Here is a 56,847-nt window from a genome sequence, read left to right on the forward strand (position 1 = left end):
GAGGCGTGATTCTAAGCACCCGCCCCCAACTACGCAAGCCCCTTTGTGAAAATATTTTGAAAAAGCCCCCGTGCGCTGCCGCGCACGGGGGCTTGGGGCTCAACAGGCCGCCCATCGCGATGGAAGCCGCCCCCTATAGATATGACGCAAGCCGCTCTGCCTTCCATATAGGAAGCCACGGAACCGGCAAGGAACCGGGTGCTGTCGAGTATCATGCCGCGACCGAACCACGCACTCATATCCACGATGGACAGCACCATTCAACCCGGCGACGCCGACCTTCGCGACGAATATGCAGCGCTGCGCGAGCGCGCTATCATCCTGGAAGAACAGGCTCCGCCACTTCTGCAACGCATCTCGGATGTATTGCCGCGAATCAGCGGCGAATCCGAACTGGCGGACGAACACCGCGAGCGACTCGTCGGCGCGCGCAACGCGGCGATGGTCTCGATCGAAAACTATCAGCAGGCGATTCCTTTCCTGCAGACGGCCGACTCGATCATCGAGCAACTGGACAAGACGCCCGAGCGCGACGAAGACATCGAGTGGCGTGATTCGCTGCTGCAACGGCTCGACGAGCTGATCGACGTCGCAGTCGTGATGATCGACGATGCCGAAGGCTACTTCGAGCAGGCGCAAGCCTGCGATCTGGCCAGCGTGCCGAAAGCCATCCTCGAGGATTGAGCAGCGCCGCTCGGGATCGCGTCGCGCACCGGCGTCACGTCGTGTGCGCCAGCCATCCCGATGCTTGCCGGCTGATAGTCGCCGCCTGACACCTTTGTCGACACACCGGCTGCTTCGCTCCCGCAAAAGCTCACCTTATCTCTACGCCCCGGCCGCAGGACGCAGCTACCGCGCATCGAGAACGATCGTCTCGCTCACGATCGGCACGCGGATATATCCGCCCTCCGCATCGCCATACGCATGCGCATTCCCGTCGATGACGCATTGCGCCGTCAACGCGCAAAGGGTCGCGTCTCGCGCATCGACGGACTTCAGCGTCGACACGTCGATCCCCAGTCGCTCCAGCAATTGCCGGCGCTGGTTGCGTTTCTGCTTTGCCGACGCAACAGACTTGCCCAGCATCGCGCAGGTGATCGCATATGGATAGGTCTCGAAGCTCGCGCGCCCGCCCGCATAACGCGCGCCGGTCAGCAGCGGATAGGCGTCCGCGAGCGCGCGGTAGACGCGCTCTCCCATGAACATCCAGTCGAAGAAGCCGGACGTGCTCGCGACCGCCTGCTCCCGCGACGGCGTCGGAAAGCACGAGATCCGCTCGCGCGCGAGCGCCTGCTCGGCCGCCCGGCGCCCGCTCCCCGCCCACCACAGGCTCGGTGCGTCGACACCGACGACCACGACGTCATGGGCGAGACACAGCGCAGGCACCGCCTCGGGCGCGATCTGCGCCTCGCGGCAAACGACCGTCGTTCCGCGCAGGATCACGAGATCGCATTGCTTCTTTTCCCCGCCCACATCGACACCCGCCACGACCGGCGATTGCGGCGCGGCGGATCCGACGGATCGGGTCGATCGCATGCAGGCGCCTCAGTCCGCCGGCCTGGCGTCGTAGGCGGTGTCGAAGATCGCCTCGAGACCGGGATGCACGCCGCGCATCGGGTCGACGACCGACTTCGCCCAGTCGAAGTACGCCTGCTTGCGCTCGAGCGGCCAGTCCGCAGGCGGATGCCGCGCGATGTCGCGCAGGTTGCAGATCTTGTCGGCCAGCTTCACGAGCTTCGCGCGCCGGCTGATGGTCGCCGCATGCTCGACCTGCAGGCGCTTGCGCTCCTCCTTCGGCAACGACTTGTCGTCGGTGACTTCCATCACGATGTCCGCCACGTCCTTGCCGAACAGCCTCAGCAGCTCCTGCTCGGTCGTCTCGGTATCCTCGACGGTATCGTGCAGCACCGCCGCGACGATCACCCGTTCGTCCTCGACGCCGGCCTCGTTGGCCAGCACGTCGGCAAGCGCGATCGGATGATTGATGTACGGCGACGCTTCTTCGTCCTTGCGCCGCTGATTGCGATGCTTGTCCGCCGCGAACGCGATGGCGGCTACCAGCTTTTTCATATTCCCCCCTCGTGTGGCCTGACCCGCGACCGGCAGAACCGGCCGCGGGCATTTCGGAACCGCACATACTACCTGCTTGCGATGACCCTGCCCGAGCGCCGGCCTCCACGCACGCCGCGCGTCACGCACCCACCGGCGCGCGCTGCAGCTCGACCACGTTGACCCGCGCGCCGAATACATCCCTCACGAGCGGCAGCAGGTGGTCGTGGTGCGTCAGGAACAGCACCTGAGTGCGCGTCGACAGATCGCGCAGCGCGTCGAGCCCGGCCTTCGCGCGCGCATCGTCGAAGTTGATGAACAGGTCGTCGGCGACGAACGGCAGCGCGGTCCGGCTGCCGAGCTGCAGCTCCAGCGCCGCGATCCGCAGCGCAAGGAACAACTGGTCACGCGTTCCTTCGCTCAACCCCGCGACCTCGACCGATGCGCCCTTCGTCCGTCGTGCATAGAGTGCGGGCGGCGTCCGTTCGGTATCGACGGTCAGCCGCGCGAATTCGCCCAGCGTGAGCCCCGCGAAAATTTCGCCCGCGCGCCTGAGCATCGGCCCCTGCTTCTGGTCGCGATAGCGATCCGTCGCCCACTTCAGCAGCCGGCTCGCGGTGGCCGCCTCCAGGTACTGCTCGGCTGCATCGCCCATCGCCGCCAGCGCTTCCTGCCGTTTCGACTCGGCAACGGCGGCATTCGCCTGCCCATCGATTGCACCGAACGCCTGATCGGCCACGACCTGCTGCTGGGAAAGCTCGTTGAGCCGCTTGCCGACATCGCCGAGCGACTGCTTCACCGCTTCAAGGTGCGCCGGTACGTCGACGATGTCCTGCTCCGCGACTTCGGCTTCGACGGCGGACCGGGACAGGCCGTCGCCATCGCGCACCAGTGCCTCGTGCGCGGCATCGACCGCCTGCCGAAGCTGGCGCTGGCGATCCGAGCGTTCGGCCAGCGGCAGCGCCGCGTCGATCGACGCTACGCCGGCCAGTTGCAGCAGCGGCTGGATGCGCGCATCGGCACCGGCCACCGCGGCGGCGGCATCCGCGACCTTGCCGTCGGCCTGCCGCACGGCCTCGTCGGCACGACCGATCGCACGTGCAATTTCCCGGGCGGCCGCGAGGCGCATCGTCAGCCGGCGCGCGACGTCCGGCCAGTCACCGCTCGTCAGCCATTCCGGGGCGAGCGCCGCGGCCAGTCGCCGTGCCCCCGCCTCGAGCGCGGCCAGTTCCGCGCGGATGGCAGCGATCCGGTTGCGCGGCGCATCGGCATCGGCCAGTTCGGCCGTCACAGCGTTGGCGAGCCCGAGCGCCCCTTCCGCCGCAGCCAGCGTCGCCGCGCTCGCGGACAGCTTTGCGTCGGCCAGCGCGGCGCGCCATTGCGCTTGCCACGCATCGTAGGCCGTCTGCGCGTGGCCGGCGCGCGACTGCGCCGTCGCACACCCGCGTTCGGCTTCCCGCGCGCGATCCTCGAGGCTGTCCTGTTGCGCGAGCGCTTTTTCGGCCGACTGGACGAAGGTCTCGGCGCTCGCGACGAGCGCCGCCAGGCCGTCCGACTCGCCGCCTCGCGACACGGTGCGCAGCGCCGCGCGCAACGCGGCTTCGGCACCGGCCCGTGCGGCGCGAATCGTGTCGAATTCGCGGCGCTGCCGATCAAGGTCGGCCTGCGCGGCGAACACCGTGTCGCGCTTCGCAAGCCAGTCGCCCATCGCCGCCAGCGGCATGCCGGGCACCGCGGCCGTCGTCGCGAGTGCGGCCCATGCGTCGCGATGCGCGGCGAACTCACGCTCGCGCTCGTCCAGCGCGGCCTGCCTGCGCGTCACGCCGGCGCGCGCGGATTCGACCTGCTGACGCAGCGACTGCAACGTCGCCGCCGCCTGCGTCGCGCCGAGCTGCGCATCGACGAGTTCGTCCGCCAGGCGAATCGCGTCGTCGACCGCAGGTGCGCCCGTGACGAGATCGACCGCGCCGCTGCGGATATCGCCCCATGCGCCGTCGCGCCGCGCACGCGCCGCCAGCACGTCGGCGGTCGTGACGACCTTGTGGTTCTCCGCGAAATGCTTCTCCTGCAGTTCGAGCCGCTCGAGCTCTTCGAGCGCGCCGTCCCGCGCGTCGCGTGCCGCGGCGGCGGCGCTCGCGCGTTCGCTGTCTTCCTTCAGCAGCGCGCCGAGCCGCGCCGCCGACGGCACGTCGAGCGCCCGCAGCGTGTCGACCGGCATGCGCCATTGGCCGAGCGCATCGAGCGCACCCGCCAGCGCGCTGTCGGCAGCAGCGATTTCATGTTCGAACGCCTGCTCGCGCTGGCCGCTGTTGCGAAAGCCCTGCGCATCGGCCAGCGCCGCACGCAGCGCTTCCGGCACATCGACGGTCGACAGGCGCGCCTGTTGTTCCCGCACCTGCGCAAGCTCGCGCGTGCGTTCGTCGAGCGATTCACGCGCGCCGGCAAGCGCCTGGTGCAGCGCGCCGTGCTCGCGCAACAGGTTGGCGACGGTCTTCAGCGACAGCGCCGTCGGCAGCGACGCACGCAGCGACACCTCGTCCGTCGGCCAGTCGAGCTGGGCGGCCGCGGCAAACGCGGCGGACAGGTGCCGCTCGACGTCTGCGCCAAGCAGCAGCAGATCCTGTGCGTGATTCATGCACGCGCCGCGCAGCCGATCGAGCGCTTCAATGTCGGCTTCGAGCGCCAGCGTGTCGGCATCGGCGTCGATCGCATCGCGCGCCTGCCGTTTCGCGAGCAGGTCGGCACGACGCTCCTCGAGCACCTTCTGTTCGGCCGCGAGATCGCCCTGCGCCTTCAGCAGATCCGCATACGCGGTGGGCGGCAACTCGACAACCGCGCCCAGTTCCGCCAGCGCCGCGTCCTTGACCGTCAGCTCCTTCAGGTACGGCGCCAGCCGCCGCACGCGTTCGAGCTTCGAGCGCAGCGCTTCGAGCCGGCGCTGTTCGGCGCGCGCCTGCTCGATCTGCTGTTCAACCGCTTCGCGCGCGTCCTTGCGTTCGACCCAGTCGCGCGTGCGCACCTGGACCGTCTTCAGTTCGGTCACGGCTTCGTTGAACGACGATTCGGCGAGCGCGAACGCACTGCCGCTGCGACGCGGTGCCCAGAGCTCGACCGAACGCGCATCGAGCTCCTCACGCACCGGCCCGAGGCTGCCGACACCGGCGGCCGATTCGAACAGCACCTGGCCGAGCTTGTCGGATGCGTCGAGAATGCTCCGGCCGCCGTCGACCAGACGCCTATGATCGAGCCCGAACATCTGCTCGAAGAATTCGCGCGTGGCGCCGTCGAGGATGGCGGCCAGATAGTCGTCGGGCAGCTTGTCGTCGGCGGGCGTGCGCAGCGGACTGCGCCCGCGCGCGCGGTGAAACGCAAGTTCGCCCGTGCCGCTCTCCAGCACGCCGCCGATCCGCAGCTCGGGCGTGCTGTGCAGGAAATCGAGCGGCGTCTGCAGCTTCATCCCGAACAGCAGTTCCGACACGGCCGTGCGGATCGTCGATTTGCCGGCCTCGTTCGGCCCCACGATCACATGGAAATCCTCGCCAGCCGACGGGAAACGCAGCGTCTCGTCGGTGAACTTGCCGTACTTGATCAGATCGAGCTGATTGATGCGCATCGCTTACTCCCCCCTCGCCAGCCGCGCGAGCAGAGCAGGCCCGACCTGTTCAACGAGCGCCGTGAGCTCGCCCGCACGTGCCATCGCCAGCAACGGCACCTCTTCCTTCACGTCGCTGCGCACCTTGCCGACGAACGGCTTCAGGTCGCGTTCGAGCAGTTCGAGGAAATCCGGATCGCGCGCGGCGTCGGCCAGGATCTGCTTCAGGTCCTCCAGCGCTTCAAGCTGCTCGCTTTCTCCCGGCTGATGATCGGCCGCGGACGTCGCGAGCCGGACCTTCTCCAGCCACAGCCGCTCGTTGCCGATGATGCCGATCTGGTTCAGCACCTCCGCACGCAACTGCGGCGCGCGGCCGAAGAAGAGACCGTGCGCGGGCGTGCGCCCCGTGACCGTCACGCGCACCGCGCGCGGCACGTGGCCGTCGACGGTCAGCAGCGCTTCCAGCGACTGGCCGATCTTTCTCGACAGGTCGGCAACCGTCAGGCAATCGGACGCGTCGACCGACACGGCTTCCCAGCGCAGCACGTCGAGATACAGACGCTCGACCTGCGTGCGGCCTTGTTCGACCGTCACGAGCACCGCACCGCGGCGGCCCGTCTCGCGGATATGACGCCCCTGCAGGTTGCCGGGAAACACCACCGTTGACGCCCCCGTCCATTGCTGAAATTCGTGCACATGGCCGAGCGCCCAGTAGTCGTAGCCTTTCGCGTGCAGTTCGGCCAGCGTGCACGGCGCATAGTTCGCGTGCGCCGCATAGCCTTCGAGCGCCGTATGCAGCACGCCGATGTTGTAGTAACCGGGCACCGGGTCCGGATAGCCGATCGCGAGATTGTCGACGACCGCCTTGTCCTTGAAGCTCTGCCCGTGCAGCGCGACGTCGAATTCCGGCAGCGTGTGGGTTTCCGCCTTGCGGTGGCCGAACACGGTGACGTTGTCGGGCAGCGTCAGCTTCTTCGTCATCTCGCTTTCGGCGTCGTGGTTGCCGCCGAGGACGAACGCGCGGATGCCGGCCTTGCGCAAGCGCCCCATCTGCTGGCCGAAGAAGATGCCCGTGTTGTGATCCTTCCAGTCGCCGTCGTACAGGTCGCCGGCGATCACGAGGAAGGCGACTTCCTCTTCGATCGCACGATCCACGAGCTGCCGCAACGCCTCGCGCGACGCGTTGCGCAACTGCGCGGCCGGCGCATCGGGATACGCGCTCAGGCCGTGCAACGGGCTGTCAAGGTGTATGTCTGCCGCGTGGATGAACTTCACGAAGATTCCTCTGTTTCATGACGATGGGGGCCTGCGATCGCCGTGCGATGCCGCCAGCCAGACCATCAGTCGCAATCCTGGTAGCCGCCGAGTTCGCCGCAATGGAGGCAGCGAAACATATACGCTGTCGGCGAGCCGTCCTTGTCGAGTGCGGCAAAGAAACGCACCCACTCGCCGCCCTCGTCGAGTCCGGTCGATTCCCGAATCGACGCAATAGCCTGCGAGCCGAGCGCGGTCAGTTCGTCGGCGCCTGCACGGCCGATGAACTGCGCGCCATCGCCGCAATGCGTCCACCACCGTTCCTGCTGCCAGCCCTGAAAGCCCGGCGTGCGACAGGCGATTTCGTCGACGACTGCGTCGGGTACTGCGTCCCATTCGCCGCCGCCGATGCCGTACGTGTCGGTAAAGGCTGCGTCGAGCCGCGCATGCGCCGAACCGTCGGCGATGCACCACGGGCAGATGCATTGCTCATACTCGTCGACCGCATACACAGGGCCGGCGTACACGTAACCGCGCGCAGCGCCGCAACACACGCAGCGCGCATCCGAACGGATCACGCTGCCCGTTGCCAGCGGGTCGGGATGGTACCTGAAAGCGGGTAACGACATGAGGCTCTCCGTCGATCCGGAAGGTGGGGAATCACGCGATGCGAACTCGACCGGCCATCGTGCCACAGCGCGACCGTGTTACTGAGGAACCTCGGCCTCGACAAACGAGCCGTTCACGAAACGAAAAAAGCGATGCGTTGGACCGCCATGTGCGAGATATTCCCACCGGATGTCGATACCGGCCGGGTCGTCGCGCCACGCGATCGCCAGGTAGGGCGATTGCGCTCCATCATTGGTTTCGAGCGAAACGGAGTCGATGCAGCTTTGAACCGGCAGCGAGAAACGCGGTACCGCACGGGCGCCGTGCAGCTCCAGCACGTGCAGCGCCCCTTCTTCGCCCGCGCCGCAATATCCGGTCGGGCGGACGTTCGACGAGCGGTTGACGACGACCAGCAGATAGTCTTTGCCGTCGATCCGCTTCACCCGGTCCGACGGGAACGCGACGCTCGAAGCATCGGCCAATACGCGGCGGAGCTCGACCGGCACGCTCAGTGCCGATTTCTTGTGGCGGGCGACATCGACCTCGAACAACCCCGGGCGCACCCATTCGATCTCGTGACCGTTGGCGAGCCGCACCGATTCGGGCGCCGGCGTTTCGGCGGAGGCAACGGCGGTACTCGAGGCCAGCAACGCCAGCGCCGCGAGCTTCAACACCATCGATTTCGTCGGGCTGATCCGTGTCCGCATGAGTCGCGCAGGATTGTCGTGAAGTTCATCGTATGTGCCGGCATGTCGTTCGGGCAGCGCCGATTCAGGGTCGCCCCGCGTGCGTCGTTCGTCACGACGCACGCGGCCGATCCACGACGTGCCGTCACTCGCCGCGCGGTACCGGCGGCGGTGCATAGCCGTTGTCATTGCCGGGGAACGGATTCGCGTTGCGGCGCAGCGCCTCCTCGTCGTTCTCCTTTTGCGCGAACAGCGCGACGCCGATCACGCCGACGTTCGAGGCATCGCCGTACTTCGCGTTCGCGACATAGCTGTCGGGTACCGCCGCGAAGCGGAACGCGGCGACTTCGTCGCGGCTCTTGCGGAAACCCTCGATCGTCAGCGTGCGGCCCGGATACAGCACGTAACCGCCGTTCGTATAGCGGCCCGGCCGCCCCGACAGCACGTCGAGCCCGTCGACGGTCGACACAACCTCGAACGTGCGGCGCCCCTGGTTGCGCAGCACGATCATGTAGCGCGAACCTTCGACGCCCGCCATGTGCCAGCGGCCGTCGCTGCGCGCGAGATGCAGCGGCGCGCCCTTTTCGTCCGTGAACGACAGCGCGATGTCGCCGTTGGCGAGCGCGACGCGCGTCGGCAACCGGCGCACCTGGGACGCGTGCGGGTGTCCGGGCAACGCATCGTTGTAGTAGACCGACGCGAGATCCGTTGGCTTCGCCGGATCCGCGCGCTCGAAATCGACCTGGCGGGTTTCGGATCGTACCGACTCGCCCCATGCAGTGCCGAGCCCGCGGCGTTCGCTGGCGTCCGGTGCGGCGGCGGACGCATTGGTGCTGGCGGACGGCGGGGGCGGCGCTGCGCAGGCAGCCAGCCAGAGCGCGCAGGCGAGCGCGAGAAGACGAAACAGAAGGGTCATGACGTGAGGCCTCGGAATGTTATCGGGCCGCGCCGGGCTGGCCGGAACGGCGTTTTGGTGTCGTCTGTCGTCACGATGTCGATCGGACATGCATGCCCGTATCGGCCGGCGCCGCGATCGCGGCGGCCCGGCAACCCACCGGGAGCCCCGCTATTTAAGCATGGTGGGCAGGCAATGGGCAGAGGATGCGCACGCCGCCCGTTGCGGGCCCTTGCCGGCGGGCATCGGCCAAGGTGCCCGTACGCGTCGCGTCGCCGGATCGATGGCGAACGCCGACGCATCCCTGTATCGAGGATGGGATGAACGGCGCGCCGTGCGCGCCAACAAAAAAAAGCCCGGCCCGCATCGAAGCGGGCCGGGCTCTGTCGGGAAGCGTGACGCTTACTGCGCGCCGCCTTGTGCCGACGCCGAACCCTTCACGCCGACCGATGCGCCGCCCTGCACCGAATTCGTCGCGCCTTCGAGCGCCTCACCGGCCTTCGCCTTTGCGCCGCCGGCGACGTCGCCCGCCGTCGACATCGCGCCTTGCGCGTGGCTCTTTGCCGTGCCTGCGACGTGCTTCACGTGCGATTTCGTCGAGTGGACGGCCGATGCGGCGGCATCCTTCGCCGTGCCCGCTGCCGAACCGACCGCATGCGTCGCGCCGTCAACCGTATTGCCGGCTGCCGAGCCGACGCCGCCGACCGTCTTGCCGACGCCGTTCAGCGCGCCGCCCACGACGTTGCCCGCACCCGAACCCGAGCCTGCCGCATTCGCGCCGGCGCCAGCCTGCAGGCCCACGCCACCGCCGAGCAGCGGCGTCTGAACCTGCGCGCCGACGCCTGCGGAACCCTGGGCGCCGGTCTGGGCCGTCTGTGCGAACGCAGCCGAAGTCGCCATCGCGGTCAGTGCAACACCCACCAGAATCGTACGAATCTTGTTCATGGTCATTCTCCCCAAAGACGTTGTTGCTGCGGGCCGCCTTCGTGCGGCTTGTCGCATGCCTCGCCGCGACGTGCGGCAGGTGGAGCTAATGTAGCGGCGCGGACGCGCAAAACGATTGATTTGCGGGGACTGTTACTTCCGTTGCAAATGCTGACGATTGACTCACACTGTTTGACAATCGGGGGCTTGCGGCGGGATTGGACGGTAGACGGGGGGACTCTGGAGGCGCGCCGCACGGTGCATTCCGCAACGGCGACGCGGCTGGTCGCCATGGATAGGGAAACCAGACAGGTGAAACGGCTAGCAGGGAAACCGGCCGCTTCTATAAGCATTCCAAAGGATGCGTGTCGGCCAGCCATCGGTGCGGCCCGACAACCGGCTCCTCGCGATGAGTTCGATGTCGTCGGATACGCACGCCGCCACGCCGGCATGCCCCGATGCGCCGAACGCGAGCTTGAACGCCTTTTCCCTCAGTGCATCCAGGGCCGGCCGGTCGACCGCTGCGCCCGGATCGCCGTCGATTTCGTCGAACGACGCCATCCACTGCGCATCGAACGGCTCGGCATCGCGACTGTCCAGCGCGCGGTCGCAATCCAGGTCGCCGAGGAAATCGAAAAAGCCCGGCACCGACAGGATGGCGTCCATTTCACGCAGATGCGCATTCGTCATTGCGACTCCTTCACGATGCACGGCCCCGACCGCCCGTTGGTGAATACCGGCAGATCGGGGCCGCGCGTTCCGCCCGATTACGGCCGGAACGTATCGCCGAGCACGACGCCTTCACGTCGCGGATCGGTGCCGCCCTGCAACGCGGGCGACTGGCCGACCGTCACGCGCATCACCGTGTTGACGCCGCTCGCCTGCGCGGACGTCGACACCTTGTGCCCGAGCGCGAGCAGCCCCGTGATCAGCGGATCGTTCGCTCCGTTGTTCGCGGTGTTGACGTTCGGATGCTCGCCGCCGATCGCGGTCGTCGGACTGTTGCTCGCGCCGAAGTCGACGAGCCCGGCGGACTGCTGCGCGTCGAGGCCCCAGTCCAGTGCGCCGACGAGCGTCTTGACCACGTATTGCGGAATCGTGCCGCCGCCCGGCGAACCGGTCGCCATCACGAAATCGCCGCGCGAGCCGTCCGCGGCCTGACCGAACACGATCGTCGGCGCCATCGAGCTGCGCGGCCGCTTGCCCGGCTGCAGGCGGTTGGCCACCGGATTACCCGCGCTGTCGACCGGGTTCGCCGAAAAATCGGTCAGCTGGTTGTTCAGCAGGAAGCCGTTGGTCATGTGGAACGAGCCCATGCTCGATTCGACCGTCGTCGTCGCGCTCAGCACGTTGCCGTCGCCGTCGACGATCGTGAACTGGTTCGTGCCGTGCTCGATCAGCGTCGTGTCGACGCCGAGCGGCACCGCGCCGAGATTGCCGGGCTGTGCGGTGCCCATGCTCTTGGCCGGGTCGATCAGCGCTGCGCGCGATTTCAGGTACGGCTTGTTCAGCAGCGTGTTCCACGTGCCGCCCGGCAGCGGCACGAAATCCGTATCGGCTACGTATTTGTCGCGGTCGGCATACGCAAGCCGTTCGGCCTCGGTAACGAGATGCACGCCCGCGACGGTCGGCTTGCCGCCTTCGAGATCGATCGCCGTCGGCTTCAGCGACTTCAGGTCGTAATTCTCGAGAATGCCGAGCGCCGACGCGACCGCGATGCCACCCGACGACGGCGGCGGCATCCCGCACACCCAGTAGCTGCGATAGGTCGTGCACACGGGCTCTCGGCGCTTCGCCTGGTACGCGGCGAGGTCGGCTACGGTCGTCTTGCCCGGCGTGAGCGTCGACCCGTCCGCACCCTTCGTCGTGGCAATCTTCGCGACGATGTCCTGCGCGATCTGCCCCGTGTACAGCGCGTTCGCGCCCGACTGCGCCATCAGCGTCAGCGTGCGCGCATACGCCGGATTCTTCAGCACGGTGCCGAGCGTCTTCGGCGAACCATCGGCGTTCAGGAAATACGCGGCTGCCTCGGGGTCGCGCTTCAGGTTCGCGGCGTTCGACGCGATCGCGTCGGCGAGCCGGCCCCCGATCGGGAAGCCGTTGGTCGCGAGCGTGATCGCATCACCGAACAGGTTCTGCCACGGCAGCCGGCCGTGATCCTGCTGCAGCGCCTCGATCAGCCTCGGCACGCCGATCGTGCCAATCGAGCGGCCGCTCGCCCGTGCGTTCGGCAGCGGCGCGGACTGGTCGGTCGCGTCGTCGACGTAGCGCAGGTAGTTCTCCGTCGCGGCGGCCGGCGCGGTTTCCCGGCCGTCATACGCCTGCAGTGTCTTGCCGCGCGCATCGTAGTAGAGCAGCACGCCGCCCGAGCCGAGGCCCGTCGCTTCGGGCACGGTCAGGCCGAGCACGGCCTGCACGGCGACCGCCGCGTCGGCGGCCGTGCCGCCTTTCTTCAGCACCGCGCAACCGGCCGCGCTCGCGTACGCGTTCGACGTGGCCACCAGATAGGTCTTCGCATAGACCGGCTTCATCCCGGTGCGATAGCCCGACGACGCTTCCGGCAGCGACGGGTCGCCCGGCTGGTTCGAGCCCACCACGACCGTCGCACCGCTGTTGTCGACCGCGAGGCAGCTCGCATCGGTGGAAGGTGTCGGCGTGCGGCCTGCTTCGTTCTCGACGTCGCCGCCGCATGCCGTCAACAAGGCTGCCGCGAGCAACGCGGACGCATACGGAAAAATCGCTGTTCTGTTCATTGTCTGCCGATGTTCTTGTAGGTCGTTGCGATGGACATCACGCTGCCTGCGACCCCCTCGGTGCGCCGGCAACGCATTCGATAGTCCCATGAACAAAAATTTTTTCGCAATAAGGGAATGACGTAATGCGACCGGACGTTGCGCACGCAACGTCACCGCCCGTGCGTGCGGGGGCGTGCTGCACTGCATCGCAGTGCGATGCGCTCGCTCGGCCGATGTCGTGACGTCGTTACCCTGCTGCCCGACGGCGCTTGCCCGCTGCCCGGCCGTCGCGCGCGAAACCGCTTTCCATCGCTTCGACCGCCTCGGAGAAAAACTCGGGGAACATCGTCATCGCGCGGGTCGCGCGGATCGCGTATGCAATTCCAGCCGCCGTGGGCGGAAGCATCGCGCCGGTCGTGTTCGCGATGATCAGCGTGATGGGCATCCAGCTGCTCGCCAGCATCGACCTGCACGCGCGCGCCAACCAGAGCGGCGTGCCGGCCGCGCTCCGTTTCTTCAACCCGCTGCTGCTCTTTTACCTGGTGATGCCTATCGACGGCACGCGTACCGCGCACTGACGCGCCGGTTGCATCGGGCCAGCCAAGCCGCTGGCCATCGGAACGATTGCCGGAGCCTCCATGTTCCGGCTATAAATCGTGCATGGACACGAATCGCTGGATTCACGACCCCGTCGGCGCCTTCCTCGCATGGCAAGAAACCGCCGCGACCGGCGCCGATCGCCGGCCGTTCGCGCCGCGATCGGTCGTGCAGCACGTCGCGATGTTCGAACGGTTCCTGCGCCATCTGATCGCCCAGCGCGTGTCGCTGGCCACGTTCGGTCCTGACCACGTCGCGACCTTCCTGGCGGAACTCGAACATACCTGTGCGCCCGGCACGTCGACCCGCGTGCGCTACGCGAAGCTGATCGACCGGCTGTGCCGGCATCTGGTCGAAACCGGCGTGCGCACGATCCATCCGGCCGGCCGGGCGACACACGCGCTCGCATGGCCGGACGGCGAGCCCGAGCCGTGCTACCTGCCGCCCGATGCCGACGCGGCGCTGCAGCGCCATGTGCAGCCTCGACCGGACGACACGCCGGCCGACTGCCGGAATCGCGCGATCGTCGCGCTGCTGCTCGCGAGTGGCATCACGTCGGCCGAGATACGCGCGACGACGCGCGACGCGCCCGATCTCGACGCAAGACCGCCGGTGCTATCCGTGCCGCGCGATCGCGCACGGCCCGCGCGCCGGATCCCGCTCGCCGCATTCGCGCTGGCGCCGCTCGCCGCCTGGCGCGCGCGCTCGGCAGACGCGCCGGCATCCGCGTTGCTGTTTCCCGCGCCGCGCGGCGGTGGCGCGATGAACGACATGTTCCTGCTGCTCGTGGTGCGCGACGCACTGACCGCGATCGGCTTCCACGCGGCGGACCTGAGCCCGCGCGTGCTGCGCAATACGTATGCGCGCCGCCAGTTGCTCGCCGGCCACACACATGCCGACGTCAGTGCGATGCTCGGTCTCGTCAGTACACGAACGGTCACGCGCATCCGGCAGACGCTGCTGCGCGATGCGGCCGCGGATCGCGCCGCACACGAGCGCTGATCCCGCACTGGCACTGGCACGAGCACGGGCTGCGTGCCGTCCGGTTCCCTATTCGCCCGGCTTCGACTGGATCAGCCGCAGAATCCGGGTGTCGTACGGCGATTGCATGACTTCGGCGATACGGACCTCGGAAGCGGTCGGATGCAGCGGATTCAGCAGGAAGTTGTGCGCGTGCGGCACGACGACGCTCGGGACGCGCAGCAGCGCGCTCGGCTGCGTGTGCAGCCACTCGGTGCCGGCGCTGCGGGTCCAGTCGACGTCGGTTCGCCAGTCGTCCGGCGCGTCGCCCTCCGCGATTTCGGCGATGTCGACCGAATCGGCCACCTCGATGCGAAGCAACTGGTATCCGCTCGGCAATTGCGCGACCGTGGCGATTTCGAAATGAACGAGTGTCTCGAGCAGCGCGAGCGCTGGATGCTCGGCGAGATACACGACGGGCTGCCCGGCGAAATGCCAGCGCCCGCCGGCGCGCAACCCGCCGATGCCTTTCAGGTCGGCGAAATTGCTGATCCGCCACAGCGTCGTCAAGCGAAGTACCCCTCGTCGATCTGCGTGAGGACTTCCTCGACGAGCCGCGCGCCATGCTCGGTGCTCGCCATGTCGAGCGACGTGCGGCCGCCGAAGCGCTGGAGCCCGTTGCGCAGCCACGCCATCGCCTTGTCCTGGTCGCCGAACGTGGCCGTCGCCTGCGCGACGATGCGCGCGAGACGGATCGCCTTGTCGGATTCCTCCGGCGACAGGCGTTCGTGCGCCTGGCGACGATGACTCAGCGTGCGGCGCGGAATGATGAAGGCCAGTTCGTCCGATTTCAGCCCGCGCTCGGACAACCGGTCGATCACCGAGACATCGACGCGTGCGCTCGCCAGCTCGGCAAGATCAGCCCCCGATCGGACGCGGATCGCCAGCAGTTGCTCGAGAATCGTGAATTCGGCCTGACGCGGATGCGCGACGCCCGAAGGATGGAAAGCAATGGTGCTCATGACCTCTCCCGGCAATTTGCCCAATTATTATAGGCGTTTTGCCGAGAGCGTGCGGGAACCGGTTGGAGCGCGCGCCTGTGGCGGTCGTCAGGGCCTCTGCGAAGGCGGGAGCGAACGTGACCCACCTGTCTGGAGGCAGGTTGCTGTGATCGCGAATCGAAGATTCGCCTGGGTGATGGGATGCAATTATTCAGTATATAAAGTCCGGACTCACATCACGCGGTTGTCACGTAACAACTTTTTTACTGGTTTCATTTGCTCGCGTTCCACCGCCCCATCATTCCAGACAAGGTCGAAGGATTCGCCCCGAACAGGGAGATGTTCGCCAAGCGCCGGCCGCGTCATCCGGAAGGAACGCCGCTTCTGGCGATTCACCGTCCGTCCCGACGGAAACGCATCGCCGTGCCCTCGCGCCGGATGCGTTCCCATGTCGCGCGTTTCTCGTCGTCGTTCATGAACACCCAGTGCGAGACCTCGTCGGCCATTCGGCCGCATCCCTTGCAGACATCGTCGAACAGTGTCGAGCACACGCCGACACAGGGGCTGTCGGGTACGTCGTGAAGCGTGGAAGCCATTGGAACACCCGTATCGGTTGAACATCCGGCAGCGCAACGCACAGCACTCCCATAAACGGGTACTTTGCTGCCGGCGATGCGGCCTGTGCCGCGACGCCAACCCACCCCGCTCACTGAGACGCTGCCGCCAGTCACGCCAGTCCCCCCGTACCCGCGATCGTGCGCCCTACCGCGAGCAATCAGCCGGCCCACGCGGACGACCGGATCACGCTGCAGAAATTGCCGGCATGGAAATGCGGATTCTTGTCGGCGAGCACGTCGGCCTTCACGTTGCCGAATGTCGTGTCCGGCTTGTGCTTGATCCCGTCGTAGAACGCCTGAATGATGTCCTCCTTGAAGTGCGGCGTACGCGGATGTGCACGGACGACGGCCTCGCGCTCGACATCGCTGTATTCCGGATACGTCAGCCCCAGCACGTCCATCTCGACGCCCGCGGTAACGAGCGCGATCACCGGATGCATGTGCTGCGGGATACCCGGCGTGGTATGCAGCGCGATCGAAGTCCATACGACGTCGATATCCTGCTGCGAGATGCCCTTGCCCTTCAGGAAATCGCGGGCGGCGTTGGCGCCGTCCACCTCGAAACGCTCGCACGCGCTGCTGTGTTTGTGCGTGAGCCCCATGTCATGAAACATGCAGCCACAGTAGAGCAGCTCGGGATCGTATTTGAGCCCGCGCCGCTGGCCCGCGAGCGCCGCGAAATAGAAGACGCGGCTGGAATGATGGAACAGCAGCGGAGACGCGGTATCGCGGACGAGTTCGGTGATCTCGCGCGTCAGTTGGCTATCGGGAATGGTGATGCCTGCAACGTTCTCAGTCATGATCGACCTCCATTGAAAACACCCTTGATTCTCCGGAGTTCGATAACTGTCTCCAATAGACGTGTTACATCAAATCCTGCCATTTCGCGCGACGGACGGACACGGTGCCCGCACGGCGGAAAGAACGCCGGAAACAGGCGCCCTCACCCGCCCCATGCACCGACGGCGCCCCTATACTGCTACCCGTCACGTTCGACACAACACGCAATCGATCATGCCGAAGGTCGTGGGAATTTTCGCCGTTCCGGGTGTTCAACTGCTCGATGTCTCCGCACCGCTCGACGTCTTCGCCCAAGCGAACGCCGAATGCGGGAAGCCGTTCTATACGTTGCGGATCATTGCGAGCGAGTCTGGCCCGATCCGCAGTTCGTCCGGTGCGCAGTTGCTGCCGGACTGGATCGTCCCCGACATTCCTGAGCGCATCGACACGCTGCTGGTCGCCGGCGCACCGAGCGCCGGCCGGATCGCACTGCGCACCGACGTCCTCGCGTGGCTGCGAGCGACGGCCGTGCAGAGCAAGCGCTACGGCTCGATCTGCACCGGCGCGTTCATCCTCGCGGCCACCGGCCTGCTGAAAGGGCGTCACCTGACCACACACTGGGCTGCCGCCGACGCGCTTGCCGAAGCCTATCCATCGCTCGCCGTCGACGCCGACGCGCTATACGTGCGCGACGGCAAGCTGCGCACCGGTGCCGGCGTCACGGCCGGGCTCGATCTCGCGCTCGCGCTGGTCGAGGAAGATCTCGGCCGCGAGATCGCGCGGCGCGTCGCCGCGCAACTGGTCATGTTCTTCAAGCGCCCGGGCGGGCAACTTCAGTTCAGCCGCAAGGGCGAAGCGCGCCCCGCCGGGCGTTCGGTACTGCAGGAAGTACAGCGCTGGATCGCGGCGAATCCGGAACTCGAGCATTCGGTGGCGGAGATGGCGAAGCATGCGGGCATGAGCCCGCGCCACTTCGCTCGGCTGTTCCGCGCGGAAGTCGGCATGACGCCGGCTGCCTGGGTCGAGGCGACCCGCATCTCGGCAGCCCGCCACTTGCTCGAGAACGGCCACGACACGCCGAAACAGGTCGCCGCGAAATGCGGCTTCGCGAACGTCGATACGCTCAGGCGATCGTTCACCCGGCACGTCGGAATCACGCCGGCCGAATACCGGAAGCGGCAGGCAGTCCTGGCCGAGTGACGTAGCCGTGTGTGCGCGATTCGGCGCGAACGAGGTCAGTCACTCCGCCCAAATACTTCGGCATCCGATCTAACTGATTGTCGTGCGGTCAAGCCACTGGCCGATCGACGACATCGCCCCGCTGGAAGCCTCGTCGGCGGTCCTGATCGACCGCGGGACAGCCCCGCAATTATCAGACGAAACACTCGCCAGCCCAGATCGTTTACCCAGTTGCAATAATTATTCGCTGGAACGCGTATTTCCGACCGGTAACGTGATCGCTACGATGCAATCAACCGCTGAACGCAACAAGCGAAGCGCGAAATCAATGAAACCGGAGGTCATCATGAAGTCGTTCATCTACGCAGTCGTCGCCGCAACCGCCCTGTCCGCCTCGTACGGCGCATTCGCCCAATCGAACCCGTCGGGCCAGCTGACGCGTGCCCAGGTGCGCGCGGAACTCGTGCAGCTCGAACAGGCCGGCTACAAGCCCGAAGTCTCCGATCAGTACTACCCGCGCGCACTGCAGACCGCACAGGCCCGCGTGACGAACGCCGATGAAACCGGCTACGGCGCGCAAGCCGCCGCCGGCGTACGTGCCGGCCGCGCGATCGCGGTCAAGCAGGAAGGCCGCGACTCCGTGTATTTCGGCCAGTAAGCCGGACACACGCGCGCGTATTCCGATACGCGCGCGGCAAACGAAACACCCCGCTCCCGTTCATCGGGGCGGGGTGTTTGCTTTTAGGCTGTCCTCTCCCGGAACGGATCGCGCTCCTCGATCGACGCGAACTTGCGGGGCGCTCGCCGCGCGGCGCCGTTCACGCCGGCAGCCGGTGTTTGCGCATAGAATGGCCGCGTGGTCGGCGCCGGCCGAAACGAACGCGAGCGAAACCACGACGCCCGGCTTGCCCGAACGTCGCCGCGCCCGCAGGCCGGCCCCGATGCGGCACTCATCGCATTTTTCGAAAAGGAGCGGTTTCATGTCTCAAACATCCGGTTCCATGATCACGTTTCGACGCCCGGACGGCCAGGAACTGCAAGGCTACCTCGCTACGCCGGCAAAGACCGAAGGCGCACCCGCGGTCGTCGTCATCCAGGAATGGTGGGGGCTGAACGACCAGATCCGCGGCGTCGCGGATCGCCTCGCGCGCTGCGGCTACTTCGCCCTCGTGCCCGACCTGTATCGCGGCAAATCGACGGTCGAGGAAGAGGAAGCGCACCACCTGATGACCGGGCTCGATTTCGGCGACGCAGCCTCGCAGGACATTCCGGGCGCCGTGACCTATCTGAAGACGCTTGCGTCGCGTGTCGCGGTGACGGGTTACTGCATGGGCGGCGCACTCACGCTGCTGTCACTGCAGTTCGCCGATGCGGACGCGGGCGTCACGTGGTACGGCCTGCCGCCGCTCGACTACATCGATCCGGCGAAGCTCAAGGTGCCGCTGATGGGCCACTGGGGCACGCAGGACGCTTTCTTTGCGATCGACCAGGTCGATGCGCTCGAGAAGAAGCTGACCGATGCGAAGGTCGGTTTCGAATTCCATCGCTATCTCGCGCATCATGCGTTCGCCAATGAAACGGCCGTCGGCCCCGGCCGCATCGCCGGCACGCAGTACGATCCGGTGTGGTCGCAAATGGCGTGGGATCGCACGCTGACGTTCTTCGGCCGCACGCTTTGGGAAAAGCAGGGGTAACGTCACGCCGCTTCCAACGCGGGCAGCTGCGTAAAAAGAAAACGCCACGGATTTTCATCCGTGGCGTTTTCGTTTCCGCATACCGCCGGTTCGAAGGACAAGCGCGGTAAACCGCGCCTGCCCTTTCCTTGCACTTGCTTACCCGTTCGTCACCGCCGCCGACGCAGGCGCCGGAGCGGCCGCCTTGTCGTAGTCGACCGGTGCATCCGGCGCGCGCGGCGTCTCGCCGGCTCGCTCGATCCACCCGCCGCCCAGCGAACGGTACAGGTTGACCAGGTTGGTCCAGCGGGCCAGACGTGCGTTGATCAACGATTGCTGAGCGGTGTACAGGTCCGTCTGCGCGGTCAGCACCGACAGGTAGCTGTCGACACCGTTCTTGTAACGCAGGTCCGACAGGTCGAAACGTCGCTGCTGCGCGTGCTCGTTGCGCTCCAGTGCCGCGATCTGCTGGTCGTACGTGCCGCGTGCGGCCAGCCCGTCCGCCACGTCGCGGAACGCCGACTGGATCGCCTTCTCGTAGTTCGCGATCTCGATGCGCTTCTGCACGTGTGCAAGATCGAGGTTCGCGATGTTCGCGCCGCCCTCGAAGATCGGCAGCGCGATGTTCGGCGCGAACGACCACGCCGCCGTGCCGGCCTTGAACAGACCGCCCAGCGTCGGGCTCGCCGTGCCGAACGCGGCAGTCAGCGAGATCTTCGGGAAGAACGCCGCACGTGCCGCACCGATGTTCGCGTTCGCGGCCAGCAGCGACTGCTCGGCCTGCATCACGTCAGGACGACGCGTCAGCAGGTCGGACGGCAGGCCAGCCGGCACGTCCGTCAGCAGGTTCTGCGCGTCGAGCGGCATGCCCGCCGGCAGATCGTCCGGCAGCGGCTCGCCGATCAGCAGCACCAGATAGTTCAGCGCCTGCGCACGCGCACGCGCCTGCGCCTGCTGGTTGGCGAGTGCCTGCTCGACCACCGTCTGCGCCTGACGCAGCTCGAGCTCGGAGCCCGTGCCGTTGTCGAACTGCAGCTTCGTCAGGTCGTACGACGCCTGCGCCGTCTTCAGCGTGTCTTCCGTGACCTTCAGCAGATCGTCGGTCGACAGCAGCGTCAGGTATTGATCGGCCACCTGCGACACCAGCGAGATCTCCGACGCCTGCCGCGCATACGCGGTCGCCAGATACTGCGCGAGCGCCTGATCCTTCAGGCTCTGCACGCGGCCGAACAGGTCGAGTTCCCACGACGCCGACAGGCCGACGTTGTAGGTCGTCGTGATGTTCCGGCCCGGCGCCACGGACAGCGCATTCGGCAGGCGCTGACGGCTACCGGTACCTGTTGCATCGATCGTCGGGAACAGGCCCGCGCGCGTGATCTGGTACTGCGCGCGCGCCGCCTCGATGTTCAGCACCGACACGCGCAGGTCGCGGTTGTTCTTCAGCGCGATCTCGATCAGCCGCTGCAGGCGCGGATCGACGAAGAACTCGCGCCAGCCGATGGCGGTCGCCGCCTGGCCGTTCGCGCTGCGCGCGCCGGCCGCACCCGGCTGCGTCGCATAGACGCCGCCGGCCGGGTACGCCTGCGCGACGGGTGCATCGGGCCGCTTGTAATGCGGCGCCATCGTGCAGCCCGTGGCGAAGAGCGCGGCAGCCAGTGCGGCCGCGATTGCAGTCAAAGCGTGTTTTTGCATCGTTACTGCCCCTTCGAATCGTGTGCGTCGTCGTGACCGCGCTGCAGGTCGCCCTGCACGAGACGCCATGCGTCGTCGACGTTTTCCGTTTCGCCGCCGAAGATCGCGCGAACCCGCACGAAGAACATCGGGATCATGAAAATCGCGAGGAACGTCGCCGTGATCATCCCGCCGATCACGCCCGTGCCAATCGCATGCTGGCTCGCCGAACCCGCGCCGTTGCTGATCGCAAGCGGCAGCACGCCGAGCATGAACGCGAGCGACGTCATCAGGATCGGACGCAGCCGCAGGCGCGCCGCCTCGATCGCCGCGCGCACCGGCCCCATGTTCCCTTGCGCCTGCAACTCGCGTGCGAACTCGACGATCAGGATCGCGTTCTTCGCAGACAGGCCGACGGTAGTCAGCAGGCCGACCTGGAAGAACACGTCGTTCTCGAGGCCGCGCAGCATCGTCGCAAGCAACGCGCCGACCACGCCGAGCGGCACGACCATGATCACCGAGAACGGGATCGACCAGCTTTCATACAGCGCCGCGAGACACAGGAACACGACGAGGATCGAGATCGCGTACAGGATCGGCGCCTGCGAACCGGACTGGATTTCCTGGAACGACAGGCCCGTCCACGAATAGCCAATACCTTCCGGCAGCTTGCTCGCGAGCGCTTCCATCGCCGCCATCGCCTGGCCGGTCGACCTGCCCTCCGCGGCCTGCCCCTGGATCTCGATCGACGATACGCCGTTGTAGCGTTCGAGCTTCGGCGAACCGTAGCTCCAGTGGCCGGTCGAGAACGCGCTGAACGGCACCATGCCACCCGCGCTGTTGCGCACGTACCAGATGTTCATGTCTTCCGGCGTCATCCGGAACGACGCGTCCGACTGCACGTACACCTTCTTGATCCGGCCGTCGGTATCCAGGAAGTTGTTCACGTACTGCGACGCCCACGCGATCGAGAACGTCTGGTCGATCGCAGCGGCCGTGACGCCGAGCGCATTCGCCTTCTCGCGATCGATGTCGACCTTGTACTGCGGCGTGTCGTTCAGGCCATTCGGGCGCACAAGCGCCAGTGCGGGATCCTTCGCGGCCATCCCGAGCAACTGGCCCCGCGCGGCCATCAGCGCTTCGTGGCCGAGACCCGCGTTGTCCGTCAGCTCGAAGTCGAAGCCGGCGGCCGTCCCGAGTTCGGGAATCGACGGCGGGTTGAACGGGATCACCATCGCGTCCTTGTACTGCGCGTAGTGCGCGAAGGTCCGCCCGATCAGTGCCTGCACCTTCTGGTCCGAACGCTGACGATGCTCGTAAGGTTTCAGCTTCACGAACACGAGACCGGCGTTCTGGCCGCGGCCGGCGAAGCTGAAGCCGTTGACCGTGAACACCGAGTCGACCACATCCTTCTCGGTGGTGGTCAGGTACGTGTTGATGTTGTCGAGCGTCTTGCCGGTCGTTTCCTGCGTGGAGCCGGACGGCGTCTGCACGATCATGAACATGTAGCCCTGGTCTTCATCCGGCAGGAACGACTTCGGCAGGCGCACGAACATCACGCCGACCGCGATGAACACGGCCAGGTAGATCACGAGCCAGCGGCCCGAGCGCCGGATCACATGGTTCACACCGCTCGTATAGCGATCGCGGCTGCGATCGAAGGTCCGGTTGAACCAGCCGAAGAAGCCCTTCTTCTCTTCGTGATGCCCTTGCGGGATCGGCTTGAGGATCGTCGCGCACAACGCCGGCGTCAGAATCAACGCGACGAGCACCGACAGCACCATCGCCGACACGATCGTCAGCGAGAACTGACGATAGATCGCGCCGACCGACCCGCCGGAGAACGCCACCGGCACGAACACCGCCGACAGCACGAGCGCCACGCCGACGAGTGCGCCGGTGATCTGGCCCATCGCCTTGCGGGTCGCCTCCTTCGGTGACAGGCCCTCTTCCGCCATCACCCGCTCGACGTTCTCCACCACCACGATCGCATCGTCCACCAGCAGGCCGATGGCGAGCACAAGACCGAACATCGACAGCGTGTTGATCGAGAAGCCGGCGAGCCCCATGATCGCGAACGTACCGAGCAGCACGACCGGCACCGCGATCGTCGGGATGATCGTTGCCCGCAGGTTCTGCAGGAACAGGTACATCACGAGGAACACGAGCACGATACCTTCGAGCAGCGTCTTGACCACTTCCTCGATCGACAGGCGCACGAACGGCGTCGTGTCGTACGGATAGTGGACGACGAGACCGTGCGGGAAGTACTTCGACAGCTCCTGGATCTTGGCCCGCAGCGCGGTCGCGGTTGCCAGCGCGTTCGCGCCGGTCGCGAGCTGGATGCCGAGGCCGGCCGTCGGCTGCCCCATGTACTTCGTGTCGAACGTGTAGTTCTCGGAGCCGAGCGCCGCGCGGCCGACGTCCTTCAGGCGAACCTGCGAACCGTCCTGGTTGACCTTCAGCAGGATGTTGCCGAACTGCTCGGGCGTGCGCAGCAGCGTCGATTCGGTGATCGTCGCCTGCAGCATGGTGCCCGGCTTCGCCGGCGTGCCGCCGATCTGGCCGCCCGCGATCTGCACGTTCTGCTGCGTGATCGCGGCCGTCACGTCGGTCGGCGTGAGGCTGTAGTTGGTCAGCTTGACGGGGTCGAGCCAGATCCGCATCGAGAACTGCGAACCAAGCAGCAGCGTCTGGCCGACGCCGTTCACGCGGCTGAGCGGATCGAGCACGTGCGACGCCACGTAGTTCGTCAGGTCCTCCTTCGACATGCTGCCGTCCTCGGAGTTGAACGCGAACCACATCAGCCAGTTGCTGCTCGACTTCGTGACCTGCATGCCGAGCTGCTGCACGACCTGCGGCAGGTTCGGCGTCGCGAGCGACAGCTTGTTCTGCACCTGCACCTGCGCGACGTCCGGATTGGTGCCCGGCGCGAAGGTCAGCGTGATCGTCGCGTTGCCCGAATCGTCGCTCGTCGACGACATGTACAGGAAGTTGTCGAGACCGCTCATCTGCTGCTCGATCACCTGTGTCACCGTGTCTTCCACCGTCTTCGCGGAAGCGCCCGGATAGTTCGCCTGGATCTGGATCGTCGGCGGTGCGATCGTCGGATACTGCGCGATCGGCATCTTGAAGATCGATGCGACGCCGGCCAGCATCAGCACGATCGCGATCACCCACGCAAAGATCGGGCGATCGATAAAGAACTTGGCCATGAAACGGACTCCTTGTTATTGCGCGGCCGACGCAGCGGTCGAACGCGCGGCAGCATGGGCGGCAGTGCTCGCCGGCGCGGCGCCGGACGCATTGGTCGCGCTTGCCGGTATGCCGGACGCAGCGTCCGGTGCCGGCGCGAGCTGCGCCGCGACAGTCTTGACGGTCGCACCCGGGCGCACCTTGTCGACGCCCTGCACGATCACGTGATCGCCCGCTTCCAGACCGCCTTCGACGATCCAGTCCTGGCCATAGGTGCCGGTCGTCGTCAACGGATGCGTCTCGACCTTGTTGGCCGCGTTCACCACCAGTGCGACCGCCTGCCCCTTCTGGTCATGCGTGACGCCGATCTGCGGCACCAGGAACGCGTTCTCGTTCACGCCTTCCTCGATCCGTGCGCGCACGAACATCCCCGGCAGCAGCACGCGGCCCGGGTTCGGGAAGATCGCGCGAATCGTCACCGAGCCGGTGGTCTGGTCGACCGTCACGTCCGAGAATTGCAGCTTGCCCGGCTCCGAATAGGTCTTGCCGTCCTCCAGGATCAGCGACACCTTCGCCGCGCCCGGGCCGCTCGTCTTCAGGCGGCCGCTCTGCACGTCCTGGCGCAGCTTCAGCCCGTCGAGGCTCGACTGCGTGAGGTCCACATACACCGGATCGAGCTGCTGGACCGTCGACATCAGCGTCGCCTGGCTCGCCTGCACATACGCGCCCGGCGTCACCTGCGAAATACCGACGCGACCGGAAACAGGCGACACGACATCGGTGTAGCCGAGGTTGATCTGTGCGGTGTCGACTGCCGCCTTGCCGGCCGCGACGTCCGCCGCGGCCTGCCCTTGCGTGGCCACCGCGTTGTCGTAGTCCTGCTTGCTGACCGCGTTCGCGGCCACCAGCACCTTGTAGCGCGCGACCAGCGCGTTCTGCGTGACGAGGTTCGCCTGTGCCCTTGCGAGCGTCGCCTTCGCGCTGTTCAGCGCGGCGACGTACGGCGCCGGGTCGATCTTGTAGAGGCGCTGACCGGCCTTGACGTCGGTGCCTTCGGTGAACTCACGACGCAGCACGATGCCGTCGACTCGTGCACGCACCTGTGCAACGAGGAACGCGCTGGTGCGGCCCGGCAGTTCGGTTATCGCGGGCACGGCCTGCGGCTGGACGGTGACGACGCCGACTTCCGGTGTTTGCGGCGGCGGTGCCGATTCTTTTTTCCCGCACGCGGCCAGGAAAACGGTGGCCGTTGCAGCAGTGATTAAGCGGTATGGAACCCGTTCGACGCGCATGGAGCGACCTCTCACAAATAGACGACCTTCAATGGGAATCACCAGATCTCCTCGTGACCTGCACGCGCGGCCGGAATGCTGTCGCTTCCTGTTTGCCGCGCATGCGGTCGCGTATGTCGGGCGTACGATGCGCCCTGCGGAGCGTTCGTTCATCGAACTGCTTCCGTTGAAAAAACCATGAGCCTGCGGCCCCGGCCGGTGCGCGTTGCCGCGACGGCCAACCGGGCCGCTAGTTCGCCGGCCGGAACGCGGCGCCCGCGAATTCGATGAAGGCGCGTGCAGCGGCCGGCAAATGCGCGGTGCGCGCATGCGCGAGCTTCAGCGTGACGGGCGCGAGCGGGCGAACCGGTGCAACGCGCACCAGCGTGCCGGCCGCCAGATCGGCGTCGACGAGATACGCAGGCAGCACCGCGGCGCCCATGCCGGCGACGGCCAGCCGCCGTACCATCTCGAGATGGCCGACGCCCGGACTGCCGCCGGGCGTCGCATCGGGTCGAAGCGCAGCCGCATCGTCGTCGCCGGCCGCCGGCAGATCGAGCCGAACGGCCGCGATGTCCGGCCAGTCGCCCGACGCGGCCGCGCCGCCGTGCGCGGCGACATAAGCCGGCGCCGCGACGCGCAGGGATTCGTACGCGGCCAGCGTGTTCAGCGCATGTGCACCGGACACCGGCATGGCGTCGGTCAGGAATGCGACATCGATGGCTTCGGACGTCAGATCGACATGGGTATCGGTCAGCGTCACGGTCGGCCGCACGTCCGGAAACCGGTGCACGAAACGATCGAGCAACGCGCTCAACTGGCTGAGCCCGAACGCGACCGGCGCGGCAATGCGCAGCGCACCTTCCGGCTTGCTGCCCATCGCGACGAAGCGACCGTCGATGTCGTCGATCGCACCGAGAATCCGCTCGACACGCGCGAGATACAGTTCGCCGATTTCCGTCAGCGACTGGTGGCAGGTGCTGCGTTGAAGCAGGCGTACGCCAAGACGCGTCTCGAGCGCATCGACCAGCCGGCTCGCCATCGCCGTCGACACGCGCAGCCGTGTTGCCGCCCGGCGAAACCCGCCTTCCCTTGCCACCGTCACGAATGCCCGAATCGATTGAAGTTGGTCCATTTGTCCGGATTCCCCTGCGCGGTCGACTGCCTTGAAGTCCCCACCCGTCGCCGCGTCGCGGCCGACATGCAACGACCCGGCCAATGCGGCGGCTCCGACGCCGGCTACGCCGGGTCGGTCGCCACGCTCGCGCCAGACGCGCGGCGGCATGCAACGGACGCAAGCCGGCCTCGGCTGGGCCGATGCACGAACAGACGAATAGCAGTCCTGAGTCTTTTCCAGCGATTCGCAACGGCAATGCCGGCGGATGCAGCCGGCCATGCGACGGTCATAACCGCATCGCCCGTGCGCACTGGAACACGTTTCTTTCAGCAGGTGCAATGGTATGAAAACCGCCGGAAAATCGCTTGCCCGATCCTACGATTGTTTTGCCTTAATTTCCGAATTTGTGCGCCGCACACCGCGCAACGACGGGCAATGCGGTCGCCGGCGCTGCAGATCCGGATGATCGGGCTAAATTCCGACAGGTTTAGGCAATCACGTGCACGCGACTCGCCGTACGATGTGACCGCCGTGCCGGCACGCCCACCGGGAATCGCCGCCGCGTACCTTGCACGGACCACTCCGCCATCCGCTCACCCAACATGGAAATCGACGCCCGAACGCCGCCGCTACAGCGCATCACGCCTACTCAGGCTCCCCGGTCGCCCACGGGCCGGCTCGCTGCGCTGATCGCCGCCTACGCGCCGCACGACGGCACGTTCGAACTCCCGGTACGCGGCATGCGCATCGCGCGCGCAGCCGCATCGCCGCCGCACTGGAACCATGGCGTGCACCACGCGTGCCTGAGCATCGTCGGGCAAGGCGCGAAATCGATACGGGTCGGCGACGACTCCTACGTGATCGACGCATCGCGAATGCTGGTGGCAACGGCCGACGTGCCCGTCACCGGCCGCGTGACGTGCGCGAGCCCGGCCGAGCCGTTCCTCTATGCACAACTCGAACTCGACCCGGCCCGCATCGCGGCACTCACACCGCGCGTCTTTCCGCGCGGGCTGCCGAAGGCCGTCGACTGCGGCGCACTCGACACGCACAATGCACCGCCTGAAATCGTCGATGCCGTCGTGCGGCTGATGCAACTGATCGCGCAACCCGACGACCTCGACCTGCTCGCGCCGCTGATCGTCGACGAAATCCTCATTCGGCTGCTGCGCGGCCCGTCGGGTGCGCGTGTCGCGCAGGTCGGCCTGGCCGATTCGACGACACAGCGCATCTCGCGCGCCGTCGCGTGGATTCGCGACCACTACCTCGATCCGATGACGGTCGAATCGCTCGCGCGACAGGTGGACATGAGCCCGTCGACGTTCCATCACCACTTCCGCGCGGTCACGTCGATGAGCCCGTTGCAATGCCAGAAGGTGTTGCGGCTGCAGGAGGCGCGTCGCCTGATGTGCCTGTCGGCGATGGACGCGCGGCAGGCGTGCCGCAGCGTCGGCTATGTGAGCGCGTCGCAGTTCAGCCGCGAATACGCACGCCTGTTCGGCGATGCGCCGGGCCGCGATGTCCTGAAGCTGCGCGACGAAGCGGTGCCGCTATCCCGCGTCGCGCCATAGGCCGGCACCTCACGCGCGCGGCGTGTGCCGCGCTTCATTCCGTGGGCCTTCGCACGCTCGGCCTGCACGGCTTCATCGAGGCAGCGGACGAAGTATTCGGCCGGCGACATGAGCACGGCGCTGTCGCGGAACAGCAGATAGACATCGCGCGCGGGCCGCTGCCCGACGAGATCGAGCGGCGCGGCGGCCGTACGTATATCCGATTCCGGACGACGTCACGCTGCCGTTGACCCGTTGACCCGTTGACCCGTTGACCCGTTGACCGGAAGACTACACCGTCACGCGAGCGCGGGCGGCGCAGCCTGGCTGACGTCGACGCGTTTCGGCAAGACGCCGGCCTGATAGAACACGTCGGCGATACGCTGCTGATACGCGAGCGTGTCGCGCGTGACGGGTTCGACACCGAAGCGCGCGCGGCGAAATGCGAGCGCCACCGCCGGCTCCGGAATCCCCCAAAGCTTCGAGAACTCGGCCGCGCCCTGCGCGCGGTTCGCATCGAGCCATCGCTGAACCGCCGTCAGTTCCGACACCGCTGCGTCCAGCGCGTCGGCGTTGCGCTGCGCATACGTGCGCGACGCAAAGTAGTAGCCGCGATTCTCGACGAGCCCGGTGCCGTCCGCGACGATACGCGCGCCGAACGCCTGCTGGACCACCGCGAGAAACGGATCCCAGATGATCCATGCGTCGACCGAGCGGTTCTCGAACGCGGCCCGCGCATCGGACGGCGACAGCCAGACCGGCGTGATGTCCGCATAGTTGAGCTTCGCGGCCTGCAGCAGCCGGACCAGCAGGAAGTGCGTGTTCGAGCCCTTCACCAGCGCGACGCGCTTGCCGCGCAGGTCCGCAAAAGTCTTGACCGGCGAATCTTTCGCGACCACCACCGCCTCGGCCGCGGGGCCGGCCGGCGTCTGCGCGTAATAGACTAGCGGCGCACCAGCCGCGAGCGCGAAGATCGGCGGCGCCTCGCCGACATCGCCGAAGTCGATCGATCCCGCGTTCAGCGCCTCGAGTTGCGGCGGCCCCGACGGAAACTCGGTCCACGTGACGGTCACGCCGAGTGTCGCGAGCTTGCTCTGCAACGTGCCGCGCGCCTTGAGCAGGCTGAGCGGCCCTTTCTGATAGCCGATGCGCAACGTCCGCGCGCCGGCCGTGCTCGCCAGCGCGAAGCCCGGATGCGCGGCGGCACCCGCCGCGATCGCCAGGCCGGCATGCAGGAGCCGGCGGCGGGTTGTGGAGTGTTGGTCTGCCATGTCGTATCGGGTTCGATGAAAAGGACGCAGCTTTGCGCACGCATGCGATGAAGCTGATCGAACCGATTCTAGAAGGTTGGCGCTACGTATCGAACCAACGATGTTCGATATGGAAAGCAAGCGCTTTCATAAGGGCACGCAGGTTGCCCGGACGTCATTGACCGGGGCGGTCGTGAGGGTGCAGTCGACATCCGCTAAAAATACAGGATTACGTATTATTTAAGCGATTGGGGTGCAGCCTCGGGTCATACGCCGAAGGTTCGACTTCAGGACTTGCAGGAAGCAGTCAGCGCTGCCTCATCGGCAGCCAGCAACTCGGGTACGCATTCACGCAGGAAATCGACGAACGTGCGGATCTTCGCGTCGAGATACTGACGCGACGCGTACAGCGTATAGACCGTCAGCTTCTGCAGCCGGTAGTCGGGCAGCACGCGCACCAGCGCGCCGCTCGCGAGCGCGGGCAGCGCGGCCGACATCGGCAGCGAACCGATCCCGAGTCCGGCACGCAGTGCGGCGCCGAGCGCATCGGCGATGTTCACCTGGAAATCAGGCAATGGCAGTTCGAACGTCTCGCGTCCGTTGGGGCCGTCGAGATGCCAACGGTCGCGCGGAAAGAGCGGCGTGACGATCTGCAGGCACGCATGCCCATCGAGGTCGCTCACCGTGCGCGGCGTGCCGCGCGCCTTCAGGTACGCGGGTGACGCGCACAGCACGCTGCCCACGTCGCCGAGCCGCTGCGACACGAGCCCGGAATCGGGCAACTCGGTCGTGCTCAACTGTAGCGATACGTCGTAGCCTTCGTCGATGATGTCGGGCACGTGCTGCGACAGCGTCAGTTCGACCGCCACCGACGGATAGCGCTCACGGTAGCGCACGACCGCGGGCACCACGTAGGACTGGCCGAAACTCGTCGTCGCGTGAACGTGCAGCCGTCCCGACGGCTTCGCCTGTGCGTCGGCCGCCTCGGCTTCCGCTTCGTCGATATAGCCGAGGATACGCTGGCAGCGGTCGAGATAGCGCTGCCCGGCGTCGGTCAGTGCGATGCGGCGCGTGCTGCGGTTGAGCAGACGCGTGCGCAGATGCGTTTCGAGCTGCGCGACCGATCGCGATGCGTAGGCCGTCGTGATATCCAGGCGCTGGGCCGCGCTCGTGAAGCTGCCCTCCTCCGCCACCCGGACGAAAATGCGCATCATCTGTAACGTGTCCATCGACCTGTCCCCGGGATTGAGATCACGTCGCGCCACCGTGCGGCCATGGTGCCGGCGGCTCCGGCGCAGGCCGGTCTGGCGCGAATTGTGCGGAACAGTACAGCAGCAGTGCGGGCGTGTCCAGTTCGCCGTACGCGACGTGATCCGGATGCCGAACCGTGTCGCCGCGCCGCCGTGCGCGACGCGTACGGTTCGTGCGCCGACGCGACCGGACGCCCCCGCGCGCGAACGGCATCGGATCGGCAATAGCGACCCGGCGACCACGGTGCCGCGTCGCGATTCACGTCACCTATCGCGCATTACGCCGCGGCTGCCGCATCGAACGGATTGCGCAGCACGATCGTGTCGTCGCGCTCAGCGCCGGTCGTGATCATCGAAACCGGTGCGCCCGCGACCGCTTCGATGCGCGCAATGAAATCCTGCGCGGCGCGCGGCAGCGCCGCACGTTCGCGGATCCCCTTCACGGTGCCGCGCCAGCCGTCGAACCGCTCGTACACGGGCTTCGCGCGCGACTGCGCATCGAGGCTCGCCGGCAGATGATCGACCCGCACGCCATCGAGTTCGTAGCCGACGCACAGGTCGATCGACTCGAAACCGTCGAGCACGTCGAGCTTGGTGAGCGCCAGCGAATCGATGCCCGAGATCCTGACGGCCTGACGCAACTGCGCCGCATCGAGCCATCCGCAGCGGCGCGGCCGGCCGGTATTCACGCCGAATTCCTGCCCGCGTGCGCGCAGCGTTTCGCCGGTGGCGTCGGACAGCTCGGTGAGGAACGGACCGCCGCCGACCCGCGTCGCATACGCCTTGGTGACGCCCAGCACGTGGCCGAGCTTCGACGCGCCGAGCCCCGTACCGGCCGCCGCCGCCGATGCAACGGTGCCGGACGACGTCACGAACGGGTAGGTGCCCCAGTCGATGTCCAGCATCACGGCTTGAGACCCTTCGAACAGGATGCGCTCGCCGCGGTCGGTCGCGTCGTTGAGATCAGCCCACACGGGGCGCACGAAAGGCAGGATCCGCGGCGCGAGGTCGACCAGCGTCGCCAGCATCGCGTCGCGGGAATACTCATCGAGCCCTAGGCCGCGGAACCACGCGTTGTGATGGTCGACCAGCACATCCAGTTTGGCGGCGAGCTGGCCCGGTTCCGCGAGATCGCCGACGCGCAGCCCGCGACGCCCGACCTTGTCCTCGTAGGCCGGCCCGATCCCGCGCAGCGTGGTGCCAATGGGCTCGCGGCGCAGACGCTCCTGGGCCTCGTCGATCGCGCGGTGGATCGGCAGCACCAGCGTCGCGTTCTCGGCGATCGACAGGTTGTCCGGCGTCACCGACAGCCCAAGCTCGGCCATCCGCCCGATTTCCGCGAGCAATGCCTCCGGATCGAGCGCCACGCCGTTACCGATCACGCCGCGCTTGCCGCGCACGACACCGCTCGGCAGCAGCGCGAGCTTGTACGTCTTGCCGCCGACGACCAGCGTATGACCCGCGTTGTGGCCGCCGTTGTAGCGTGCAACGAGATCGGCCTGTGCCGCCAGCCAGTCCACGACGCGCCCCTTACCTTCGTCGCCCCATTGGGCACCCACGACCACCACGTTCGGCATGCTCCGCACTCCATGTGAGAAATTCAGACAATCGTTCGGCCGAGCCGGCCGTTTGTGTGCCATATTGGCGGAGCTTGAACGCCCGATCAAACGATTAAACCTGAACTATCGTGTGAGTAAATTTCACGCGAAATGATGCAATGGCCCGACGACTCCCTCCGTTGAACTCGCTGCGTGCGTTCGAAGCCGCCGCGCGCCTCGGCAGCTTCACGCTGGCCGCCGACGAACTGTGCGTGACCCACGGTGCGATCAGCCGGCATGTGCAGCAACTGGAAGCGTGGCTTGGGCGGCCGCTGTTCGAACGCCATAACCGGCGGGTCGAACTGACCGACACCGGCCGCGCGTATCTCGCCGAGGTCGGTGCGTCGTTCGACCGGATCGCGCTCGCCACCGCACAGCATTTCGGCCATGCGCAGCAGCGCGTGCTGCGCGTGAGCGCACCTGCGACGTTTTCGTTGCGCTGGCTGGTACCGAAGCTGTCGTCATTCCAGGTTGCCCATCCAGCCATCGAGGTGCGGCTGTCGACGTCGAACGAGCCGATCGAAAAGCTGCGCGACAAGGTCGACCTGATCGTTCGCGGCGGCCCCCAGGCCATCGACGGTTACGTTGCCGAGGAATTCCTGTCCGAAGTCCGGCTGCCGGTGTGTGCGCCGAAGCTGCTGGAGGGGCGGCCGTTGCATACGCCCGCCGATCTCGCCGGCTTCACGCTGCTGCATGCGGCGACCTATCCCGGCATGTGGCCCGAATGGCTCGCGGCAGCCGGACATCCGAATCTCGTGCCCCGACACTCGCTCACGCTCGAGCATTTCTACCTGACGCTGCAAGGCGCGCTCGACGGGCTCGGCGTCGCGATGGGGCCGATCGCCCTCGTCGCAGACGACATCGCCGAAGGTCGGCTCGTGCAGCCGTTCAGCGAACCGGCGCTGCCGCCGTGGCGCTACTTCACGTACGTGGCCTCCGCACGCGCGAACGACGAAGCGGTGCGGGCGTTCAAGGACTGGTTGAAGGTGACGGGCAACGCGTCTGCGCTAGGCGGGCGGCACTGACTGCGGCGATGTGCGGGTCGTGCGCGTCGAGACGTACAGGAATGCGAATCAAATAACGCAAGCGTGTGGAACGCGTTTGCGCTTGTCGAGACCAGGAAGGTTGGTTTCGATGTGCGCCGCGGGGACGCGACGCATACGGCAAGCCGCGGATCGAACCGCGGCTTGCCCCGGACGACGCTTACTGACCAGCGCCGGCGGCTTTCTTCTCCGCGTTCTGCAGGTTCTGCGGATAGTTCGGATCATTGGCCGCCGGCTTGTAACCGGCATCTTCGAGTTTCTTCAGCTCGGCGCTGTTCTTTGCACGTGCAGCCTTGCGCTCTGCCTTGTGTTGCGCCCTGGCCGCCTTGCGTGCCTGGCTCTTCGCCGCCTTGGCGTCCTGTGCGGTAGGCGCGCTGGCGTCGGTCTGTGCAAACGCGGGAACTGCCGAGCCGAACAGGAACGCGGCTGCGGTAGCAGCCAGCGTGAGTTTTCTGATCTGGATTCGCATCGCTGAACTCTCTTTTCTGGTTTATCACGGATTGAAAGACCATCGAGATACCGCCCCTGCCCCGATTGGTCGTCATGCCGTAATCGGGACCTGTGCATCATAACCGCGTCGCGAAAAATGTGGCGTCGTCGTGGCAGCGGAATTGGGATACACGTATGGGAAAAGATGTGAACGCCGCTCGACCGTCACCGGGGGGACTGCAGGAACTGCGTATCGCGCTGTTGCAGTAACTGAAAACGTTCGATGTAGCCGCGCTTCTGCGACGCGGATCGGTCATTTACGCACAGCGCGGTGCGATGCGAGGGTCCAATGACTGTTTCATCGGCGGTGTTGCCGGCGGGCTTGCACTTGACTGTCCGTCATCCGACCAATCGCGATCACAGCAGCAGCAGTCGACCTGTGCATCACGTTGCCGGTCGCCGCGGTTCAAGCGGCGGTTCCTCCCATAAACGACCACGAATCGGTTTTACGGCGATCAAGGCACACGCAATGCGCATTGCCACAGCGCGCGGCGCTCGACCCGGCAACCAATCGATGAACTGTGATGCGCAGGGTTACCTGAGCCGGTAAACGCATCGCCGTGTGGTGTGGTCCTGTGGTCTGTCTGACAAAAGGCGTGGACGCGTCGCGTGCGGTGAAGACATCCGCCGGAATCATTTCACGACTCCGCAGACGGTACCGCACCGATGTTGGGATACCCGTCGAGCGAGGGTGGCACGTAGCGTCGAGGTTGCGGGAACGTCTGTGATCCGTCCGATTCTGCTCAGCAACGCCTCGCACAACACGCCCGAACCACAGGTTTTTGATTCCGCGGCTTTGACCGGCCGGCATCCCGACGGGTGCGTTGCCCGCACAGCGGGCCGATTCCTGTGGTCTCGTCTGGTCGGTGAGCTTTTACGGGATTCGGAAGGGTTCGACGGTGAGCATGTTCGGGATCGTCGCTCGAATTCGAGTGCGGTGAGCTTCGTGGTCACCCGTATCTTCACTTTGGTTCACGTTGTGCATCAGATCGCTTCAGGAGCCGGCCGCATGCATTGGAGGCGCCGACAACCCAGTTCATCGGCGGAAGCCGTTCCTGGATCTCTCCTTGCGCCCCGGGGGCACAGCATTGATCTTCGGTTGGCGACTTCAAAGGTAGAAAGTTGGAAGACTTTGGGGCGGTGAAGCGACGCGCGTCGATTTCCTCTGTGCACAGCTCACAGGCTAAATTTGACGAGAGACCCAGGCAGGCAATCGAAAAAACTTGTCTGCCGACAGCGACGCACGAGTGCAAAAAAACCCTTCGCCCGCCATCCCGGATGATTTCAAGCTGCTGTGAACGAGACCGAAGAGATCAGCGTTTCCGGTCGCTGATTGGCTTGGCTGGCCGACAAGGGGAGCTCGAAAGGTCGCGGCGCCGGCTTTTTTTGATCCCATAAATGGGAACCTGTGTCTGTAAACAGAGGTTTTTCTCCCATAGGTTTCTACGTTTCCGTTGATGTGAGTGTGTACTCACCTCTTCTGGGAGCCTTGTCGGGCCTGAAACCACTGTGGATCCAGGAGCCCGGCCAGGGTTTCCCAGGGCTGAATCGAAGCATCGCGGTGCTTTCTACACCATAGACGGCTACCCATTGGTAGCGGTTTATGGGGCTCGTCTTTTTGTGGAGGCGCACGTGTGTTTACATCTTTTGTAAACCACGTTTACTTCTTTAACTACTTTTAGACGGCTCACAGCCTTATCTGACAAGGGTTTGAAGGGTGTTCGGTACCCATTTATGGGAGCACAGGTGGAAGGGTCTGGGGTTTAAGGTCTGTGGATTTGGGGTTTGGGGTACCGCGTTGTGGGGAATCGGGGTTGTGGATATGGGGTAAGCGTACCCGGTTATGGGAAATTGGCCTGGAAACGTGTTGGGTAGTCGTCTATGGGAATCCCTGCAGGTAGCCTTTTATGGGGTCCTTTTTTCGATCCGTGAATGGGCAGGTGCACAGCGTTTTTCTTGTGGTAGTCGGCTATGGGGAACCTCTAAGGTACCCGGTTATGGGGGGTATTTGTGGCTGCTCGATTGCATTTCACCAAGATTCCCGGCGGCGGGTTTCCCATGGACAGGATCGATGGCACGGACAGGTAGCCATTTATGGGGAAAACAACTGGTTGCCGTTTATGGGAGCGATGTCTGCCTTCAGGGCCAAAATCCGCGCTGCCAACGCAGCTGACGCGGATCGATAGGTACCCACCTGTGGGAATCGATGAAGGTAGCAAGTTGTGGGAAGAAAACACGACCGTGCTGCAGGGCACCACGATTTCGCCCAACGATCTCGATTCCGCGCATTTGCTTCCCATGGATGGTTACCTTCCCGAGGGCAAATCTCGTGCCGGGTTTCCGTGTCCGGGTATCTAAGGTAGTGGCTTGTGGGAGGCATTTTTGTCGAAAGGTAGATGGATATGGGGCTCCGCACAGATTGTCCGATTGTGAATTTTCCTTTCGAATCTGGAGGTTAGCCACGATAGTACAAGTAAAGCAGGAACAGGGGCGTTGCTCCTCGACGCGAAAAGGTATAAAGTCCGCTATCAACAAGGTCACCTTATCCGGACATTACGATGCCGCGCAAGCCCGCAAGCAAAGGCTCAGACAAACAGGTTTCGCTGTTTCAGACACCCGAGCCTCCCGACTTGCTGCGCAAGGCGGTCCAGGCGATTCATATCGCACCCAAGTCCGGAAAGATCGGTCTGCAGCAACGCAAGATGTTCAGCTCGCTGATCAAGAACGCGCTTCGGCAGGAGGCGTTCGAGCCGGGCCGGACGAGCTTCTCGATCTCGATCGCGTCGCTTTCGCACGAGAGCGGGTTGAACAGCAACAACACGAAGTACGTGAAGGACACGGTCAACTCGCTGATCAGTACCGTCGTCAACTGGGACTACCTGGCCGCGGATCGCTCGACGGTCTGGAAAGCGTCGGGCCTGCTTGCCGGCGCGGAGCTCGAGCAATCGGTGCTGAAGTACAGCTTCTCCGACCAGATTCGCAGCGAGTTGCTCAACCCCGAGATCTACGCACTGATCGATATGCGGATCGCCCGCGAGTTCCGGCGGTCGCACTCGCTCGCGTTGTGGGAAAACACCGTGCGCTACGAGGGGATCGGCATCACCGCGAAGATCCCGCTGCCGAAATTTCGCGACCTCATTCTGGGTCAGGACAAGGCGTCGCAGTCGTACAAGGAATACAAGCTGTTCAAGAGCAAGGTCCTGGTGCCGTGCATTCAGGAGGTGAACGAAGTATCGGATCACACGCTCGAGTTGATCGAACACAAGTCGGGCCGGAGCGTGGAAGCCGTCCAGTTCAAGGTGACGCGCAAGCAGAGCGCCGATACGGTGGAGGACGGCGACGTCAAGAACGAAGCGCTGGTCGAGGAGGTCGCCAAGTTCGGCATTCCGCGTTCGGAAGCGCGGCGGCTGATTACGCAGTACGGCGTGCAGCGCATCAGGGCGGCGATTGCCTATACGCTCAATCGGACTACGAAGAAGAATGCGGCGCCGGTCGACAATGTCGCCGCGTATTTCCGCAAGGCGCTGACGCACGGCTACACGCTGGCCGACGGACAGGGAACGGAGGCGGCCGCACCGGCGAAAGAGTCCGCGCAGAGCAAGCAGGAGCAGATTCGCGACAAATATCTGGCGGCGAAGGTCGAGGAAGCCGGCGCGTATTTCCGCGAACTGGAGATCGACGACCAGACCAAGCTGATCGATCGTTACAACGAGACGGTGGCGGGCTCGAAGGACCTGACGCTGTCGCCGAAGAAGAAGGCGAGCAAGCTCGCGCAGACCAGCTTTTTCCGATGGCTGGCGCTGGATACGTGGGGCGAACCGACCTCGGACGACTTGCTGGAATTCCTGCTGAAAAGCAGTCTCGCAGGCAACTGAACGAGGCCTCGCAGCCGGGTGCGTATCGCGCGCCGGACGTCGTCGTCCGGCTTCGCGATGCAACGCGGATGCGAGGCCTTCTGCTTTTGGCGCGTTACTGTTGCGTGGCCGCTGCCAGTTCGGCAACGTACGCATCGATGACGGTCTTGAGCTTGTCGGCGAGCGCCTCCTGGTGCGATGCGTCGACGCCCTTGAGCTGCAGATCCAGACGCCCGTCCGGGTAGGTCTTCAACTGGCCGATCGCGCGCGATTCGAGCGCGAAGTCGTGACGAACGCTGTAACGCGTGCGTCCCGCTTTCTTGCTGCCGTCGCTCTGTGCACGCAGGAAATTCTCGAGATCACGAACCGATTTCTTCCGGTCGATCACGGCCGTCAGCAGCCGGTCGGCCGTCGGCTCACCCAGGCGTTCAAAGATCAGCTTCAGGAAGTACGCCGCCTGCAGGCCGACCACGTCGTTCGCGCTGGCCATCCGTTCCAGGAGCGTGTTCGGGAGCGCGTTGAGCGACAGCGTCTTGCTGATCGACGCCTTGTCCTTGCCGATCTTTTCCGCCAGCGTGTTCTGGTCGGAAAAGACCTTCTCGTCGAGGAGACGCTTCCACGCGACCGCATCGTCGAAGATTGTCTGGCGTTCGTGGTCGTGGTTCGCGCGATACGCGATCGTATAGAGTTGCTCGGGCGTGTGGTCGGTGCGGAACGTGGCGTTGATGGTTTCATCGCCGTTGATGCTCGTCGCGCGGAGCCGGCGTTGCCCGTCGATCACCACGAGCTTGCCGGGAAACTCCGGGAGCCGCGTCACCTTGATCGGCTCGATCTGCCCTTCCCGTTTCAGCGTCAGGGCGAGCTCGTGCAGGCTCGACTCCGAGTAGAACACGCGCGGGTTGAACGGGTTCGGGATGCAATCCTTGACCAGCACCTTCTGCGGCGCGCCAAGATCCGACGTGCCGGCGGGCGTGGCCGCAGCCGGGGCGTTGGCGGGTGCCGTGTCGACGACGGTATTCGGTGTGGCCGCCGGTTCGGGCAGCCGCGTTTCGAGCGCCGCATTTTCCTGCGCGAGTCCGCGCAGCAGGCCGGCTGCGAGATGCAGGTTGCCGGTCGGCTTCTTGTCTTTCGAGGTGTCCTTAGCCATGGGCGGCTCCGGTAGCGCGCGTCGACGCGATGTATTGGGCCATTTCCGTGACCAGCTTTTCGATTTCCGCTCGAGCTTCTTTCAGGCCCTTCAGGTACCGATTGTGATGATGGATCGTGGTGCCGAGCGCAAACGTCTGACGGTAGACCTCGCGTTGCGCGATCTGGCTGTCGAGCAGATGTTCCCCTATTTCTTCTGCCCTTAGAATCTTTAAAATTTCTTCACGCATTTTAGTTTTTCCATTAACACTATTCAGCATTAATGCAGAAGAAAGATTTGGGTTACGAACGGAGCGCATCGACTCGATCATGCGGATCATCGCGACGGTGCTGTAGAGATCGGCCGGCGACGGCGACAGCGGCACGAGGCAGAAATCGGCGACTTCGAGCACGGATGCAATTCGCGGATCTTCGAGGTTGCCGGGACAGTCGACGACGATCACGTCGAAGTTCGCGTCCTGCTTCTTGATCTCGCCGCCGATGCCGCGACCGGCAGGGGCCAGCGAAAGGACCGTCATCGGCAGCGTGTTCTCGCCGCTCGTCACCCACCGGACGGACGTGCCTTGAGGGTCGGCATCGATCAGGGCGACCTTGTTGCCGCCGGCCTCGAACGCAGCCGCGATATTGACGGAAATGGTTGTCTTCCCAGTCCCACCTTTTTGATTACTGACGGCGATCTTGAAAGCCATTAAATTCCTCCACGGAGTTTTGCGTAATATATGCAGTTATTATCAAAATGTCCAGAAAAGCCTTCGATGCGATGCATGTCTTTGTGATCGATGTGGTTGTCACGTGACAAGTGGGCCGAATGGCTAACGAGGCAGTCGTAGTTGGTAGTCGAGTAAAAATAAAATTGACGATCACACTCGAAAAGGATGGGCAAAGATCGAGAGAAAACTCGGCGGACTTCAACGTCGATGCCAGAGTAAGCGCGTAGAGATTAGTCGCTCGATCTTCTTTTGCTTCCGACGGAGCTCGCTGTGATTCCAGTAACTTGGTTGCACGGATGCCGTCGGTAGAGCTGGTTGTCACGTGACAAGTCTCGGGGATTTGATTCTTCTCGGCGCCATCCGGCACCAGCAAGTCGTTGATTCGATCGCGCTTGCGGATATGGCGAGAGCATTTCAATGCCCAATATCCGCATTGGGCTTGGCGCGACTACTTCCAGTGAGGCGAGTTGTCACGTGACAATCGACTTGGAACGGGAGGCGGTGTCAGCACTGAGCCACCTCTCAGAAGGAGTTTTTAGTCGAACTCCATTGGGTGCGAACAGGTAGATCGTTAAAGGAGCGGTTTGCCACCATTGGATCGTCGCGCGGTGCAGTTTACCGGGCGGGTTGGGTGGTGAGTTGTCACGTGACAACTGGGAAGTTGTATTGGTGAACTTGGGTGTCGAAATGGTACGTGCGCTGCATGTCGGTTGGGATACACCTTCGTCTCAGAGTCTGGTTCATCAAGTGGTTTAGGTCCCCTGCGTTCATCGCTGGCTAGCCACATTCCAGTCCCAGCGGAGACGTGCCGGTCGGCTTGCTGAACGACACCTCACGATGTGTGTCGCAGATGTTTTGATGTGTCCCCATTTATGACGGGGCTCCAACCCAACTTCGTCGCATCCGGTGGCCGGCAGGGGAGGGTATGGCTTTGTCACGAGTACCCAGCCTGACGGCCAACGCAGTCAGGCGCTTCTACACAACCGTCGTGTATCCGAGGCCCCGATTGACGACAAATTCCAGCACTAAGGGCCATCAGACAACTCAAACGAGCCGGATCGTGGAACATTTTCTAGAAATGCGGTGTTCGTGGAAATCCTTGTCCAGCAATGGGTTGTGCCATATTCTTCATGTTGTTTCACGCAAAATTGATGAGATCATCCCTGTAAATAGGGGCGTATGATCATTTCGCGTTCCGCGCTCGGACGTTTGCGCGAAGACATCAAGAATCGTCTCGTTTGATATGTATTTTGTGGTATTTGAAACAATTTTCTGCTGGCCGGACATCGGAGGCAATTCGAACTGCCGCAAATCACATACATGACGGCCGGTTTCGAGTTGCTGGTTAGATGTGCCGCGCCAGTGATCATCGCGAGTTGTCACGTGACAACGCATGCTCCAGTTGCACCGTTCGTTGGATTGAAGCGTGCCGCAGGAATCTCGGCACCAAAGAATTTGTGGTCGAGCGTCCGGAGGAAAGTAAGACGACTCGATCGTTGCAGGGGCGAAACCCTCATCAGCGCATGAGGTCGCTATGAGCCGGCTTGCATGTGGCCGATTGATGCTCGGAGTTCGGGTACACGTTCGACGTCGCGAGACACCCACCCATCGCTCGATACTCAATTAGCGATTCCCAGCCGGGCTCCGACCAATCAATCCTGAGTTGGCAAGAAGCGCTCATCCCGCTGCGCTCGACTGACTCACCCGGATCGATCCCTCACGCGTGAAGCCGATCCACCCAATGTGCGGGTATCACCACGATCGGCTTTTCATCTCTCCGGTACCGTCCCGCGATCGTTAAGTCGCTGCCACCGACAGAACGACGTCCGCCCCGCTCCGCAGGCTATCGATATCTCTCCGCGGCGAATTGCCGAACAACCGGCTGTATTCGCGATTGAACTGGGTCGGGCTCGCATATCCGACCCGGAACGATGCCGACGCTGCGTCGAGCCGCTCGGACAACATCAGCCGACGTGCTTCGTTGAGCCGCATCCATTTCTGGTATTGCAGTGGACTCATGCCGGTGAGCTGACGGAAGTGGTGGTGGAAGGTCGAACTGCTCATCTGAACCTGCGCCGCCAGATCGTCGACTCGCAGCGACTCGTCGTAATGGGTTCGCAACCACTGGATCGCCCGTGACACCCGGTTGCCCTGACTGCCGGCGGACGCGATTTGACGGAGACGGCCACCCTGGTCGCTCGTCAGCAGCCGATAGTAGATTTCCCGCTCGACATACGGTGCGAGAACGGTAATGGCGTTCGGGTCATCCAGCAACGTCAGCAACCGGTTCACCGCGTCGTAGAGCGGTTCGTTCATCTCGCCGACGACGAGGCCGCGCCCTGCGGGAGCTTCCTCTTGATCCGCTGCGACCTGTGCCATCAGTTCGGCCATGACGCGAAAATCAAGCTTGAGCCCGATGCCGAGAAACGGTCTTTCACGGCTGGCCTCGATGACCTGCGTCGATCCGGGCAAGTCGAGCGACGTGATCAAAAAGCGGTTGGCGTCGCAGAGATACACGTCCCCACTTTGAATGATCCGCTTCGTGCCTTGAACGACGAGACCGAAGCTCGGCTCGACCATGCAGTCCATCGGTTGCGTTGTCGCTTCCCTTCGATGGAGGCTCAGGTTCGGAATGGCCGTGGTGAGGTGGTCGACGCCTTCTGTCCACCTGGCGACGCGCTCTGCGAGCGTTTGCCGCAGATCGTTCTCCCGGCTATGGCTGGTTGAACGGGGGGCTGCAAGGTCGAGCGCAGCGATAGCGGCGTCTGATTGGCCGGGTGCCGGATGCATGACTTCTCTACTCAGGTGATCGGGTCTATAGGCGGGCCGCCGGCGTGCGGGTACGCCGGCAACGCGCCTCCCGGACTCGCGGCATGACTGCGCGCCCGGGAAAAATGCGCAACGACCGGTGGGACTACTTCGTCGCTTGCGACGCGCAAAGCGACCAGCGGCGCGATTTCGTGGCAACGGACGTCACGCGCTCGTCCACCGTGCGCCACCACCGCTCGCCCCGGTGCGGCGCGTCGAGCGCGAGGCGCTCGCCCATCCTGGGCGTCGACAGCTCGACGCCCCGCACGATTGCCAGCGCCGTGACGCGTTCGAACGGTTCCTGCCAGCGGTGCATCGCGAGATCGAACGTACCGTTGTGGATCGGAACCAGCCGGCGTCCGCGCAGATCGATGTGCGCCTGCACGGTCTCTTCCGGCTGCATGTGCACGTAAGGCCATTGCGCATCGTATGCGCCTGTTTCGATCAGCGTGATGTCGAACGGCCCAAGGCGCTCGCCGATCGCCCGGAAACCGTCGAAGTAGCCCGTGTCGCCGCTGAAGAACACGCGCAAGTCGTCGTCGACGATGACCCAGGACGCCCACAGCGTGCTGTTGCCATCGAACAGGCTGCGCCCGGAAAAGTGCTGGGCAGGTGTCGCGGTCAGTGTCAGGCCGGCCACGTCGACACTCTGCCACCAGTCGAGCTGACGGACTTTCTTCGCGTCGATGCCCCATTCGATCAGGCGGTCGCCGACGCCCAGCGTGGTCACGAACACACCGGTGGTTGCCGCGAGCGCGAGCACCGTGTCGCGGTCAAGGTGATCGTAGTGGTCGTGCGACAGGATCACGCCGCGCAGCGGCGGAAGATCTTCAAGTGCGATCGGCGGCGCATGGAAACGCTTGGGGCCGACGCGCTGAAACGGCGACGCGCGCTCGGCAAACACCGGATCGGTCAGCCAGAATTCGCCGCGCAGCTTGAGCAGCAGCGTCGAATGGCCAAGCCGGTACAGGCTGCGATCGGGGGCCGCATCGAGTTCCGCGCGGGTCAATGAATCGATGGGCAGCACGCCCACGGGGACGGTATTGCGTGGCTTGTTGAACAGCATGTTCCAGACGATCCCGAGCGTCTTGCCCAATCCCTCGACCGGCCGCGGCGCGACATTGCTGAAGCGCTCGCCATTGTGCTGCGGCGAGCCGCCAGACAGCGCGCGGCCGCGTCGGGCGGCCGCAAAACCCAGAATGCGATGAATCAAAACGAGAGGCGATGCCATGTCGGTTCGTCCGGAGAATAAAGTACACTGGACAGTGTAGTTTATTTTTGGGATAAGTAAACTGCCCGGTGTAAAATTTCTGAATGGATACCAGCACGCCCCCTCAGCGCTTGACCGATCGAAAGCGCGCGGCCATCGTCGACGCGGCCATCGAGGAATTTCTCGCATCGGGTTACGACGCGACCAGCATGGACCGCATTGCCGCGCGTGCGGACGTGTCGAAGCGCACGGTCTACAACCATTTCCCGGGCAAGGAAACGTTGTTCGCCGCGATCCTGCAACAATTGTGGGAGGCGACCCGAACCGGCAGTTCGCCGACCTATCGTGCCGACGTGCCGCTGCGCGAGCAATTGCTTGCGTTGCTGGATCGCAAGATGCGCCTGCTCAGCGACGAAGCATTTCTCGCGCTCGCACGCGTCGCGATCGGTGCGGCCATCCATTCGCCGGAACGTGCGCGCGACATGGTCGAGCGTCTCGGCGAGCGCGAGGAAGACATGACGGCCTGGGTGCGAACGGCCGCGGCGGCCGGACGCCTGGCCGTCACCGATCCGGTGTTTGCCGCGCATCAGCTGCACGGTGTCGTGAAGGTATTCGCGTTCTGGCCGCAGATAACGATGGGCCAGCCGCCGCTTGAGGCGGCCGAGCAACGAAAAGTCGCGGAATCCGCTGCCGACATGTTTCTCGCGTACTACGCGCGACCGGAAGACCGCGACGCATCACGCGGTGAAACGAGCTGATCGTGCATCCGGTCGAACAGGCGCGGATCGAAACCGGCGCGATGCGCATGATCGATGCGCGCCAGGCACCGACGAGCCGGCAAACCGGCAGATCCGCGAAAGCGAACGCGGAACCGCCGCATATGCAGGCGGACCATCCAGCGGAAACCGGCGATGCCGCCGGCGCACCTGAAACCGAACGCGAGTGACGACGCATGAAGACGCTGTTGATCGTCTATCACACGATGACCGGAGGCACGCAGCAGATGGCCGAAGCGGCTGCCGGCGCGGCGCGCGAGCAACCTGGCGTCGACGTCAGGCTGCAGCGTGCTGACGCGACGAGCGCCGCCGACGTGCTTGCCGCCGACGCCTACCTGTTCGCAACGCCGGAGAATCTCGCGGCCATGTCCGGGTTGATGAAGGATTTCTTCGACCGCTGCTACTACGCGGCGCTCGATCGCGTGAACGGCCGCCCATATGCGGTGATGATCTGCGCGGGAAGTGACGGACAGAACGCGTTGCGCCAGATCGACCGGATCGCGACCGGATGGCGGTTGAAGAACGTGGCGCCGGGCCTGATCGTCTGTACGCACGCGCAGACGCCGGAGCGCATCCTCGCGGCGAAGACGATCGACGGCGATGACCTCGCGCGCTGCGCCGAACTGGGCGCCGGTCTTGCAGCAGGACTCGCGCTGGGCGTTTTCTGATCACCCGCGCCGTGACCGCGACGGCCGGCGGAGCGAGGCCGGGGCGAAGCAGCACGTTGGTGCACACCACCCGTGCATGCTCGTGCGGCACCGATCCTGCCGGCACCGGATTGGCCGAATGCCGGGCCCTTAGCTGCCTTTTGTCGCCGCCGAAGGCCGATGGTATTCGGGCCAAAGTCGTTTCACGAGATCGCGCGATGCGCCATAGGCATGGCAGCTGTCGATCTTGAGCGGCTTTCCCTCGCTGTCGCGCGCCTCGAGCGATGACTTCCGCATGCCGACCATCGTCTGGTAGGCCGTGGTGGCGATCGGGCCGAGCAATTCCTTCAGGTGCGTGCACGTGTCGCAGGACGGCAGGCGCTTGCGAACCTCGCTGTTCCAGCCGGCACCGATGCTCAGTCCGACGAGTGCCTGCAGCGAGTCGCCGCCGCCCGGGCACTGCTCATACGGATGCGACCGGAGGAACGTCGATACGGCGCGGACGACCATGTCGGCGTCGAAGACCAGCGTCACGCCGAGGTCGTGGATCGGCGACAGCGCAGCGACCGTCCGCGTGCCGCCTGGTGGCGTGAAATCGAAGGTCTTGCGATCCGCGAGGCAGGCCGTTACTTCGAACTGGCCGTCGCTGCGCCGATAGCCGCGCATGTCGATCTGCCGATGGTGAATTTCCTCACGCGTGATGCCGTCGTGCGGAATGTCGGGTGGGGGAACCATGTATCTGCTCCGTTTCGTACAACCGGTTCTTTTCGCAGGCAGGGATGTCGACGGCTGGCCTGGCCAGGTGCGCAGCGAAACGGCCGGAGCAGGTTGCCGACGACATCGATCCGGCCATACTACGCACTTTTCGGCATCCTCGTACGCCACGGGATCGATGCGCGCGCAACGAGTCGTGTACGGGCACCGATGTCATCGAAGGGGGACCCGCACGTCGCGATACTTGCGCGGGTCCATCGTCGTGCGTCTCGCGTTGCCGTGATCGTTGCGTCGCACGCGGCCGACGGTGTTTTCCGGGATGCCGAGTCGTGCGAGGCTCGCGACGCCCCAAGGCGGCACGATCGCGTTCGACGTCCCGCGGCGGAACAGCGCGCGCGTGGTGTCGACCGGTGCGGCCGGGTCGATCGCCATGCGCAAGATGGCCCCGATTTCCGCCGAAGCGGATGAACGGCGTGACTTCCGGAAACGTATCCATATAATGCGCAACACGACCGCACGGACGCATTTCCGGTGCCCCGAATCGGGCCAATGCAGACCAGCGAGTCAACCGGCCGTCGCGCGTACCGGTATACTTCCACTCCTGCCTTGTCCGGCATCGTGGCCGGGTGCCTGAAAACAGAGTGGCGTGCGCGATGCGGCCCCGTTGTGTTCCGCATCGGCGGCAGACGGGTCGCCCGCATGGCGGCGAAGCTTTTGCGCCGCGCGGCATGGCCGCACGAACCACACCTTATATTCCTGGTGGATTGAATTTATGGGTTTTGAACAACTTGCCGAATTGCGGGCGCAGCTCGCAGCGAAGGCCAAGCAGGAGCGCAACGCGAAGCGGCCGACAGCGCCGGCGGACACCGGCGCGAAGCCGAAGTCCGGTGACCAGCCGCAGCGTGGCGCCAAGCCGGCTGCGGCCGGCGGCAAAGCACCGCATCGCGCGAAGCCCGCTTCGGCGAAGCCGTCGGCGCCGGTGGATCCGGTCATCGTTGCGATTGGCAAACTGCAGCGTAAGTTTCCACGTGCGTTCCCGAAGAATCCGGCCCCTAAAGTGCCGCTCAAGGTCGGTATCTGGGACGACCTCGCACGTGAAGCACAGGCCGTCGGGCTCAACGAAGCCGAACTGCGCGAAGCGATGTCGACGTGGTGCCGTGGTAACCGTTACTGGTCGTGCCTCGTCGAAGACGCGGTGCGGGTCGATCTGCAGGGCAACGAAGCAGGGCGCGTCACGCATGACGACGCTGCGCGGGCGCGCCGGCTGAAGGCTCGCCGCCCCGGCAAGGGCGCGGCGCAATCGGCCAAGGGCGCGCCGCAGCAGCCGAAGGCCGAGCAGCAAGCCGAGGCCGCCGCAGCCGATCCGCAACCGGCGAACGTGGAGGCGCAAGCCGACGCAGCGCCGCAGGTCGAGCAGCAAACGGCCGGAAACGAGTAACCGGCACCGCGCCGCTGCATCCCGCACGGCGCTGCCTCGCATGCATTTCGTGTGCGGCGAATGACACGGCAGGCTGACCTGCCTCGGCAGAGGCAGGTCAGGACCGCACCCACCGGCGCTCGACGTGCCGGGCCCTTATCCATCCCGCCTTGAACCGACCACGCGCCGGACGAAGAAAGTTCGTCGATCGGCGCTGCATGCGCGATGTGTCGACGTTGTCGTATGCGCATGGACGGTACGCCCATCCTCAACGCGGCCACGCTTCATTCAATTAATTCGGTTTCCTAAAATAAAGTCGTGCCGGAGCCGTCGATTGGCGTGTGGATGTTCGCACCCGGTCATCGTGACATGATGACGCGCGATAATCCCGACCGGGTCGTGGGGTCGCGCAGCAAGCTGGCCGGTGCGATGCAGCTTGCATTTCGAAAGGTACTGAAAGCCGACTGCGACACGACTCGACGCCACGGCCGGCGCCTTTCAACGTCAATTCAAACCGGATCATGCACTCGAGACATTCCGCGATTCTCGTCGCGCTCACCGCTGCCGCGCTGTTCGGCGCCGCGACACCGCTCGCCAAGGCGCTGATCGGCGCGATGTCGCCGTTCATGGTCGCCGGCCTGTTCTATCTCGGCAGCGGCGTCGGGCTCGGTATCGGGATCCTGCTTCGTCGTCTGCACAACCGTCATGCACCGACCGCAGACGCCGCGCCGCTGCAGCGCGCCGACTTGCCGTGGCTGGCCGGCGCGATCGTGGCGGGCGGCGTGGCCGGCCCGGCTTTGCTGATGCTCGGGCTGTCGAGCACACCCGCAGCAACGAGCGCATTGCTGCTCAATCTCGAAGGCGTGCTGACGGCCGTCATCGCGTGGGTCGTGTTTCGCGAGAACGTGGATACGCAGGTGTTTCTCGGGATGGTCGCGATCGTCGCCGGCGGCACGCTGCTGTCGTGGACGCCGGGCCGGGCCGGCATACCGGTCGGCGCGTTGCTGATCGTCGGCGCATGCCTGTGCTGGGCGATCGACAACAACCTGACCCGCAAGGTCGCCGCGAACGACGCGATGGTCATCGCGTGCGTGAAGGGGCTGATCGCCGGACCCGTGAACATCGGCATCGCGTTGGCGACCGGTGCGACGCTGCCGGCTGTCCCGGTCACGGCCGCCGCGATGCTGACAGGGCTTGGCGGCTACGGGATCAGCCTCGTGCTGTTCGTCGTCGCGTTGCGTCATCTCGGCAGCGCGCGCACCGGTGCGTATTTCTCGATCGCGCCGCTGTTCGGCGTCGTGCTGTCGCTGCTGATCTGGCCCGCACTGCCGCCCGCGACGTTCTGGATCGCCGCCGCGCTGATGGCGCTCGGCATCTGGCTGCACGTTCGCGAACGGCATGAACACACGCATGCGCACGAGCGGCTCGAGCACACGCACCGCCATCGGCACGACGAACATCACCAGCATGCGCACGATTTTGCGTACGACGGCAACGAACCGCACACGCATCCGCACGTGCATCTGCCGATCACGCACAGCCATGCGCATTTTCCGGACATTCATCATCGGCACCGGCATTGACCGTGGCATGAACGGCGGACGATACGGATCGCAAGGTAACCGTTTATGGGGCATGCGCCGCATCGCGCGCGCCTCTGGTTGCGGCACCGCCCGATCGCGGCAGCCACAGCGTATGTGAGCCTGATCTTCGGTCTCGATCAACCGGATCGGCGAACTGTCCGGATCGATCAGTGCGCCGACCGTGTCGTCCCAGGCTTCGTGCGTCGGCCGGTGTGCACGTGGCCAGCCGGTCGCCTGCTCCGGAATGCCGGCTGCGGGCGCGTCGTCGAAGAACGCGCCGACGTCCGCAAGCCGGAAGCAGCAACTGAACCCGCTCGTCGCCGGATCGCGTTCGGGGTGCGAAAAGCATGCCGGCGACAGGTCACCGTGCTTGAGGATCATCCCGCCGTCGTCGCGTCAGGTTTCAGCGAATTCCGGTTCTTCGTAGAAGCGGGTGGTGACTTCGAAATCGCGCGTCGGCCGTCGGTCAACGCGGTTGCTCCGGATGGCGATGCGGCGAATCGAATGGGCGGCACCGGCCGTCGTGGTGACTATCGCGCCTGAGGAAAGCAGAAGCCGAAATCCTCGCAGCCCGGGCACCCGGGGGCAGGGCCCGGCGGCACATCGAGCGCTGCGGCCACCTCCTGTGCGAGGAATTTCTTCCAGCGCAGGTGAGCGACGTTGCGCGCGGCAAGCGCGGGGAAATAGCGATCGAGCATCGCGGATACCGCATCACGCCCGTCGAGCCCGAGATCGCGCCACAGATGATCGGGGCGCAGGCACGCGTGCGCGATGATCGACGCGAGGCAACCGGCGTCGTCGCGGTCGGCAGCGGGATTCGCGTCGTCCATCAGCCGCGCGTGCAGCGTCGCGACGAACGCCGTGTGGATGGAGGGCAGCAGCGCCACTGAGGCCGGCGTCATGAGTGCCGCGGTATCGGCCGCAGGCAGGCGCGGAAACTGTCGCGCCAGCAGGCCGGCCAGCTGTGCGTGAGACAGGCCGAGCAGCCCGAGTTCGTTGCGGCGCGCGCGTGCCGCAACGAGCGCGCCGAACAGGCGCGCATCGGGCGTGTCGGCGCTGGCCGCCGCGGACAGCAGCGACGCCAGCGCCCGCTGTTGAGCGTGATCGAACGCGGCGGTCATCGTGTGCACCGGCCCGACAGCCGCATGATGCGATTCGTGTGAATGAGCAGTGCCAAACGGATCGCCATCGCGATCGTCACCCGCTTACTCGACGCCGACGATCACGCTCGATGCCTTGAAGATCGCGGATGCGGCCGAGCCGCTCGCGAGGCCGAGGCGATCGACGCTGTCGTTGGTGACGATCGCGACGATCTCGGCGCCGCCCGCGGCCTTGATCACGACTTCCGAATTGACCGCGCCTTTCACGACCGACGATACGGTGCCTGCGACGCAGTTGCGGGCCGACACCTTGCTGCTGTCGACGTCGACCATCACGATGACCGACGACGCCTTCACGAGTGCGAATGCCTTCGAGCCGGCCGCGAGGCCCAGCGAAGCCGCGCTGCCGTGGGTGATCACGGCGACGATGTCGAGGCCGTCCTGCGTGCGGAGCGTGATTTCGTCGTTGACGGCACCGGTCTTGACGGCGCTGACCTGGCCGGCGAAGTGGTTGCGGGCGCTGGTTCGCATGATGGATCTCCGGAAAATGAGCCGCCCGGCGGGCGGTGGGTAGAAGACGGGAATTGCGGACGAGTTTACCGTCAATAGCCGGCGAAATGCGGCTCGGGTTTGCGATGCCCGACATTCGGGTGGCGAACGCTCGTGTGCTTGCCCAGTGGTCCGCCCGTCGGAAGCTTCTGGTGAGCCCGGAGTGGTCTCGCGCGCATCGCCCGGTGAGTAGAACGGCGGCGTCACGGTCGTTCCGCGGCGCATGCTGCGCGGCGGGACGGCGCGAAGCGTCTGCCCGCTCGCGGCCAGCGCGCCTAACTGCGCCTAGCCGCGCTTCGACGTGGCGCGCGGAGCCGCCGTCTTGCGGGCCGGGGTGACCCGAGCCTCGCCCAGCGCGACGAGCGCATCGGTCAGTTGCGCCATGTGTTTTGTCATCGATCTCGGATCGCCCGACTGCAACGAGACGAAGGCGCCGTCGAAACCCATCATGCCGAAGTACGCGAGATCGTCCGCGGTGGCGGCGGTCATGCCCTTGCCATCCTGGCTGAACGCGTTGCGAATCATCTCGCGCATGTAGTCGCGGCCTTCGGTGCGCACGTCGACGACGGTCTGCATCGCTTCCGGCTCCGCCGCCTCGTTGCTCATGACCATCACGAACAGCAGGCGCAGGAAATTCTCGCGGTGCAGGAAGACCTCGCCGGTCTTCTGTAGATACCAGCCGAGCCGCTCGCGCGGCGTGCCGTCGGGCGGGTTCTCGTGCGCATTGCGCATCGCGTCGAAGAAACCGCGCGCGCCTTGCGCCATTACTTCCGCGAGCAAGCCTGCCTTGGAACCGAAGTGATGGTAGATCGCGCTCTTCGGGATGCCGGTCGCTTCGACCAGCGCCGACATCGATGTGCCGGCATAGCCATAGGCCGACATGACGCGGGCCGCCGCGTCGAGGATTTCCTGGCGCGATTTCTGACCGCGCCGGTTACCGATTTGTTGTGGATTGTCCATTCCAAAAGTATACGCTCCCCAAGCATTGTACCGATTGGTCCAATACGTGTTTTCCCTAGATTTTCAGTTTTGGACCTATCGGTACAATCCGTTCATCGAAGACGTGGACCGTCACACCGCGTGGCGAACGCACTACAGGAGAAGGAGACAACCCATGACTCATGAGTACGACGCCGACGTTGCGATCGTTGGCTATGGTCCGACCGGCGTCATCGCCGCGCTCACGCTGGCCCGGCACGGCATTTCCTGCGTGGCGTTCGAACGGCACCGCGAGATCTATCCGCGGGCGCGGGCGGTGACGGTCAACGACTGGACGATGCGGATCTTCCAGAATCTCGGCGTCGACGAGGCGGTGCTGAAGCACATCGATCCGCAGCGCGCGCTGCGCTGGATGCGCTACGACGGCACCGAGATCATGCGCATCGAACACCCGCCGTCGACGCTCGGCATCAAGCCGCGCTTCTTCAACATCTATCAGCCGACGATGGAAGCGGCATTGCGTGAGTGCGCGGCGAAGTACGAACGCGAGATCGACGTGCGCTACGGCTTCGAGGTGGTCTCGCTGACGCAGGACGAAGCGGGCGTCACCGTCTGCACGAGAAATACGGCCACCGGCGAAACGAACGACACGCGCGTGCGCTACGTGATCGGCTGCGACGGCGGGAGCAGCGCGACGCGCGGCATGCTGGGCATCAAGCTGCTCGGCGATACGCTGGACGTGCAATGGATCGTGATCGACTGCCGCGTGAAGCGCTGGTGGCCGGATCGCAACCTGCTGACCTTCTGGTCCGACAAGGAACGGCCCGTGGTCGATATCGCGCTGTCCGGCGGCAATCATCGCTGGGAACTGCCGCTCAAGCCCGGCGAAAGCGAGGCCGATTTCGCGACCCACGAGCAAGTCTGGCCGCTGCTGAAGGCGCTCGGCGTGAGCGAGGACGACGTCGAGATCCATCAGTACGCGTTCTACCGGCATCACACGCGCATGGCCGATACGTGGCGCGCCGGCCGTGCGTTTCTCGCCGGCGACGCCGCGCACCTGATGCCGCCGTGGGCCGGCGCCGGCATGCAGACCGGCATGCGCGATGCCTTCGATCTTGGCTGGAAACTTTCTGGTGTACTGAACGGTACGTTATCCGAAGATTTTCTCGATACCTACGAGACGGAACGCCGGCCGAACGCGATGTTCTACACGCAGCTCGCCGTTCAGCTCGGCCGCATCATCAAGCAGGAACTGACGGAAGACGAGCAGGCCGCGCTGGCGGTGCCGCCCGGCCCGGATGCGCCCGAGCCGCCGTTGATTGCGCCCCCCGTGCTCGCGGCCGGATGGCTGCGCGGCCCGCTCGGCGGCGAGAGCGTCGTCGGTCGGATGGTGCCGCAGCCGGTGGTGGGCGACAACCGCGGCGCGATGGCGCGGCTCGACGACCTGCTGGGCGACGGCTTCGTGCTCCTCGGCGACGACGTCGATCCGGCCAGCCTGCTCAGCGACGACGAAAAGGCGGCATGGGACCGGCTGGGCGCGCGCTACATCGCCGTGCGCCAGCAACATGAGCATACGCAGGGGCCCGACGAATTCGTCGATCTCGACGGTGTGCTGCAGCCGTGGCTGCGCAAGTTCGGCGCGCGCGCGATCGCGCTGCGCCCGGACCGGTTCGTCGCGGCCGCCGACGTGAGCGGCCTCGCCGTACCCGATCGCACCGTCAGCCGATGCGGGACGAATCAATGAAGGAGATCAGGATGAGTACAGTGACGGAACTCGGATACGTCGGCATCGAGGCAAGCGATCTTGCCGCGTGGGAACGCTTCGCGACCGGCCTGCTCGGCATGCAGGTCGGCAGTCGCACCGACGACATGCTGAGCTTGCGGATGGACGACGCGGCGCATCGCTGGATCATCGTCCGGGGCCGTGCCGAAGATCTCGCGTTCACCGGTTTCGGTTGTGCAACGGACGCGGATCTCGATGTGATCGTCGGGCGGTTGCGCGCAGCCGGCAACGACGTCGTCGAAGGCGATGCGCAGTTGTGCGCGCAACGGTCGGTGCGCCGCCTCGCCGTGACGGCCGATCCGCTGGGCAACCGCGTCGAACTCTATGTCGGGCTGGCCGCCGCCGATACGCCGTTCCAGTCTCCGCAACGCGTGTCGCGCTTCGTCACCGGTGGAATCGGCGCGGGTCATCAGGTGCTGATCGAGAACGGCGCGGACCGCCGCGTGCTTGTCGACTGGTACGGACTGCTCGGCTTCCGCACGACGGACGTCATCGACGAGGAAGTGGCGCCGGGCATCGTCGCCAGCGTGGCGTTCCTGCGCTGCAACCCGCGGCATCACACGGTCGCGTTCGCCAACATGCCATTCGGCAAGCGCATGCATCACTTCATGATCGAGGCCGCCGATCTCGGCGACGTCGGGCTCGCGCATGACCGCTGCCTCGAAGCGAAGCAGCCGCTCGAGATGAGCCTCGGCATGCACCCCAACGACCGGATGTTCAGCTTCTACGTTCGTACGCCGTCGGGCTTCAACGTCGAGTTCGGCTGGGGCGGGCTCGTCATCGACGAATCCAGCTGGGAAGTTCAGCACCTGGACCGGCTCAGTACCTGGGGGCACCGTCCTCCGCACGTCGTCGCGGACCTGCTGCGCGGCTGACGCCCCACGCTCGGGCGCGATCGCAACGTCAGGGCGACACACCTCAATCACTTTCGGGAAGGGAACCATCATGGCGCTTACTCAGGCTCAGACCAGCCGCACCGTCAAGACGCGGGACTGGCAATTCCATTACCACGAGGCCGGCAGCGGTCATCCCGTGATCCTGCTGCACGGCAGCGGCCCGGGCGCGACGGGGTGGAGCAACTTCAGCGGCAATATCGATGCACTCGCGAAGCAGTTCCACGTGTACGCCGTCGACATGCCTGGCTGGGGGCAATCCGATTCGGCGACGGTCGAGCAGCTCGACCATGTCGACGCGGCGATCCAGTTCATGGATGCGCTGGGCATCGAGCGGGCCGCCTTCGTCGGCAATTCGATGGGGGGCCAGACGTCGTTGCGGCTCGCGACCGAGCATCCGGAACGCATCACGCACCTCGTGACGATGGGGCCGCCGGTCGGCCGCATGCCCACACTGTTCGGTGCGGGCGACGGCCCGTCCGAAGGGCTCAAGGTCCTGATCCAGGCGTACCGCGATCCGTCGCCGGAGCACATGCGCCGGCTGGTGGAGATCATGGTGTACGACAAGGCGCGCTTTGCGACGCCGGAACTGTGCCAGGCACGTTCGGATGCCGCGCTGCTGCGCCCCGAGCACCTGAGCAATTACGTGGCGGGCCTGCCTGCCGGCGCGCCGTTGCCGAAGTGGGTGAAGCCCGAACTGCTGCCGGCGATCAAGACGCCCACGCTGCTGATCCACGGTCGCGACGATCGCGTGGTGTCGTTCGAGACGTCGTTGTATCTGCTCGCGAACATTCCGGATTCGCGTCTCGTGCTGCTGAACCGCTGCGGGCATTGGGCAATGATCGAGCATCCGGACGAGTTCAACCGCCTGGTCGCCGATTTCATCGCAAACGCCTGATGGGTACGCGCGATTCCCATCCACCGCCGACCGAGTGCAGGAGAACCTTGAAGATGGCTGATTCCACAGTAGTCGAGACGCTGGCTGCGCGCCTTCGCCACGCGGAGGCGCAATGCCGGGCGACCGCGCCCGTACGCGACGAGATCGCAACGGACGACGGTGCCGCCGCGTATGCGGTGCAGCAAGCCAACGCCGACCTGCGGGTCCGCAACGGCGAGCGCATCGTGGGGCGCAAGATCGGCCTGACGTCACTCGCGGTGCAGCGGCAACTCGGCGTCGACCAGCCCGATTTCGGCACGCTGTTCGCGTCGATGGCGGCCGGCGATGCCGAGCCGATGCGACTGTCGCAACTGATCCAGCCGAAGGTCGAAGCGGAGATCGCACTCGTGCTCGAGCACGACCTCGTGCACGAGAAGCACACGTTCGCCGACCTGCAGCGCGCGTGCGCGTATGCGCTGGCGGCGATCGAGGTCGTCGACAGCCGGATCGCCGACTGGGACATCCGCTTCGTCGACACCGTCGCGGACAACGCGTCGAGCGCACGCTTCGTGCTCGGCAGTCGGCCCGTGCTGCTGAAGGACGTCGATCTCGCCGGCTGCGAGATGACGCTGTCGTCGGACGGCACCGTGCTGTCGCGCGGCAACGGCGCCGCCTGCCTCGGCAATCCGCTGAACGCGGCCGCGTGGCTCGCCGACCGGATGGTGCGGCTCGGCACGCCGCTGCGCGCGGGCGACGTGATCCTGACCGGCGCGCTCGGGCCGATGGTCGCCGTCCGGTCGGCCGGCACGTTCGTCGCGCATGTTGCCGGCCTCGGCGACGTGCGCGCGACTTTCATCGATTGAGGATTTTCATGAGTCATCCGAAACTCAAGGCCGCGATCATCGGTTCAGGCAACATCGGCACCGACCTGATGATCAAGATCATGCGGCATGCACAGCATCTCGACGTTGCCGCGATGGTCGGCATCGACCCCGCGTCCGACGGCCTTGCGCGTGCGGCACGCCTCGGCGTTGCGACGACGCATGAGGGTGTCGAGGGTCTGGCACGGTTGCCGGTGTTCGGCGACATCGACTTCGTGTTCGATGCGACGTCGGCCGGCGCGCATGTGAAGAACGACGCATTTCTGCGCGCGCTGAAACCCGGCATTCGCAGCATCGACCTGACACCCGCGGCGATCGGCCCGTACTGCGTGCCGGTCGTCAATCTCGATGCGCATCTCGACGCGCCGAACGTGAACATGGTGACCTGCGGTGGCCAGGCGACGATTCCGATGGTCGCGGCCGTGTCGCGCGTCGCGAAAGCGCACTACGCAGAGATCGTCGCGTCGATCAGCAGCAAGTCGGCCGGGCCCGGCACGCGCGCGAACATCGACGAATTCACCGAGACGACGTCGAAGGCGATCGAAGTGGTGGGCGGCGCGGCGCACGGCAAGGCCATCATCATCCTGAATCCGGCCGAGCCGCCGGTGATGATGCGCGACACCGTCTACGTGCTGTCGGAACCGGCCGACGAGGCGCGGATCGCCGCGTCGGTGGACGAGATGGCACGCGCGGTACAGGCGTACGTACCGGGCTATCGCCTGAAGCAGGCGGTGCAGTTCGACGTGATCCCGGCCTCCGCGCCGCTCAATATCCCGGGCCTCGGCCGCATGAGCGGGCTGAAGACCTCGATCTTCATCGAGGTCGAAGGCGCGGCGCATTACCTGCCGGCATACGCGGGCAATCTCGACATCATGACGTCCGCCGCGCTCGCAACCGCCGAGCGCATGGCGCAGTCGCTGCAGCGCGCGAGCGCGTAACGAGACCTTCATCATGAGCAAGAAACTCACCATTTCC

The 56,847-nt window shown here is 65.3% G+C and carries 53 protein-coding genes (1 of these 53 only partly in view); 21 read left to right on the plus strand and 32 right to left on the minus strand.

The window, feature by feature from the left end:
• Positions 1-246 precede the first annotated feature (246 nt).
• Positions 247-684 carry an ATPase gene (locus BDO18943_RS31420; RefSeq protein ID WP_235996237.1) on the plus strand — a complete coding sequence of 146 codons (438 nt, stop codon included), beginning with the start codon at positions 247-249 and terminating at the stop codon, positions 682-684.
• Between the two features lie 165 nt (positions 685-849).
• Here the strand turns inward: BDO18943_RS31420 and BDO18943_RS31425 are convergent, their stop codons facing one another.
• The 10 genes from BDO18943_RS31425 to BDO18943_RS31470 all read right to left on the minus strand — a co-directional run bounded on the left by BDO18943_RS31425 (position 850) and on the right by BDO18943_RS31470 (position 12,762).
• Entirely contained in the window at positions 850-1,536 is a 687-nt protein-coding gene (locus BDO18943_RS31425) for a DUF429 domain-containing protein (RefSeq protein WP_175025340.1), read from the minus strand.
• Between the two features lie 9 nt (positions 1,537-1,545).
• Positions 1,546-2,070 (minus strand): HD domain-containing protein, encoded by a 525-nt coding sequence (locus BDO18943_RS31430; RefSeq protein WP_043185438.1) that lies wholly within the window; start codon positions 2,068-2,070, stop codon positions 1,546-1,548.
• A gap of 121 nt (positions 2,071-2,191) precedes the next feature.
• Entirely contained in the window at positions 2,192-5,662 is a 3,471-nt protein-coding gene (locus tag BDO18943_RS31435) for an ATP-binding protein (RefSeq protein ID WP_175025341.1), read from the minus strand.
• 3 nt (positions 5,663-5,665) lie between these two features.
• Complete coding sequence (locus tag BDO18943_RS31440; protein WP_175025342.1) at positions 5,666-6,916, minus strand: metallophosphoesterase family protein; 1,251 nt, start codon at positions 6,914-6,916, stop codon at positions 5,666-5,668.
• 65 nt (positions 6,917-6,981) lie between these two features.
• A complete protein-coding gene (locus tag BDO18943_RS31445) occupies positions 6,982-7,524 on the minus strand; it encodes a CbrC family protein (protein ID WP_175025343.1) in 543 nt (180 codons plus the stop codon).
• Between the two features lie 78 nt (positions 7,525-7,602).
• Positions 7,603-8,181, minus strand: a complete 579-nt coding sequence (locus tag BDO18943_RS31450; protein ID WP_175025344.1) for a hypothetical protein — start codon at positions 8,179-8,181, stop codon at positions 7,603-7,605.
• 154 nt (positions 8,182-8,335) lie between these two features.
• Positions 8,336-9,106, minus strand: a complete 771-nt coding sequence (locus BDO18943_RS31455; protein WP_175025345.1) for a hypothetical protein — start codon at positions 9,104-9,106, stop codon at positions 8,336-8,338.
• 381 nt (positions 9,107-9,487) lie between these two features.
• Positions 9,488-10,030, minus strand: coding sequence for a hypothetical protein (locus tag BDO18943_RS31460; RefSeq protein ID WP_175025346.1), 543 nt, complete (start codon positions 10,028-10,030; stop codon positions 9,488-9,490).
• Positions 10,031-10,330: 300 nt separating this feature from the next.
• Positions 10,331-10,675: a hypothetical protein gene (locus BDO18943_RS31465; RefSeq protein ID WP_235996238.1), complete on the minus strand. Its 345-nt coding sequence runs from the start codon at positions 10,673-10,675 to the stop codon at positions 10,331-10,333.
• A 101-nt stretch (positions 10,676-10,776) separates the two neighbouring features.
• Complete coding sequence (locus BDO18943_RS31470) at positions 10,777-12,762, minus strand: gamma-glutamyltransferase family protein (RefSeq protein WP_175025348.1); 1,986 nt, start codon at positions 12,760-12,762, stop codon at positions 10,777-10,779.
• A gap of 374 nt (positions 12,763-13,136) precedes the next feature.
• Here BDO18943_RS31470 and BDO18943_RS42795 point away from each other — a divergent pair, with 374 nt between their 5' ends.
• Both BDO18943_RS42795 and BDO18943_RS31480 read left to right on the plus strand, forming a co-directional pair.
• Positions 13,137-13,322, plus strand: a complete 186-nt coding sequence (locus tag BDO18943_RS42795) for a hypothetical protein (protein ID WP_235996239.1) — start codon at positions 13,137-13,139, stop codon at positions 13,320-13,322.
• 82 nt (positions 13,323-13,404) lie between these two features.
• Complete coding sequence (locus BDO18943_RS31480; protein WP_175025349.1) at positions 13,405-14,343, plus strand: tyrosine-type recombinase/integrase; 939 nt, start codon at positions 13,405-13,407, stop codon at positions 14,341-14,343.
• Positions 14,344-14,391: 48 nt separating this feature from the next.
• On the opposite strand, the gene BDO18943_RS31485 is transcribed toward BDO18943_RS31480, so the two are convergent.
• From BDO18943_RS31485 to BDO18943_RS31500, 4 genes are all read right to left on the minus strand, one after another.
• Entirely contained in the window at positions 14,392-14,871 is a 480-nt protein-coding gene (locus BDO18943_RS31485; RefSeq protein ID WP_175025350.1) for an RES family NAD+ phosphorylase, read from the minus strand.
• The gene (gene parS, locus BDO18943_RS31490; protein ID WP_031403156.1) at positions 14,868-15,323 is read right to left on the minus strand and encodes a type II RES/Xre toxin-antitoxin system antitoxin; all 456 of its coding nucleotides are present in this window, start codon (positions 15,321-15,323) and stop codon (positions 14,868-14,870) included. Before parS ends, BDO18943_RS31485 begins: the two co-directional genes overlap by 4 nt.
• Before the next feature lie 371 nt (positions 15,324-15,694).
• Complete coding sequence (locus BDO18943_RS31495) at positions 15,695-15,898, minus strand: DUF1289 domain-containing protein (protein ID WP_175025351.1); 204 nt, start codon at positions 15,896-15,898, stop codon at positions 15,695-15,697.
• A gap of 179 nt (positions 15,899-16,077) precedes the next feature.
• A complete protein-coding gene (locus tag BDO18943_RS31500; RefSeq protein ID WP_175025352.1) occupies positions 16,078-16,719 on the minus strand; it encodes an HD domain-containing protein in 642 nt (213 codons plus the stop codon).
• A 214-nt stretch (positions 16,720-16,933) separates the two neighbouring features.
• Between BDO18943_RS31500 and BDO18943_RS31505 the strand changes: the two genes are divergently transcribed.
• The 3 genes from BDO18943_RS31505 (at position 16,934) to BDO18943_RS31515 (ending at position 19,572) form a co-directional block, all read left to right on the plus strand.
• A complete protein-coding gene (locus tag BDO18943_RS31505) occupies positions 16,934-17,899 on the plus strand; it encodes a GlxA family transcriptional regulator (RefSeq protein ID WP_175025353.1) in 966 nt (321 codons plus the stop codon).
• Positions 17,900-18,224: 325 nt separating this feature from the next.
• Positions 18,225-18,536 carry a DUF4148 domain-containing protein gene (locus BDO18943_RS31510; protein WP_043185856.1) on the plus strand — a complete coding sequence of 104 codons (312 nt, stop codon included), beginning with the start codon at positions 18,225-18,227 and terminating at the stop codon, positions 18,534-18,536.
• Positions 18,537-18,858: 322 nt separating this feature from the next.
• The gene (locus tag BDO18943_RS31515; RefSeq protein ID WP_175025354.1) at positions 18,859-19,572 is read left to right on the plus strand and encodes a dienelactone hydrolase family protein; all 714 of its coding nucleotides are present in this window, start codon (positions 18,859-18,861) and stop codon (positions 19,570-19,572) included.
• A 138-nt stretch (positions 19,573-19,710) separates the two neighbouring features.
• Here BDO18943_RS31515 and BDO18943_RS31520 read toward each other — a convergent pair whose 3' ends face one another.
• The 4 genes from BDO18943_RS31520 to BDO18943_RS31535 all read right to left on the minus strand — a co-directional run bounded on the left by BDO18943_RS31520 (position 19,711) and on the right by BDO18943_RS31535 (position 26,823).
• Positions 19,711-21,243 (minus strand): efflux transporter outer membrane subunit, encoded by a 1,533-nt coding sequence (locus BDO18943_RS31520; protein ID WP_175025355.1) that lies wholly within the window; start codon positions 21,241-21,243, stop codon positions 19,711-19,713.
• Between the two features lie 2 nt (positions 21,244-21,245).
• The gene (locus tag BDO18943_RS31525) at positions 21,246-24,437 is read right to left on the minus strand and encodes an efflux RND transporter permease subunit (protein WP_175025356.1); all 3,192 of its coding nucleotides are present in this window, start codon (positions 24,435-24,437) and stop codon (positions 21,246-21,248) included.
• Between the two features lie 15 nt (positions 24,438-24,452).
• Positions 24,453-25,709 (minus strand): efflux RND transporter periplasmic adaptor subunit, encoded by a 1,257-nt coding sequence (locus BDO18943_RS31530; RefSeq protein ID WP_175025357.1) that lies wholly within the window; start codon positions 25,707-25,709, stop codon positions 24,453-24,455.
• A gap of 229 nt (positions 25,710-25,938) precedes the next feature.
• Entirely contained in the window at positions 25,939-26,823 is an 885-nt protein-coding gene (locus tag BDO18943_RS31535; protein ID WP_175025358.1) for a LysR family transcriptional regulator, read from the minus strand.
• 584 nt (positions 26,824-27,407) lie between these two features.
• Between BDO18943_RS31535 and BDO18943_RS31540 the strand changes: the two genes are divergently transcribed.
• Positions 27,408-28,376, plus strand: coding sequence for an AraC family transcriptional regulator (locus BDO18943_RS31540; protein WP_175025359.1), 969 nt, complete (start codon positions 27,408-27,410; stop codon positions 28,374-28,376).
• Positions 28,377-28,654: 278 nt separating this feature from the next.
• On the opposite strand, the gene BDO18943_RS31545 is transcribed toward BDO18943_RS31540, so the two are convergent.
• The 3 genes from BDO18943_RS31545 to BDO18943_RS31555 all read right to left on the minus strand — a co-directional run bounded on the left by BDO18943_RS31545 (position 28,655) and on the right by BDO18943_RS31555 (position 32,432).
• A complete protein-coding gene (locus BDO18943_RS31545; RefSeq protein ID WP_175025360.1) occupies positions 28,655-29,626 on the minus strand; it encodes an aliphatic sulfonate ABC transporter substrate-binding protein in 972 nt (323 codons plus the stop codon).
• Between the two features lie 266 nt (positions 29,627-29,892).
• Entirely contained in the window at positions 29,893-30,834 is a 942-nt protein-coding gene (locus BDO18943_RS31550) for a LysR family transcriptional regulator (RefSeq protein ID WP_175025361.1), read from the minus strand.
• A gap of 299 nt (positions 30,835-31,133) precedes the next feature.
• Positions 31,134-32,432 carry an adenylosuccinate synthase gene (locus BDO18943_RS31555; protein ID WP_175025362.1) on the minus strand — a complete coding sequence of 433 codons (1,299 nt, stop codon included), beginning with the start codon at positions 32,430-32,432 and terminating at the stop codon, positions 31,134-31,136.
• Between the two features lie 140 nt (positions 32,433-32,572).
• Here BDO18943_RS31555 and gcvA point away from each other — a divergent pair, with 140 nt between their 5' ends.
• Positions 32,573-33,478 (plus strand): transcriptional regulator GcvA, encoded by a 906-nt coding sequence (gene gcvA, locus BDO18943_RS31560; RefSeq protein ID WP_175025363.1) that lies wholly within the window; start codon positions 32,573-32,575, stop codon positions 33,476-33,478.
• Positions 33,479-33,656: 178 nt separating this feature from the next.
• Here the strand turns inward: gcvA and BDO18943_RS31565 are convergent, their stop codons facing one another.
• Complete coding sequence (locus tag BDO18943_RS31565; protein WP_043185391.1) at positions 33,657-33,965, minus strand: hypothetical protein; 309 nt, start codon at positions 33,963-33,965, stop codon at positions 33,657-33,659.
• A gap of 2,578 nt (positions 33,966-36,543) precedes the next feature.
• Between BDO18943_RS31565 and BDO18943_RS31570 the strand changes: the two genes are divergently transcribed.
• Positions 36,544-37,860: a replication initiation protein gene (locus BDO18943_RS31570; protein ID WP_175025364.1), complete on the plus strand. Its 1,317-nt coding sequence runs from the start codon at positions 36,544-36,546 to the stop codon at positions 37,858-37,860.
• Positions 37,861-37,954: 94 nt separating this feature from the next.
• On the opposite strand, the gene BDO18943_RS31575 is transcribed toward BDO18943_RS31570, so the two are convergent.
• The 5 genes from BDO18943_RS31575 to BDO18943_RS31595 form a co-directional block, all read right to left on the minus strand.
• Positions 37,955-38,986 carry a ParB/RepB/Spo0J family partition protein gene (locus BDO18943_RS31575; protein WP_175025365.1) on the minus strand — a complete coding sequence of 344 codons (1,032 nt, stop codon included), beginning with the start codon at positions 38,984-38,986 and terminating at the stop codon, positions 37,955-37,957.
• Positions 38,979-39,674 (minus strand): ParA family protein, encoded by a 696-nt coding sequence (locus BDO18943_RS31580; protein WP_011350423.1) that lies wholly within the window; start codon positions 39,672-39,674, stop codon positions 38,979-38,981. The genes BDO18943_RS31575 and BDO18943_RS31580 overlap by 8 nt, the downstream gene beginning before the upstream one ends.
• 1,149 nt (positions 39,675-40,823) lie before the next feature.
• The gene (locus BDO18943_RS31585; RefSeq protein ID WP_175025366.1) at positions 40,824-41,078 is read right to left on the minus strand and encodes a hypothetical protein; all 255 of its coding nucleotides are present in this window, start codon (positions 41,076-41,078) and stop codon (positions 40,824-40,826) included.
• Between the two features lie 414 nt (positions 41,079-41,492).
• On the minus strand, positions 41,493-42,485 hold the full coding sequence (locus BDO18943_RS31590) for an AraC family transcriptional regulator (protein ID WP_175025367.1): 993 nt from the start codon (positions 42,483-42,485) through the stop codon (positions 41,493-41,495).
• 124 nt (positions 42,486-42,609) lie between these two features.
• On the minus strand, positions 42,610-43,734 hold the full coding sequence (locus tag BDO18943_RS31595) for an MBL fold metallo-hydrolase (RefSeq protein WP_175025368.1): 1,125 nt from the start codon (positions 43,732-43,734) through the stop codon (positions 42,610-42,612).
• A gap of 83 nt (positions 43,735-43,817) precedes the next feature.
• On the opposite strand from BDO18943_RS31595, the gene BDO18943_RS31600 reads away from it, so the two are divergent.
• Genes BDO18943_RS31600 through BDO18943_RS31610 form a run of 3 tightly spaced genes read left to right on the plus strand, consistent with a single transcriptional unit; the run spans position 43,818 to position 45,157 of the window.
• Positions 43,818-44,471, plus strand: coding sequence for a TetR/AcrR family transcriptional regulator (locus BDO18943_RS31600; RefSeq protein WP_175025369.1), 654 nt, complete (start codon positions 43,818-43,820; stop codon positions 44,469-44,471).
• Between the two features lie 41 nt (positions 44,472-44,512).
• Positions 44,513-44,659, plus strand: coding sequence for a hypothetical protein (locus BDO18943_RS31605; protein ID WP_175025370.1), 147 nt, complete (start codon positions 44,513-44,515; stop codon positions 44,657-44,659).
• A 6-nt stretch (positions 44,660-44,665) separates the two neighbouring features.
• On the plus strand, positions 44,666-45,157 hold the full coding sequence (locus tag BDO18943_RS31610) for a flavodoxin family protein (protein WP_085042978.1): 492 nt from the start codon (positions 44,666-44,668) through the stop codon (positions 45,155-45,157).
• Between the two features lie 129 nt (positions 45,158-45,286).
• Here the strand turns inward: BDO18943_RS31610 and BDO18943_RS31615 are convergent, their stop codons facing one another.
• Both BDO18943_RS31615 and BDO18943_RS31620 read right to left on the minus strand, forming a co-directional pair.
• On the minus strand, positions 45,287-45,871 hold the full coding sequence (locus BDO18943_RS31615) for a DUF2889 domain-containing protein (protein ID WP_175025371.1): 585 nt from the start codon (positions 45,869-45,871) through the stop codon (positions 45,287-45,289).
• A 192-nt stretch (positions 45,872-46,063) separates the two neighbouring features.
• Complete coding sequence (locus BDO18943_RS31620) at positions 46,064-46,282, minus strand: hypothetical protein (protein ID WP_175025372.1); 219 nt, start codon at positions 46,280-46,282, stop codon at positions 46,064-46,066.
• 340 nt (positions 46,283-46,622) lie between these two features.
• Between BDO18943_RS31620 and BDO18943_RS31625 the strand changes: the two genes are divergently transcribed.
• The 3 genes from BDO18943_RS31625 (at position 46,623) to BDO18943_RS31635 (ending at position 49,393) form a co-directional block, all read left to right on the plus strand.
• The gene (locus BDO18943_RS31625; RefSeq protein WP_175025385.1) at positions 46,623-47,288 is read left to right on the plus strand and encodes a ProQ/FinO family protein; all 666 of its coding nucleotides are present in this window, start codon (positions 46,623-46,625) and stop codon (positions 47,286-47,288) included.
• A gap of 500 nt (positions 47,289-47,788) precedes the next feature.
• Positions 47,789-48,850 (plus strand): DMT family transporter, encoded by a 1,062-nt coding sequence (locus BDO18943_RS31630; protein ID WP_043185367.1) that lies wholly within the window; start codon positions 47,789-47,791, stop codon positions 48,848-48,850.
• A 114-nt stretch (positions 48,851-48,964) separates the two neighbouring features.
• Positions 48,965-49,393, plus strand: a complete 429-nt coding sequence (locus tag BDO18943_RS31635; RefSeq protein WP_175025373.1) for a hypothetical protein — start codon at positions 48,965-48,967, stop codon at positions 49,391-49,393.
• On the opposite strand, the gene BDO18943_RS31640 is transcribed toward BDO18943_RS31635, so the two are convergent.
• From BDO18943_RS31640 to BDO18943_RS31650, 3 genes are all read right to left on the minus strand, one after another.
• A complete protein-coding gene (locus BDO18943_RS31640) occupies positions 49,381-49,971 on the minus strand; it encodes a nitrogen fixation protein NifQ (protein WP_175025374.1) in 591 nt (196 codons plus the stop codon). The genes BDO18943_RS31635 and BDO18943_RS31640 overlap by 13 nt on opposite strands.
• Positions 49,972-50,055: 84 nt before the next feature.
• Positions 50,056-50,481 (minus strand): TOBE domain-containing protein, encoded by a 426-nt coding sequence (locus BDO18943_RS31645; RefSeq protein ID WP_043185362.1) that lies wholly within the window; start codon positions 50,479-50,481, stop codon positions 50,056-50,058.
• A gap of 303 nt (positions 50,482-50,784) precedes the next feature.
• A complete protein-coding gene (locus tag BDO18943_RS31650) occupies positions 50,785-51,459 on the minus strand; it encodes a TetR/AcrR family transcriptional regulator (protein ID WP_175025375.1) in 675 nt (224 codons plus the stop codon).
• A gap of 154 nt (positions 51,460-51,613) precedes the next feature.
• On the opposite strand from BDO18943_RS31650, the gene BDO18943_RS31655 reads away from it, so the two are divergent.
• From BDO18943_RS31655 to dmpG, 6 genes are all read left to right on the plus strand, one after another.
• Positions 51,614-53,182, plus strand: a complete 1,569-nt coding sequence (locus BDO18943_RS31655) for a bifunctional 3-(3-hydroxy-phenyl)propionate/3-hydroxycinnamic acid hydroxylase (protein ID WP_175025376.1) — start codon at positions 51,614-51,616, stop codon at positions 53,180-53,182.
• 11 nt (positions 53,183-53,193) lie between these two features.
• A complete protein-coding gene (locus tag BDO18943_RS31660) occupies positions 53,194-54,096 on the plus strand; it encodes a VOC family protein (protein WP_175025377.1) in 903 nt (300 codons plus the stop codon).
• Between the two features lie 70 nt (positions 54,097-54,166).
• On the plus strand, positions 54,167-55,012 hold the full coding sequence (locus tag BDO18943_RS31665; protein ID WP_175025378.1) for an alpha/beta fold hydrolase: 846 nt from the start codon (positions 54,167-54,169) through the stop codon (positions 55,010-55,012).
• A 53-nt stretch (positions 55,013-55,065) separates the two neighbouring features.
• Complete coding sequence (locus BDO18943_RS31670) at positions 55,066-55,854, plus strand: fumarylacetoacetate hydrolase family protein (RefSeq protein WP_175025379.1); 789 nt, start codon at positions 55,066-55,068, stop codon at positions 55,852-55,854.
• An 8-nt stretch (positions 55,855-55,862) separates the two neighbouring features.
• Positions 55,863-56,810: an acetaldehyde dehydrogenase (acetylating) gene (locus BDO18943_RS31675; RefSeq protein WP_175025380.1), complete on the plus strand. Its 948-nt coding sequence runs from the start codon at positions 55,863-55,865 to the stop codon at positions 56,808-56,810.
• A gap of 13 nt (positions 56,811-56,823) precedes the next feature.
• Positions 56,824-56,847 carry the 5' portion of a 4-hydroxy-2-oxovalerate aldolase gene (gene dmpG / locus BDO18943_RS31680; RefSeq protein WP_175025381.1) on the plus strand. The gene runs 999 nt beyond the window's last position, so the window shows 24 of its 1,023 coding nt (coding positions 1-24); it begins with the start codon at positions 56,824-56,826; the stop codon falls past the right edge of the window.

This window comes from Burkholderia aenigmatica (assembly GCF_902499175.1).
In the GTDB taxonomy this organism is placed as follows: domain Bacteria; phylum Pseudomonadota; class Gammaproteobacteria; order Burkholderiales; family Burkholderiaceae; genus Burkholderia; species Burkholderia aenigmatica.

Coding starts and splice junctions, on each gene's coding strand:
- BDO18943_RS31420 (WP_235996237.1), top strand. CDS start 247: ATGGACAGCACCATTCAACCCGGCGACGCCGACCTTCGCGACGAATAT.
- BDO18943_RS31425 (WP_175025340.1), bottom strand. CDS start 1,536: ATGCGATCGACCCGATCCGTCGGATCCGCCGCGCCGCAATCGCCGGTC.
- BDO18943_RS31430 (WP_043185438.1), bottom strand. CDS start 2,070: ATGAAAAAGCTGGTAGCCGCCATCGCGTTCGCGGCGGACAAGCATCGC.
- BDO18943_RS31435 (WP_175025341.1), bottom strand. CDS start 5,662: ATGCGCATCAATCAGCTCGATCTGATCAAGTACGGCAAGTTCACCGAC.
- BDO18943_RS31445 (WP_175025343.1), bottom strand. CDS start 7,524: ATGTCGTTACCCGCTTTCAGGTACCATCCCGACCCGCTGGCAACGGGC.
- BDO18943_RS31450 (WP_175025344.1), bottom strand. CDS start 8,181: ATGGTGTTGAAGCTCGCGGCGCTGGCGTTGCTGGCCTCGAGTACCGCC.
- BDO18943_RS31455 (WP_175025345.1), bottom strand. CDS start 9,106: ATGACCCTTCTGTTTCGTCTTCTCGCGCTCGCCTGCGCGCTCTGGCTG.
- BDO18943_RS31460 (WP_175025346.1), bottom strand. CDS start 10,030: ATGAACAAGATTCGTACGATTCTGGTGGGTGTTGCACTGACCGCGATG.
- BDO18943_RS31465 (WP_235996238.1), bottom strand. CDS start 10,675: ATGGACGCCATCCTGTCGGTGCCGGGCTTTTTCGATTTCCTCGGCGAC.
- BDO18943_RS31470 (WP_175025348.1), bottom strand. CDS start 12,762: ATGAACAGAACAGCGATTTTTCCGTATGCGTCCGCGTTGCTCGCGGCA.
- BDO18943_RS31480 (WP_175025349.1), top strand. CDS start 13,405: ATGGACACGAATCGCTGGATTCACGACCCCGTCGGCGCCTTCCTCGCA.
- parS (WP_031403156.1), bottom strand. CDS start 15,323: ATGAGCACCATTGCTTTCCATCCTTCGGGCGTCGCGCATCCGCGTCAG.
- BDO18943_RS31495 (WP_175025351.1), bottom strand. CDS start 15,898: ATGGCTTCCACGCTTCACGACGTACCCGACAGCCCCTGTGTCGGCGTG.
- BDO18943_RS31500 (WP_175025352.1), bottom strand. CDS start 16,719: ATGACTGAGAACGTTGCAGGCATCACCATTCCCGATAGCCAACTGACG.
- BDO18943_RS31505 (WP_175025353.1), top strand. CDS start 16,934: ATGCCGAAGGTCGTGGGAATTTTCGCCGTTCCGGGTGTTCAACTGCTC.
- BDO18943_RS31510 (WP_043185856.1), top strand. CDS start 18,225: ATGAAGTCGTTCATCTACGCAGTCGTCGCCGCAACCGCCCTGTCCGCC.
- BDO18943_RS31515 (WP_175025354.1), top strand. CDS start 18,859: ATGTCTCAAACATCCGGTTCCATGATCACGTTTCGACGCCCGGACGGC.
- BDO18943_RS31520 (WP_175025355.1), bottom strand. CDS start 21,243: ATGCAAAAACACGCTTTGACTGCAATCGCGGCCGCACTGGCTGCCGCG.
- BDO18943_RS31525 (WP_175025356.1), bottom strand. CDS start 24,437: ATGGCCAAGTTCTTTATCGATCGCCCGATCTTTGCGTGGGTGATCGCG.
- BDO18943_RS31530 (WP_175025357.1), bottom strand. CDS start 25,709: ATGCGCGTCGAACGGGTTCCATACCGCTTAATCACTGCTGCAACGGCC.
- BDO18943_RS31535 (WP_175025358.1), bottom strand. CDS start 26,823: ATGGACCAACTTCAATCGATTCGGGCATTCGTGACGGTGGCAAGGGAA.
- BDO18943_RS31540 (WP_175025359.1), top strand. CDS start 27,408: ATGGAAATCGACGCCCGAACGCCGCCGCTACAGCGCATCACGCCTACT.
- BDO18943_RS31545 (WP_175025360.1), bottom strand. CDS start 29,626: ATGGCAGACCAACACTCCACAACCCGCCGCCGGCTCCTGCATGCCGGC.
- BDO18943_RS31550 (WP_175025361.1), bottom strand. CDS start 30,834: ATGGACACGTTACAGATGATGCGCATTTTCGTCCGGGTGGCGGAGGAG.
- BDO18943_RS31555 (WP_175025362.1), bottom strand. CDS start 32,432: ATGCCGAACGTGGTGGTCGTGGGTGCCCAATGGGGCGACGAAGGTAAG.
- gcvA (WP_175025363.1), top strand. CDS start 32,573: ATGGCCCGACGACTCCCTCCGTTGAACTCGCTGCGTGCGTTCGAAGCC.
- BDO18943_RS31565 (WP_043185391.1), bottom strand. CDS start 33,965: ATGCGAATCCAGATCAGAAAACTCACGCTGGCTGCTACCGCAGCCGCG.
- BDO18943_RS31570 (WP_175025364.1), top strand. CDS start 36,544: ATGCCGCGCAAGCCCGCAAGCAAAGGCTCAGACAAACAGGTTTCGCTG.
- BDO18943_RS31575 (WP_175025365.1), bottom strand. CDS start 38,986: ATGGCTAAGGACACCTCGAAAGACAAGAAGCCGACCGGCAACCTGCAT.
- BDO18943_RS31580 (WP_011350423.1), bottom strand. CDS start 39,674: ATGGCTTTCAAGATCGCCGTCAGTAATCAAAAAGGTGGGACTGGGAAG.
- BDO18943_RS31590 (WP_175025367.1), bottom strand. CDS start 42,485: ATGCATCCGGCACCCGGCCAATCAGACGCCGCTATCGCTGCGCTCGAC.
- BDO18943_RS31595 (WP_175025368.1), bottom strand. CDS start 43,734: ATGGCATCGCCTCTCGTTTTGATTCATCGCATTCTGGGTTTTGCGGCC.
- BDO18943_RS31600 (WP_175025369.1), top strand. CDS start 43,818: ATGGATACCAGCACGCCCCCTCAGCGCTTGACCGATCGAAAGCGCGCG.
- BDO18943_RS31605 (WP_175025370.1), top strand. CDS start 44,513: ATGCGCATGATCGATGCGCGCCAGGCACCGACGAGCCGGCAAACCGGC.
- BDO18943_RS31610 (WP_085042978.1), top strand. CDS start 44,666: ATGAAGACGCTGTTGATCGTCTATCACACGATGACCGGAGGCACGCAG.
- BDO18943_RS31615 (WP_175025371.1), bottom strand. CDS start 45,871: ATGGTTCCCCCACCCGACATTCCGCACGACGGCATCACGCGTGAGGAA.
- BDO18943_RS31620 (WP_175025372.1), bottom strand. CDS start 46,282: ATGGCGATCGACCCGGCCGCACCGGTCGACACCACGCGCGCGCTGTTC.
- BDO18943_RS31625 (WP_175025385.1), top strand. CDS start 46,623: ATGGGTTTTGAACAACTTGCCGAATTGCGGGCGCAGCTCGCAGCGAAG.
- BDO18943_RS31630 (WP_043185367.1), top strand. CDS start 47,789: ATGCACTCGAGACATTCCGCGATTCTCGTCGCGCTCACCGCTGCCGCG.
- BDO18943_RS31640 (WP_175025374.1), bottom strand. CDS start 49,971: ATGACCGCCGCGTTCGATCACGCTCAACAGCGGGCGCTGGCGTCGCTG.
- BDO18943_RS31645 (WP_043185362.1), bottom strand. CDS start 50,481: ATGCGAACCAGCGCCCGCAACCACTTCGCCGGCCAGGTCAGCGCCGTC.
- BDO18943_RS31650 (WP_175025375.1), bottom strand. CDS start 51,459: ATGGACAATCCACAACAAATCGGTAACCGGCGCGGTCAGAAATCGCGC.
- BDO18943_RS31655 (WP_175025376.1), top strand. CDS start 51,614: ATGACTCATGAGTACGACGCCGACGTTGCGATCGTTGGCTATGGTCCG.
- BDO18943_RS31660 (WP_175025377.1), top strand. CDS start 53,194: ATGAGTACAGTGACGGAACTCGGATACGTCGGCATCGAGGCAAGCGAT.
- BDO18943_RS31665 (WP_175025378.1), top strand. CDS start 54,167: ATGGCGCTTACTCAGGCTCAGACCAGCCGCACCGTCAAGACGCGGGAC.
- BDO18943_RS31670 (WP_175025379.1), top strand. CDS start 55,066: ATGGCTGATTCCACAGTAGTCGAGACGCTGGCTGCGCGCCTTCGCCAC.
- BDO18943_RS31675 (WP_175025380.1), top strand. CDS start 55,863: ATGAGTCATCCGAAACTCAAGGCCGCGATCATCGGTTCAGGCAACATC.